This is a genomic window from Lacticaseibacillus sp. YLM2-1, from assembly GCF_056583465.1.
Genome location: NZ_CM152617.1, coordinates 519,044 through 576,066 on the forward strand (window position 1 = coordinate 519,044; position 57,023 = coordinate 576,066).

At 45.4% G+C, this 57,023-nt stretch carries 62 protein-coding genes, 1 tRNA gene and 2 pseudogenes (1 of these 65 cut by a window edge); 50 read left to right on the forward strand and 15 right to left on the reverse strand.

Annotated features, from left to right (window positions below):
• Positions 1-64 precede the first annotated feature (64 nt).
• Positions 65-5,491: an Fn3-like domain-containing protein gene (locus tag AC07KQ_RS02455; protein WP_289420539.1), complete on the reverse strand. Its 5,427-nt coding sequence runs from the start codon at positions 5,489-5,491 to the stop codon at positions 65-67.
• A 505-nt stretch (positions 5,492-5,996) separates the two neighbouring features.
• Between AC07KQ_RS02455 and AC07KQ_RS02460 the strand changes: the two genes are divergently transcribed.
• Together AC07KQ_RS02460 and AC07KQ_RS02465 are read left to right on the forward strand one after the other, a co-directional pair.
• Positions 5,997-8,531: a M1 family metallopeptidase gene (locus AC07KQ_RS02460; RefSeq protein ID WP_013245454.1), complete on the forward strand. Its 2,535-nt coding sequence runs from the start codon at positions 5,997-5,999 to the stop codon at positions 8,529-8,531.
• A 583-nt stretch (positions 8,532-9,114) separates the two neighbouring features.
• A complete protein-coding gene (locus AC07KQ_RS02465; protein WP_274991104.1) occupies positions 9,115-10,557 on the forward strand; it encodes an amino acid permease in 1,443 nt (480 codons plus the stop codon).
• 109 nt (positions 10,558-10,666) lie between these two features.
• Here AC07KQ_RS02465 and AC07KQ_RS02470 read toward each other — a convergent pair whose 3' ends face one another.
• Together AC07KQ_RS02470 and AC07KQ_RS02475 are read right to left on the reverse strand one after the other, a co-directional pair.
• Positions 10,667-11,170, reverse strand: a complete 504-nt coding sequence (locus AC07KQ_RS02470) for a DUF1440 domain-containing protein (RefSeq protein ID WP_003563498.1) — start codon at positions 11,168-11,170, stop codon at positions 10,667-10,669.
• Positions 11,171-11,348: 178 nt separating this feature from the next.
• Positions 11,349-12,242 (reverse strand): LysR family transcriptional regulator, encoded by an 894-nt coding sequence (locus AC07KQ_RS02475; RefSeq protein ID WP_480156588.1) that lies wholly within the window; start codon positions 12,240-12,242, stop codon positions 11,349-11,351.
• Positions 12,243-12,396: 154 nt separating this feature from the next.
• On the opposite strand from AC07KQ_RS02475, the gene AC07KQ_RS02480 reads away from it, so the two are divergent.
• The 7 genes from AC07KQ_RS02480 (at position 12,397) to cysK (ending at position 19,492) form a co-directional block, all read left to right on the forward strand.
• Positions 12,397-13,263, forward strand: coding sequence for a sugar phosphate isomerase/epimerase family protein (locus tag AC07KQ_RS02480; protein WP_003577882.1), 867 nt, complete (start codon positions 12,397-12,399; stop codon positions 13,261-13,263).
• A gap of 16 nt (positions 13,264-13,279) precedes the next feature.
• Complete coding sequence (locus AC07KQ_RS02485; RefSeq protein ID WP_003563502.1) at positions 13,280-14,113, forward strand: SDR family NAD(P)-dependent oxidoreductase; 834 nt, start codon at positions 13,280-13,282, stop codon at positions 14,111-14,113.
• Between the two features lie 96 nt (positions 14,114-14,209).
• Entirely contained in the window at positions 14,210-15,100 is an 891-nt protein-coding gene (gene aroE / locus AC07KQ_RS02490) for a shikimate dehydrogenase (protein WP_012491042.1), read from the forward strand.
• 33 nt (positions 15,101-15,133) lie between these two features.
• On the forward strand, positions 15,134-16,351 hold the full coding sequence (locus AC07KQ_RS02495) for an MFS transporter (RefSeq protein WP_274991105.1): 1,218 nt from the start codon (positions 15,134-15,136) through the stop codon (positions 16,349-16,351).
• An 18-nt stretch (positions 16,352-16,369) separates the two neighbouring features.
• Complete coding sequence (locus AC07KQ_RS02500; protein WP_013245459.1) at positions 16,370-17,269, forward strand: shikimate dehydrogenase; 900 nt, start codon at positions 16,370-16,372, stop codon at positions 17,267-17,269.
• Between the two features lie 444 nt (positions 17,270-17,713).
• Complete coding sequence (locus tag AC07KQ_RS02505; RefSeq protein WP_003601291.1) at positions 17,714-18,529, forward strand: homoserine O-succinyltransferase; 816 nt, start codon at positions 17,714-17,716, stop codon at positions 18,527-18,529.
• A 33-nt stretch (positions 18,530-18,562) separates the two neighbouring features.
• A complete protein-coding gene (cysK, locus tag AC07KQ_RS02510) occupies positions 18,563-19,492 on the forward strand; it encodes a cysteine synthase A (protein ID WP_003577893.1) in 930 nt (309 codons plus the stop codon).
• A gap of 189 nt (positions 19,493-19,681) precedes the next feature.
• Here cysK and AC07KQ_RS02515 read toward each other — a convergent pair whose 3' ends face one another.
• The gene (locus AC07KQ_RS02515) at positions 19,682-20,227 is read right to left on the reverse strand and encodes a hypothetical protein (RefSeq protein ID WP_013245460.1); all 546 of its coding nucleotides are present in this window, start codon (positions 20,225-20,227) and stop codon (positions 19,682-19,684) included.
• A 121-nt stretch (positions 20,228-20,348) separates the two neighbouring features.
• Between AC07KQ_RS02515 and AC07KQ_RS02520 the strand changes: the two genes are divergently transcribed.
• Positions 20,349-20,420 (forward strand) — tRNA-Arg (locus AC07KQ_RS02520).
• Positions 20,421-20,547: 127 nt separating this feature from the next.
• On the opposite strand, the gene AC07KQ_RS02525 is transcribed toward AC07KQ_RS02520, so the two are convergent.
• Complete coding sequence (locus tag AC07KQ_RS02525) at positions 20,548-21,717, reverse strand: site-specific integrase (protein WP_020751437.1); 1,170 nt, start codon at positions 21,715-21,717, stop codon at positions 20,548-20,550.
• Between the two features lie 112 nt (positions 21,718-21,829).
• Positions 21,830-22,090 (reverse strand): hypothetical protein, encoded by a 261-nt coding sequence (locus tag AC07KQ_RS02530; RefSeq protein ID WP_003573997.1) that lies wholly within the window; start codon positions 22,088-22,090, stop codon positions 21,830-21,832.
• Positions 22,091-22,179: 89 nt separating this feature from the next.
• Between AC07KQ_RS02530 and AC07KQ_RS02535 the strand changes: the two genes are divergently transcribed.
• The gene (locus AC07KQ_RS02535) at positions 22,180-22,800 is read left to right on the forward strand and encodes a hypothetical protein (RefSeq protein ID WP_003589914.1); all 621 of its coding nucleotides are present in this window, start codon (positions 22,180-22,182) and stop codon (positions 22,798-22,800) included.
• Here AC07KQ_RS02535 and AC07KQ_RS02540 read toward each other — a convergent pair.
• From AC07KQ_RS02540 to AC07KQ_RS02555, 4 genes are all read right to left on the reverse strand, one after another.
• Positions 22,784-23,020, reverse strand: coding sequence for a hypothetical protein (locus AC07KQ_RS02540; protein WP_274991106.1), 237 nt, complete (start codon positions 23,018-23,020; stop codon positions 22,784-22,786). The two genes, AC07KQ_RS02535 and AC07KQ_RS02540, sit on opposite strands and share 17 nt — an antisense overlap.
• A 192-nt stretch (positions 23,021-23,212) precedes the next feature.
• Positions 23,213-23,920, reverse strand: coding sequence for a putative zinc ribbon protein (locus AC07KQ_RS02545; RefSeq protein WP_003589919.1), 708 nt, complete (start codon positions 23,918-23,920; stop codon positions 23,213-23,215).
• 158 nt (positions 23,921-24,078) lie between these two features.
• Positions 24,079-24,501: an ImmA/IrrE family metallo-endopeptidase gene (locus AC07KQ_RS02550; RefSeq protein WP_003572182.1), complete on the reverse strand. Its 423-nt coding sequence runs from the start codon at positions 24,499-24,501 to the stop codon at positions 24,079-24,081.
• Positions 24,494-24,847 carry a helix-turn-helix domain-containing protein gene (locus AC07KQ_RS02555; RefSeq protein WP_003572184.1) on the reverse strand — a complete coding sequence of 118 codons (354 nt, stop codon included), beginning with the start codon at positions 24,845-24,847 and terminating at the stop codon, positions 24,494-24,496. Before AC07KQ_RS02555 ends, AC07KQ_RS02550 begins: the two co-directional genes overlap by 8 nt.
• 243 nt (positions 24,848-25,090) lie before the next feature.
• Here AC07KQ_RS02555 and AC07KQ_RS02560 point away from each other — a divergent pair, with 243 nt between their 5' ends.
• Together AC07KQ_RS02560 and AC07KQ_RS02565 are read left to right on the forward strand one after the other, a co-directional pair.
• The gene (locus AC07KQ_RS02560) at positions 25,091-25,339 is read left to right on the forward strand and encodes a hypothetical protein (RefSeq protein WP_003574003.1); all 249 of its coding nucleotides are present in this window, start codon (positions 25,091-25,093) and stop codon (positions 25,337-25,339) included.
• A 41-nt stretch (positions 25,340-25,380) separates the two neighbouring features.
• On the forward strand, positions 25,381-25,581 hold the full coding sequence (locus AC07KQ_RS02565; protein ID WP_003572187.1) for a hypothetical protein: 201 nt from the start codon (positions 25,381-25,383) through the stop codon (positions 25,579-25,581).
• On the opposite strand, the gene AC07KQ_RS02570 is transcribed toward AC07KQ_RS02565, so the two are convergent.
• Positions 25,552-26,385, reverse strand: a complete 834-nt coding sequence (locus AC07KQ_RS02570; protein WP_003572188.1) for a TIGR02391 family protein — start codon at positions 26,383-26,385, stop codon at positions 25,552-25,554. The two genes, AC07KQ_RS02565 and AC07KQ_RS02570, sit on opposite strands and share 30 nt — an antisense overlap.
• Positions 26,386-26,445: 60 nt before the next feature.
• Between AC07KQ_RS02570 and AC07KQ_RS02575 the strand changes: the two genes are divergently transcribed.
• Together AC07KQ_RS02575 and AC07KQ_RS02580 are read left to right on the forward strand one after the other, a co-directional pair.
• Positions 26,446-27,204 carry an ORF6N domain-containing protein gene (locus AC07KQ_RS02575; RefSeq protein ID WP_010493122.1) on the forward strand — a complete coding sequence of 253 codons (759 nt, stop codon included), beginning with the start codon at positions 26,446-26,448 and terminating at the stop codon, positions 27,202-27,204.
• Entirely contained in the window at positions 27,205-27,384 is a 180-nt protein-coding gene (locus tag AC07KQ_RS02580) for a hypothetical protein (RefSeq protein WP_003572193.1), read from the forward strand.
• On the opposite strand, the gene AC07KQ_RS02585 is transcribed toward AC07KQ_RS02580, so the two are convergent.
• A complete protein-coding gene (locus tag AC07KQ_RS02585) occupies positions 27,377-27,628 on the reverse strand; it encodes a DUF1883 domain-containing protein (protein ID WP_003604448.1) in 252 nt (83 codons plus the stop codon). The two genes, AC07KQ_RS02580 and AC07KQ_RS02585, sit on opposite strands and share 8 nt — an antisense overlap.
• Positions 27,629-27,693: 65 nt before the next feature.
• Between AC07KQ_RS02585 and AC07KQ_RS02590 the strand changes: the two genes are divergently transcribed.
• Positions 27,694-28,011 (forward strand): DUF771 domain-containing protein, encoded by a 318-nt coding sequence (locus AC07KQ_RS02590; protein ID WP_480156589.1) that lies wholly within the window; start codon positions 27,694-27,696, stop codon positions 28,009-28,011.
• On the opposite strand, the gene AC07KQ_RS02595 is transcribed toward AC07KQ_RS02590, so the two are convergent.
• A protein-coding gene (locus AC07KQ_RS02595; protein WP_480156590.1) for an IS5 family transposase occupies positions 28,008-28,795 on the reverse strand; the annotation gives its coding sequence in 2 pieces (ribosomal slippage) (positions 28,008-28,528 and positions 28,528-28,795; 789 coding nt in all). The genes AC07KQ_RS02590 and AC07KQ_RS02595 overlap by 4 nt on opposite strands.
• 199 nt (positions 28,796-28,994) lie before the next feature.
• On the opposite strand from AC07KQ_RS02595, the gene AC07KQ_RS02600 reads away from it, so the two are divergent.
• Positions 28,995-29,198, forward strand: a complete 204-nt coding sequence (locus AC07KQ_RS02600; RefSeq protein ID WP_003572201.1) for a hypothetical protein — start codon at positions 28,995-28,997, stop codon at positions 29,196-29,198.
• Here AC07KQ_RS02600 and AC07KQ_RS02605 read toward each other — a convergent pair.
• Positions 29,181-29,726 (reverse strand): hypothetical protein, encoded by a 546-nt coding sequence (locus tag AC07KQ_RS02605; protein WP_003586921.1) that lies wholly within the window; start codon positions 29,724-29,726, stop codon positions 29,181-29,183. The genes AC07KQ_RS02600 and AC07KQ_RS02605 overlap by 18 nt on opposite strands.
• Positions 29,727-29,906: 180 nt before the next feature.
• On the opposite strand from AC07KQ_RS02605, the gene AC07KQ_RS02610 reads away from it, so the two are divergent.
• The 11 genes and pseudogenes from AC07KQ_RS02610 to AC07KQ_RS02660 all read left to right on the forward strand — a co-directional run bounded on the left by AC07KQ_RS02610 (position 29,907) and on the right by AC07KQ_RS02660 (position 37,598).
• On the forward strand, positions 29,907-30,221 hold the full coding sequence (locus AC07KQ_RS02610) for a hypothetical protein (RefSeq protein ID WP_041168839.1): 315 nt from the start codon (positions 29,907-29,909) through the stop codon (positions 30,219-30,221).
• The gene (locus tag AC07KQ_RS02615) at positions 30,214-30,960 is read left to right on the forward strand and encodes a DnaD domain protein (protein ID WP_003589923.1); all 747 of its coding nucleotides are present in this window, start codon (positions 30,214-30,216) and stop codon (positions 30,958-30,960) included. Before AC07KQ_RS02610 ends, AC07KQ_RS02615 begins: the two co-directional genes overlap by 8 nt.
• A 14-nt stretch (positions 30,961-30,974) precedes the next feature.
• Positions 30,975-31,799 carry an ATP-binding protein gene (locus AC07KQ_RS02620; RefSeq protein WP_003589925.1) on the forward strand — a complete coding sequence of 275 codons (825 nt, stop codon included), beginning with the start codon at positions 30,975-30,977 and terminating at the stop codon, positions 31,797-31,799.
• The gene (locus tag AC07KQ_RS02625) at positions 31,799-32,317 is read left to right on the forward strand and encodes a 3'-5' exonuclease (protein ID WP_003574016.1); all 519 of its coding nucleotides are present in this window, start codon (positions 31,799-31,801) and stop codon (positions 32,315-32,317) included. The genes AC07KQ_RS02620 and AC07KQ_RS02625 overlap by 1 nt, the downstream gene beginning before the upstream one ends.
• Before the next feature lie 46 nt (positions 32,318-32,363).
• On the forward strand, positions 32,364-32,786 hold the full coding sequence (locus AC07KQ_RS02630; RefSeq protein WP_003564822.1) for a hypothetical protein: 423 nt from the start codon (positions 32,364-32,366) through the stop codon (positions 32,784-32,786).
• Position 32,787: 1 nt separating this feature from the next.
• Positions 32,788-33,524: pseudogene (locus AC07KQ_RS02635) on the forward strand (hypothetical protein).
• An 11-nt stretch (positions 33,525-33,535) separates the two neighbouring features.
• Complete coding sequence (locus tag AC07KQ_RS02640; protein ID WP_010493149.1) at positions 33,536-33,823, forward strand: hypothetical protein; 288 nt, start codon at positions 33,536-33,538, stop codon at positions 33,821-33,823.
• 69 nt (positions 33,824-33,892) lie between these two features.
• The gene (locus AC07KQ_RS02645; protein WP_010493151.1) at positions 33,893-34,225 is read left to right on the forward strand and encodes a hypothetical protein; all 333 of its coding nucleotides are present in this window, start codon (positions 33,893-33,895) and stop codon (positions 34,223-34,225) included.
• Positions 34,226-34,739: 514 nt separating this feature from the next.
• Entirely contained in the window at positions 34,740-35,183 is a 444-nt protein-coding gene (locus AC07KQ_RS02650; protein WP_010493154.1) for an ArpU family phage packaging/lysis transcriptional regulator, read from the forward strand.
• Between the two features lie 513 nt (positions 35,184-35,696).
• The gene (locus tag AC07KQ_RS02655) at positions 35,697-36,350 is read left to right on the forward strand and encodes an Ntn hydrolase family protein (protein WP_003572221.1); all 654 of its coding nucleotides are present in this window, start codon (positions 35,697-35,699) and stop codon (positions 36,348-36,350) included.
• Positions 36,351-36,600: 250 nt separating this feature from the next.
• Positions 36,601-37,598, forward strand: a pseudogene (locus tag AC07KQ_RS02660) (IS30 family transposase).
• 195 nt (positions 37,599-37,793) lie between these two features.
• On the opposite strand, the gene AC07KQ_RS02665 reads toward AC07KQ_RS02660, so the two are convergent.
• A complete protein-coding gene (locus AC07KQ_RS02665; protein WP_003573729.1) occupies positions 37,794-38,012 on the reverse strand; it encodes a CsbD family protein in 219 nt (72 codons plus the stop codon).
• A gap of 422 nt (positions 38,013-38,434) precedes the next feature.
• On the opposite strand from AC07KQ_RS02665, the gene AC07KQ_RS02670 reads away from it, so the two are divergent.
• The 22 genes from AC07KQ_RS02670 to AC07KQ_RS02775 all read left to right on the forward strand — a co-directional run.
• On the forward strand, positions 38,435-39,265 hold the full coding sequence (locus AC07KQ_RS02670; protein WP_020751441.1) for a GcrA family cell cycle regulator: 831 nt from the start codon (positions 38,435-38,437) through the stop codon (positions 39,263-39,265).
• On the forward strand, positions 39,259-39,558 hold the full coding sequence (locus AC07KQ_RS02675) for a hypothetical protein (protein ID WP_012491052.1): 300 nt from the start codon (positions 39,259-39,261) through the stop codon (positions 39,556-39,558). Before AC07KQ_RS02670 ends, AC07KQ_RS02675 begins: the two co-directional genes overlap by 7 nt.
• Positions 39,545-39,880 carry a thioredoxin domain-containing protein gene (locus AC07KQ_RS02680; RefSeq protein WP_010493173.1) on the forward strand — a complete coding sequence of 112 codons (336 nt, stop codon included), beginning with the start codon at positions 39,545-39,547 and terminating at the stop codon, positions 39,878-39,880. The genes AC07KQ_RS02675 and AC07KQ_RS02680 overlap by 14 nt, the downstream gene beginning before the upstream one ends.
• Before the next feature lie 140 nt (positions 39,881-40,020).
• Positions 40,021-40,332 (forward strand): transposase, encoded by a 312-nt coding sequence (locus AC07KQ_RS02685; RefSeq protein ID WP_003582149.1) that lies wholly within the window; start codon positions 40,021-40,023, stop codon positions 40,330-40,332.
• A 29-nt stretch (positions 40,333-40,361) separates the two neighbouring features.
• Entirely contained in the window at positions 40,362-41,090 is a 729-nt protein-coding gene (locus AC07KQ_RS02690; RefSeq protein WP_003582147.1) for a helix-turn-helix domain-containing protein, read from the forward strand.
• Positions 41,087-41,965: an IS3 family transposase gene (locus tag AC07KQ_RS02695; RefSeq protein WP_237740261.1), complete on the forward strand. Its 879-nt coding sequence runs from the start codon at positions 41,087-41,089 to the stop codon at positions 41,963-41,965. The genes AC07KQ_RS02690 and AC07KQ_RS02695 overlap by 4 nt, the downstream gene beginning before the upstream one ends.
• 78 nt (positions 41,966-42,043) lie before the next feature.
• Positions 42,044-42,874 (forward strand): IS3 family transposase, encoded by an 831-nt coding sequence (locus tag AC07KQ_RS02700; RefSeq protein ID WP_003605691.1) that lies wholly within the window; start codon positions 42,044-42,046, stop codon positions 42,872-42,874.
• 681 nt (positions 42,875-43,555) lie between these two features.
• Positions 43,556-43,834 (forward strand): hypothetical protein, encoded by a 279-nt coding sequence (locus AC07KQ_RS02705; protein WP_289420789.1) that lies wholly within the window; start codon positions 43,556-43,558, stop codon positions 43,832-43,834.
• Between the two features lie 11 nt (positions 43,835-43,845).
• The gene (locus AC07KQ_RS02710) at positions 43,846-44,112 is read left to right on the forward strand and encodes a hypothetical protein (protein ID WP_003572355.1); all 267 of its coding nucleotides are present in this window, start codon (positions 43,846-43,848) and stop codon (positions 44,110-44,112) included.
• Between the two features lie 18 nt (positions 44,113-44,130).
• Positions 44,131-44,307, forward strand: a complete 177-nt coding sequence (locus AC07KQ_RS02715; protein ID WP_003572358.1) for a hypothetical protein — start codon at positions 44,131-44,133, stop codon at positions 44,305-44,307.
• Between the two features lies 1 nt (position 44,308).
• Positions 44,309-44,536, forward strand: a complete 228-nt coding sequence (locus tag AC07KQ_RS02720) for a hypothetical protein (RefSeq protein WP_480156591.1) — start codon at positions 44,309-44,311, stop codon at positions 44,534-44,536.
• Positions 44,537-44,578: 42 nt separating this feature from the next.
• Complete coding sequence (locus AC07KQ_RS02725; RefSeq protein WP_480156592.1) at positions 44,579-45,820, forward strand: hypothetical protein; 1,242 nt, start codon at positions 44,579-44,581, stop codon at positions 45,818-45,820.
• Positions 45,798-47,357 (forward strand): immunoglobulin-like domain-containing protein, encoded by a 1,560-nt coding sequence (locus tag AC07KQ_RS02730; protein ID WP_480156593.1) that lies wholly within the window; start codon positions 45,798-45,800, stop codon positions 47,355-47,357. Before AC07KQ_RS02725 ends, AC07KQ_RS02730 begins: the two co-directional genes overlap by 23 nt.
• A 9-nt stretch (positions 47,358-47,366) precedes the next feature.
• Positions 47,367-47,786: a single-stranded DNA-binding protein gene (locus tag AC07KQ_RS02735; RefSeq protein ID WP_480156594.1), complete on the forward strand. Its 420-nt coding sequence runs from the start codon at positions 47,367-47,369 to the stop codon at positions 47,784-47,786.
• A gap of 8 nt (positions 47,787-47,794) precedes the next feature.
• Entirely contained in the window at positions 47,795-48,373 is a 579-nt protein-coding gene (locus AC07KQ_RS02740; RefSeq protein ID WP_480156595.1) for a hypothetical protein, read from the forward strand.
• A gap of 26 nt (positions 48,374-48,399) precedes the next feature.
• Entirely contained in the window at positions 48,400-50,835 is a 2,436-nt protein-coding gene (locus tag AC07KQ_RS02745) for a VirD4-like conjugal transfer protein, CD1115 family (RefSeq protein WP_480156596.1), read from the forward strand.
• Positions 50,832-52,889, forward strand: coding sequence for a pLS20_p028 family conjugation system transmembrane protein (locus tag AC07KQ_RS02750; RefSeq protein ID WP_480156597.1), 2,058 nt, complete (start codon positions 50,832-50,834; stop codon positions 52,887-52,889). The genes AC07KQ_RS02745 and AC07KQ_RS02750 overlap by 4 nt, the downstream gene beginning before the upstream one ends.
• Positions 52,890-52,894: 5 nt before the next feature.
• Entirely contained in the window at positions 52,895-53,260 is a 366-nt protein-coding gene (locus tag AC07KQ_RS02755) for a hypothetical protein (RefSeq protein ID WP_480156598.1), read from the forward strand.
• 17 nt (positions 53,261-53,277) lie between these two features.
• Complete coding sequence (locus tag AC07KQ_RS02760; RefSeq protein ID WP_003566536.1) at positions 53,278-53,553, forward strand: transposase; 276 nt, start codon at positions 53,278-53,280, stop codon at positions 53,551-53,553.
• Entirely contained in the window at positions 53,550-54,413 is an 864-nt protein-coding gene (locus AC07KQ_RS02765) for an IS3 family transposase (RefSeq protein WP_003663214.1), read from the forward strand. Before AC07KQ_RS02760 ends, AC07KQ_RS02765 begins: the two co-directional genes overlap by 4 nt.
• Before the next feature lie 190 nt (positions 54,414-54,603).
• A complete protein-coding gene (locus AC07KQ_RS02770) occupies positions 54,604-55,200 on the forward strand; it encodes a hypothetical protein (RefSeq protein WP_480156599.1) in 597 nt (198 codons plus the stop codon).
• Positions 55,181-57,023, forward strand: the 5' portion of a protein-coding gene (locus tag AC07KQ_RS02775) for an ATP-binding protein (protein ID WP_480156600.1). The gene runs 86 nt beyond the window's last position; the window shows 1,843 of its 1,929 coding nt (coding positions 1-1,843); it begins with the start codon at positions 55,181-55,183; its stop codon lies beyond the right edge, outside the window. Before AC07KQ_RS02770 ends, AC07KQ_RS02775 begins: the two co-directional genes overlap by 20 nt.

Consider the following 57,023-nt stretch of genomic DNA (forward strand, 5'->3'; position numbering starts at 1 on the left):
TTCCCTTAGAGGTTGTTAAAGGAATGCCGAGCACAATAGTTTTTTGTGGATAGCTTTACCTTGTTTAAGGATTGACATTGTTTTTCTCGCGTTTCTTTTTATCAGTGACAATTACTCCCAACATTGTCATCAGGCTGCTGATGATGACCCCCAGAATTTGCATGCCATTACGATGCGAATCTGCCATTTGCGGTAGCTTGGAGCTGGTACCGGTTTTAACGGCCTTTCTGGAACTGATGGCAGGGGTTTTGAACGCGTTGATTTTGGCGGTTTGGTCGTTGTCGGTGGCCGGGTTTGGTACTGGGATCTTTGGAGCGTTCTTGTTGTCGTTAGCGAGTGCTTCCAAGGAATCCACTTGCTCAGTTTTGACACCAGGTTGCGCACTGACCTCCTTTTCAGTCTTTTTGTTGTCTTTAGATGCTCTCTTATCTTTTGATTCAGTGGTCAGTTCTGTAATTATCGGTTTAGTGCCTTCTTTACTAGGCATCTTTTTCTTCCCATCTTCTGCTAAAGCGGAAGCGAAGGCAGCTTCAATGTCGATCTTCTCGTCTGCGGTTGCCGTCAGAGCGGTATCACTGACGTTGGCTTTGTCGCTTGAGTCTGTGTCAACTGGTGAATCATGATCTTCATGAACGGCTGCTTGTGAAGAAGTCTCAGGTTTAGTAGCTTTTTCTTCGTTGATATTGCTACTATCTTGAGGTGCTTTGTCATCGTTAACGACCATTGCCACGGGAGTATTTTTGATCTCGGTATCAGCCACTGCCACAGACGGATCATCTTTAGGGGCGGTATCGTCATCAAAAGAGACATCACCTTGAGAATCTTCGATATCGTCAACAACTGGGTTGACATCATTGCCGTCCTCAGTTGCTGCATCATCATTGGCGACCGCTGCATCTTTAAGATCTTTGGCTTCGTTAGGAGTTTCCTCCGAAGAAATATCGCCTGTAGCATCTTTGCCATCGTTTGACGTCAAGTTGTCATTAGACGTTTTGGCTTCGCTAAGAACTGTTTCAAAAGAAGTATCTTGGTCACCCTCTGAAGTCGCCTCATCCTTGGGCTCCTTGGCTTCACTGAGGATTGCCTCTGAAGAGCTGTCAGTTTCAGCATCTTTATCTCCGTCTGGGAAACTATTTTCGTCAGCTTCTTTGGCTTCGCTAAGGACTGCTTCTGAAGAAGTGGTTTCTTCACTGTTGTTGCCGCCATCCGAGCCCAAGTCGTCCTTAGTCTTTTCAACTGAATCGTCGTCAATGACAGGTTCTACAGAAGCATCCTCTGCAGCATCTTTGATTTCACGATCTTCACTTTGAGGATCCCGCATATCATCAGAAGCCATTTCAGCACCGGCATCAGTTTCGCTGTCACCGTCATTAGTCGGTTCCATACTTGAACTTTCAGGGCTGTCTGTCACAGTTTGATTTTCCTCGACAGATTCAGTTGGATCTGGTTCCTCCTTAACAGCAACTTTCTTGATCTTGAATACTTTGACGGTGCGGTTGCCGACTTGATCGACGGCTTCCAACCTGACAATGCTCGTACCAACGGGCAAAATATATCCGCGCTTAAACGGCACCGGGTCATATGGGTTCGTTCTGTTTGCGCCTGCCTCAGCTGTTGCCGCCGGTTGATGGATGTTGAAACCAGCACGAGCATGCTGGGTGAGGACATTGCTGCCGTTACTGTAAAGCCGATAGCCATCAACGTTATCGTCAATGGTGCCTTCAAGGGTAAAAATATCGGCACTGGTTTCGGCGGTGTAGACCCCGTTTGCGTCAGCGGTCATGCCATCTGTGTCACTCACGGTCAATGTTGGTGGTGTTGTATCTAAAATGATTTGAAGGAAGCCGTCAGTGGTCACTTTCTGACCAGTTGCGTTAATGGTCGTTAAGGCATAACCGACGTTCTTTTCTTCAGTTGATTTGAAAGGAACCATGACGTCAAACGAACCATCTGCTGCGAGAATTGCCCGATTTTGCGGGTCACTCAGATTCGGCGTGGCAAAAATCTGCAAGTCGGTATGCGAAGGATCTTTAATTTTTCCTCTGATGTGAAGCAGTTGATGCTCGGCATCATAGCAATGACTGGCTTTGTCGACACCTACTAAAGTCAAGCTGTTGTCGTTCAGATCGGTAAACATCAAACCGCTTGTTGGCATGGCGCTTAGCAAGTTGTCCGAGAATTTCCGCCCCGGCAATGGTTCGGCACTGCTTAATCGCGTTGCAGCGTTTTTGGCCGTTGCTTCGTCATCAAAGCTTTCAGTTTTGGTGTTGTCATTGCTATAAGCGCCAGCGTCAGGATCGTGGAAAACCAACAGCGAAGGAATAGCCGGTGATTTGATGAAGGTTCCGAATTGTGGCTCATAAAGCGCATAAACGTCTAGGTTGGCATAGAAGTTGGGGTTTTCAACATCGAAAGTAGCGATGCCGGTGGTTTGGTCGCTTCTTTCAACATAGACATTGCCGGTGACACTATCCTTTAAAACGACAAGATAATCACCATCTTTAGGCACCATCACTTGAACCGTGTACTTGTCATCTTTGGTTCTGATTTCATAATTGCCATCCATTCTGAGTCCGTTACCATGAGCAATCGGAATCGACCAGCGAACTTGTGGCGTCGGCGTGGTGTCCACTTCTGGCAGATACTCGCCGGCAACTGCTTGAATCGTCTGACGGCTGCTGTTGCCGGCCAAATCGGTGATAGTCAGCGTCAGTTTGCCATCGCCTGCTTCCAGCGCGTCAAGTTGATCGTCGCTTAGCTGATAGGTCACGGTACCGGTGTTTTTAGTTCCATCATTGCCAAGAGGGACTTCATAGGTTCGCAATCCGATGGCCAATACTGCGGCGCTATATTGGGTGAAGCCGACATCTTGATCTTCGTAATTGAAGGTGATGTCGCCATTGTCATAAGTGAAGTCCGTGATCGTCGGTTTGACGGTATCAATCGCAACCGGGAGATTAATACCTTGCCGATTTCTTATCCCAGCAGTATAGGTGGTGCCAACAAACTGGTAAACATAGCGGCCATCTTCGGCAGTCACCAGCTTGCCTGTTGCTCGATCATAAACTTTACCGTCCCATTTGAAACCATCAGGATGGCGCCGCATACTATCAGACAAGGTCAAATCCGTATTATAGTTAGTATCTTGCACGTAATGTGACTTAGCGGTGTCATTTTCAAGATCAATGACCCGGACAAGATGACCGTCTGTGTCTAGAATTTGGGCTGCGACCTGTTGAAGATTTTGTTTAACAAAAATGCGCGGGATGACGGCATCTGAAACCCCATCGTTATTGGGAGAAAATGCCACTTTATTGTCTTTTGCAGAGGCGGCAACGGTTTCCCAATTAACGTGATAACTACCGCTGTTAACAATGTCGCTTAAGGTGAGCGGATCGGCAATGCCCAGTGGGTAATTATTTTCATCAAGCAAATAGCTGCCTGTAAAAGTACTTCGACCTTCATTAGCAGCATTATCAAAGACGACTTCTGCATTGGTTGAGCCATAAAAACCCATGTAAGGCATGGAAATGGATTGACTGTCGTCCGTAGCTTTGAAGGAGATGAAGCCTTCAATGACTTGATGCAGCCGGACAGTTTGATCTAGGGTCAACGTGAAGGCCACGGTTTGTGACGCGCCTGCTTTCAAAGTGAAAGTTGGCGTTGCAGTTGTTAGCGTCGCACCTGGCAAGGCAACAGCATAAATGCCATTAGTGTGGGCGGTGTCAAAGGTTTGCGTGAGGGGATGGCCGGGCACAACCGTATAAGTTTGATCGGTTGTGCCGTGGTTGGTCAACGTGATAGTAAACGTTGGTGCTGCCTCGAATTGTTGCAAGGAAACGGAACCGGTTTGATCAGTACCTTCTGCCGTCACCGTTAAACCGCTGGCTTTGGCGACATCAATTTGACCAGCCCCTTGACGTCGTGGTGAGACAAAGTTGCCCGGATAATCATGATCCATCATAGGGGTAGCAGCATTCATGAGCGCTAATTTGACAGCTTTGACGAGTTCAACACCAGTTAGCTTAGTTGTTTGCTTGAGATGCTGCATAACGAGTAAGCCAGCACCTGCTGCATAAGCACTGGCAGCCGCGGTGCCACTTTTGGTCGCTAGCGTGTTGTTTTTGCCAATCGAGACGGATTTTTCACCAGGTGTCGTGAGATCTGGTTTCAGTTTATAGTCAGTAGTGGGTCCCCAAGACGAGTTATACGCCATGGCGGATTTAGTACCCAGCGCTGAATTTTCCGAAGCAACTGTGAGGGCACTAAGGCCGCCACCTGTCAGCGAAAGCGTGCTATCATTTGTCGTGATATAACCAGCCGTGGTGCCGCCGGGGACGGAGGTGCCGTGAATCGCCATGGCATTACCGTTGTTACTTGTAGTTTTGATGACAAGGACGCCATGATCGGTAGCAAATTGAATCGCCGCTTGATCTTCAGCAGTGGGATCTTCAACATCGACAGTCTTGACCAGCGATAGATAAATCACATCTGCACCTAGCGCGACCGCGTCATACACCGCACGGGCAACGTTATTTGTGGTCAGTGATCTTGCTTGGCCCAAAACCTTCATGCTTAGGATCTGTGCTTCCGGCGCGACCCCGAGGATATAGCGGCCATCTGGTCTTTCTTGTCCATTCCCGGCGATAATGCCGGCTACTTGTTCACCTTGAATATGATTATCTAAATGCAGATTAGTATTGCTATTGGTGGTGTAGTCATAGAAAAAAGGCAGCTTGTCATTGAGATAGGTACCATAGCCGTGACTAGCAGCAAAGTCGGCAATGGTTTCTTTTGAAATCTTGGCCGTCGTGTTGTCGCTTAGTCGCAACATATCATGCGGTTCAACGGCGCTATCAATGACGGCGGCAACCATGCCTTGTCCTTTAATATTTTCATCCCAAAGCGGTTGCACATTCCCTTTGGTTAAAACGGCCTGATTAATCGGTGGTTTGGCTGGCGCAGGTGTTGGCTTTGTTTGGACCGCAGATCGCGGAGCAACGGTTGGCGCCATGACTGGTGACGCTGGTGTTTCAACAGACACAGTAACTTTAACTTTATCGGTTGCAACAGGTGCAGTTTTTGGCGTAGGGGTTGGTGTTGCTGATACGATCGATGCGGCATGGCTGTCAGACGCTGCCTTCGAATGGTCAGCCGGTTTTGCTGAAGGCGCTTCGACTTGATTGGCCGCTGATGTTGGCTGAGTTTCAATTGCGAGGACCGCTGGCTTGTCAACGCTGGGCTGGGGGTTATCAGTGGGAGTCGGTGATGCGGTAACGGGCTGTTTGTCTTTGAGTTCGGTATGCGGTTTGGCAAGCGTCGTCGCGCTGGCAGTCGGTGATGCTTCGTCAGCAAAAACGGTTTGCGTTGGCTGAAACATCAGAATACCAGCTCCGCCTAAAACAGCAATGGCACTATAAACCCAATGCCGTCCCGCCTTATACATCTTATAGCGACGTTTTTCCTGTGAAAAGGGATTCAGTTTATACACGTTATTTCCTCCGGTAGTCATTAAAACAAAATCTTGAAAAGTGAGTTGTAGCAGCTCTAGAGAAGCGAGTGTCTTGCTCATTTTCTCTCATGTCTGTAATTTATCCTGAGATAAAACTAATGTCAACCATTAGAAAAATAAAATAAATTGGTTTTAGTATGTTAGCTAGTTGTTAAAACAAACAATTCGCATTATATTAATTGACTTTTAATCGACAATTGAATTTCTAAATAACTGAGGATCTTAAAGGTTATTTAGCAGCATTTAAAAATTGAATTATCGTTAATATCTGCGGACACGATCAGTTGAGAAACGGCCTGACACGCAAGTTCAATAACCGTATTTTCACGCATGTAATTTTTTTAAGTCGCTGAGCCGATTTTTGGCGAAAAGAAATAAGTCTGTCGATTTCAACCAACACCGTGAGCTTTTCGATACTTGGCAACCCCGTAACCATCTGGCTTGGCGTATAATGAGCGTAATCTTACAATTCGAGGAGGAAATTATGACTGAAGCAACGCATTTTTATCAGGCATTTCAACCGGCACATTATGAGCTTTACTTGGCTATTAACCGGGCAAACAAAACAATTACCGGGAAAACAACGATTACTGGTGAGGCGAAGCAAACCGCGATCGCCCTTCATCAAAAGTATCTGAAGGTGAGTGCCCTTCAGGCCGATGGTCAGGATGTGCCGTTTACGATTGATGATCCTGCAGAAGCGATTCGCATCAATTTGCCCCAATCCGGAAAGGTGACGCTGACGATTGACTACACGGCACCATTGACGGATACCATGATGGGGATCTATCCGTCTTATTACGAAGTTGATGGAGTCAAAAAGCAGATTATTGGGACACAATTTGAGACAACCGCTGCCCGTCAGGCTTTTCCAAGCGTTGATGAACCTGAGGCCAAGGCGACATTTGATTTGGCTATCAAATTCGACGAACAGCCGGGTGAGACGATCATCAGCAATATGCCGGAAATTCGCGAAGAAAATGGTGTGCATTACTTTGACACCACCGTGCGGATGTCGACTTATCTGATCGCGTTTGCTTTTGGCGATCTGCAAAATAAACAAACCACGACTAAGAGCGGTGTGAAGATTGGCGTTTTTGCTACCAAGGCCCACAAACCAAACGAGTTAGACTTTGCTTTGGACATTGCCAAGCGGTCGATTGAATTCTATGAAGACTTCTATCAAACCCCATACCCATTGCCGCATTCTTGGCAGTTGGCACTACCGGACTTTTCGGCTGGCGCGATGGAAAACTGGGGATTGGTCACCTATCGTGAAGCGTTGCTGACGATTGATCCGGACAATACCTCCCTCGAAACCAAGCAACGCGTGGCAACGGTGATTGCGCACGAATTAGCCCATCAATGGTTTGGCGATTTGGTAACCATGAAGTGGTGGGATGATTTGTGGTTGAATGAAAGTTTCGCCAACATGATGGAATATGTCGCAGTGGATGCCTTGCAGCCTGATTGGCATATTTGGGAAGCTTTCCAAACCCTTGAAGCACCAATGGCCTTGCAACGTGATGCAACAGATGGCGTGCAATCGGTTCACGTGCAGGTGGAAGATCCCGCCGAAATCGATTCCTTGTTTGACAGCGCCATTGTTTATGCAAAAGGTGCGCGGATGCTTGTCATGGTGCGAGCACTGATTGGCGACGATGCGCTTCGGGCTGGCTTAAAAGCTTACTTTGAAGCTCACAAGTTTGGCAACGCAGCCGGTGCTGATTTATGGACGGCATTAGGTAAGGCGTCGCATCTGGACGTTGGCAAAATTATGCAGTCATGGTTGGAGCAACCGGGCTATCCAGTTGTCACTGCAGCTGTGGTGGACGGCAAGCTGACCTTGTCGCAACAGCAATTCTTCATTGGTGCTGGCAAAGATGTCGGCCGCCAGTGGCAGATCCCGCTGAATAGCAACTATGCTGTGGCACCCCAAATCTTTGCCGAGAAAAAGGTTACGCTTGGCGACTATGCGCAATTACGCAAGGAAAATGGCAAACCATTCCGCGTCAATGTTGGCAACAACTCGCATTTCATTGTTCAGTACGATGAACAATTGATGACCGATATTCTAGCCAGTGTGGATCAGCTGAATGCGATTGACCAGCGGCAGATTATCCAAGACCTGCGGCTGCTAGCTGAGGGTCGTAAGAATTCATACGGCAATATTGTGCCATTGCTGCCGCGGTTTGCTGCGAGCCACAGCGCGATTGTCATGGATGCTTTGTTCCGCGTAGTTGGCGACTTGAAGAAGTTTGTAGCCCCTGATTCAGACGCTGAAAAGCAGTTACAGGCATTCTTTGACAAGCTCAGTGCTGGTCAGCTTGATCGCCTTGGATGGACGCCGAAAGCTGATGAAAGCATTGATGATCAGTTGACCCGTCCATACATCCTGAGCATGGCGTTATATGCTAAGAATCCAGACGCGATTGCGCAAGGACATGAGTTGTTTACAGCTAATCAAGCACAATTGGTTGCTTTGCCAGCTGACATCCGGATGTTCGTTTTGGAAAATGAAGTGAAGCATTTTGGCAATGCAGACTTATTTGATCAGCTGCTGAAAGCCTACACGCAAACGACAGATTCCAGTTATAAAGCTGATATTCTAGCTGCGTTGACCAGTACAACTGATCCAACGCAAATTGCCAAATTGGTTGATAAGTTTGAGGATGCCGACACGATTAAGCCACAGGATCTGCGTTCATGGTTCCGCGGGGTTCTGAATAACCATGCTGGCGAGCAAGCTGCTTGGGATTGGCTCCGTAATGAGTGGCAGTGGCTTGAAAAAACCGTTGGCGGGGATATGGAATTCACGACCTACATCACTGTGATCGCCGGCGTTTTCCGCACACCGGAACGATTGACGGAGTTCAAGGCCTTCTTTGAACCAAAGCTGCAAACACCGGGTCTGACGCGGGAGATCACTATGGACACCAGTGTGATTGCCAGTCGCGTCAGCCTGATTCATGCTGAGCAACAGGCTGTGCAAGCTGCTGTGGCAGAAGCTGTTAAGTAAAAATTTTTAATTCAATATCTAAAAACCGTCACTTTGAAAATAGGTGGCGGTTTTTCTATGCGATACGTTGGAAACAGCATTTACAGTCATCAAATAAGGCCGAATAACTATCCGTCTTGTGCAGTATTGCGAAAAATACCATCAGTTGTTTGCCTTTTCTGTTTCATGAATAACTTAATGAGATATGAAGACATCAGTGCCAAGGCGGAGCAACCATAGGCCAGAGGGGGCTCAGCCGTGCAAACAACACAGTGACGGTTTCGTCGCTGATGTTTTTGGGCTCGAAGCGCCGTCACCGCTCTAGCTACGCGTCGCCAGCCCCATCTGACCGGAGATTGCGGAGTTTGGCACGGCATGGCGTCTTTAGCCAATTGATTTTCCTGCGATTGTTGGCCACGAAGATAAAGCCCAACGCTCATTTCACATTTTTCATAGCTTATAATGGTTAATTCACAACGTTAATTTAAGAAAAATCTAATCCTCATCTATACAATTTCACGGGAAAGAAAACGGGTTAAACCGGTACACTGAAAAATGAGTCGCTGTTGATTGATGGACAGGCGGCTGTTTGGAGGGATTTTTAGTGGCAGATACAAAGAAACAACTGCGCTGGTATAACGTGGCTTTAATTGCATTCGTCTCGGTCTGGGGCTTAGGCAATGTGTTCAACAACTACGCTCAGCAAGGCCTTTCCGTCGTAACAAGCTGGATTTTGATCATGGCGATTTACTTTGTGCCATATGCTTTGATTGTTGGTCAACTCGGCTCCACCTTTAAGGATCAAGCCGGTGGGGTTAGCTCGTGGATCAAAGAAACCGGTACGGTCAGGTTGGCCTATTATGCTGCTTGGACCTATTGGGTTGTTCATATTCCATACTTAGCTCAAAAGCCGCAAGCCATTCTGATTGCGTTGAGCTGGTTGTTTAAAGGCAACGGCAATTTCGTGAATACCGTCTCTTCAATGACCGTATCCTTAATTTGTTTAGCACTCTTCTTGCTATTTTTATGGCTGTCATCACGTGGGTTAACCACTTTGAATCGAATTGGCAGCATGGCAGGTACGGCGATGTTCTTGATGTCGATTTTGTTTATCATTTTGGCTGTCACTGCACCGCTCATGGTCAAAGGCGTGCATGTGGCCACACCGGATATGGGCGACATTCACACGTACTTGCCAAAGTTTGATCTGAATTACTTCACCACTATTTCGATGCTGATTTTTGCGGTTGGCGGCGCGGAAAAAATTTCTCCGTACGTCAATAACACGAAACATGCGGCCAAGGAATTTCCAACGGGGATGCTAGTGCTTGCCGGGATGGTTGCCTTTTGTGCCTTGCTCGGGTCATTTGGCATGGGCATGTTGTTTAACAGCAACCAGATTCCCACCGATTTGATGGCCAATGGACCGTATACCGCCTTCGCAATGCTGGGCAGCTATTATCATGTTGGCAATATTTTCGTCATTCTCTATGCCATCGCCAACGCGCTCGCTTCCATTTCAGCCTTAGCTTTTTCGATTGACGCGCCGCTGAAAATGCTGCTGAGTGATGCTGATCCGCATTTTATTCCAAGGAAGCTGAGTCATCTGAATAAAAAAGGCACGCCGATCAATGGTTACTGGCTGACAGGGATTCTAGTCAGCTTGCTGATCATTGTGCCAGCGCTTGGTATCGGCAATATGAACGAGCTGTATAAGTGGTTGTTAAATCTGAACTCAGTCGTGATGCCGTTACGCTACTTGTGGGTTTTCCTTGCCTATTATTTGCTTAATAAGCATTTGGAAAAATTCCAAGCAGAGTACATGTTTGTTAAAAACAAACATGTGGGCATGATTATTGGCGGTTGGTGTTTTCTTTTTACCGCATTGGCCTGCTTGTTGGGAATGTTGCCGAAAATCAATTATCTCAACGATCCAGGGACTTGGTGGTTCCAGATGGGCTTAAACATCATTACGCCAGTTATTTTCCTGGCATTGGGACTTGTTTTGCCGTTCATTGCGCGATGGGATGAAGCTCGGTTACTTTAGTAGATAAAAATTGATCATAGTAAAAAAAGTCTGTGTTGGCATGCCGAAGATTCGGTTGTCAGGACAGACTTTTTAGTTAACGCTTTTATATTGAAGCTGAATTCATCACTTAATTGCCGCTTTTTTCGCGTAACATGTCACTGATGACGATCTGATTGACCGTGTTCCAAACCATGTGACCGACTGCTTCGGATAAGTGTTCCTCAACCGGTTGATCTTTAGCGGCGGGCACAATCTTTAGTGCCGGCATTGCCCACAAATGGGCACCTGCCCAAACGCCGAGGCCCCACATACTGCCATAGCCGAGTTTAAAAAGCGGTACGTAATGGCCGGCAACAGCATAAAGCGCACCGAGGCTTGATGAGAAGCCGAAGTGTATGAGGAGGCTGACCCAGGGAATCTGATGGTCTGAATAAGTATAAGTTGCATGGGTTTGTGCTGCGGTGAGACCGTGTTGCTGCAGGAATGTTTGCGGCGGATTGGTTGCGTCACGTTCAGGTGTCCGCGGCGGCAAAATATTTTCCCAGCCTAATTTGACAAGTCCTGATACTAAACCGGCAACGGCGCCAACCGCGGCAAGCTTCATGACAGATGTTTTTGTTTGTGTACGCATGCAATGACCTCCTTGAAAATGTCTTGAACACTTCCATTTTAGAACAGCGACAGGCATTTAGCATGGTCTGATCTTGTTAGTTTTGGCTTTCCGCTAAAATGGCGCGAACTTGATTAGTGCACCGCAGCCTTTAACGATTAATAGCGCCAGACTATTGACCTGATGCGTCAGGCACACTTTACTGGCGAATGTCCGCATGATGGGTATGAACAAAGTCAATGAAGTCTTTGGCGGCTGGGGATTGGTAGTGATCTTTTAAAGTTGCCATATAAAAAATACGCTGCCAAGTTGGAAAACTAAGCGGAATGATTTTAACGGGTAGCGTTTTAAGAAGTGGCATATTGGGGACAACGGCGATGCCGAAGCCGTTTGCAACGAGACCCGCGACGGCTTCATCCTCTTTAATGGCGTACACACTGTGTGGTTGGCCGCCGCATTCGGCAAAAAGCTGGCGGATGATGGGCGCGAGGCCGCTTCTTTTGGAGAAGGTGACTTGATCGAAAGCCAAGGTTTCACTAAGTTCAATCTGGTTGCGAGTAGCCAAGGGATGATCAGTCGGAGTGATCACGACGAGTGCCTGAGAAGCAATTGGAAAATAGGCAATATCTTCTTGCTCGTCAACTTTTGAGCAAAAGCAAATATCATAATGTTTAGCGCGTAAACCTTGAATAATTTGTGGTGATAGCCCGTTTTCGTTCGTGAATTCAAAACGGACATCTTGTTGGCTGTTTTGTAAGAATTCGCGTACCATGCCAGGGACCCAGCGTGTGCTGAGGGTACGTAAGGCGGCCAGTTTAATCACCGTTTGCTCGTTGTTTTGGTGTTGCAACTGTTCAATGCCGCTATCGAGGATGGTTAGCGAGTGATCCACAATGCGACTGAACTCGCGGCCTTCCGAAGTTAAAACGACGTTGCGTCCTTGTCGCACAAACAAGGCAAGGCCCAGTTCGGCTTCAAGACCATGAATGGCATTGCTCAGGCTGGGCTGGGTGATGTTTAACTGGCGGGCAGCACGGGTATAGTTCTGTGATTTGGCTAACGTAACGAAATATCGCAGATGAAAAAGGTTCATTTTGGTCCTCCTATGAAGGCTTAACCGGAACGATAGCCTCCAGCTATAAACACCCTCATTATAATGAATTAGAAGTCGCTTGTGCAACCGTATACAATTCAATTTGTAAACAAGATTGAAAAATTAATCACAAATCATTTTGGGAGGCACTATCATGACACTTACTCATCCAATTACTGTTAGTTCATGGACATTAGGCGACCAATGCAAATTCGAAGATCGCGTTAAAGCAGCCGCAAAAGCTGGGTACGATGGCATCGGCTTACGCGCCGAAACCTACGTCGATGCGCTAAATGAAGGCTTAACAGATCAAGGAATTCTCGACATTCTTGATCAGTATCATATCAAGTGCACCGAGGTTGAATACATCGTGCAATGGTGTGAAGAACCGCGGACATACGAGCAAAAATATAAGGAGCAAACCTGTTTCCATATGTGTCACTTGTTTGGCGTTGAACATATCAACACCGGTTTGATGGAAAGCTATCCAGTAGACTTCACGGCCAAGAAGTTGCAGGAACTGGCACATCGCGCAGCTTTGGCTGGTAATCTCATCATTGCCCTCGAACCGATGCCATATAGCGGCATGCCAGATTTGAAGAAGACTTGGGCGATTCTCCAAGGCGCCGGTGCTCCGAATGTGATGATGTTGTTAGACATGTGGCACTGGGTTCGAGCAGACCAGCCGTTCGACTTGCTGACGAAGGAACAAGCTAAGCGCGTTATCTCAATTCAACTTGATGATGCTTACAAGCGGCCATATGCAAAGTCCATTTTGCGTGACGAGTCGATGCACGATCGCTTAGCACCGGGAACTGGGTTTGAAGATCGGACTGAAAAGTTTATCAAGATGATTAAAGAGGCTGGCGTGGATCCAAAAGTGATTGGCGTTGAAGTTATTTCTGATCACTACATGGCCAAAGGGATTGACTGGGTTGCCAAATATACTTACGACACCACGGTGAAAACCTTGCAGGCGGCATGGCCGGAAATTTTGAAGGAAACTGTTGCGACACACTAAAAGGAGCGTAATTTTTATGGCTGATTGGTTAGGTTTGAAAGACAAAGTTGTCGTTGTCACTGGTGCTGTTGGCGGTATGGGCACTCATTTTTGCGAAGCATTTGCAGAGCATGGGGCGAAGCTTGTCTTGGTTGATATTAAGAAAGATGCGATTCAGACAGCAGCTAAGAAGTTAGCTGATCAATATGGCGTTCAAACATTAGCAGTGGCAACCGATACGACAGATGAAGATGAAGTCGATGCTGCGGTGCAAGCGGTTGTGGCTGAGTTTGGCAAAGTGGACATTCTCGTGAACACGGCCGCTATCTTGCGTTTTTCACCGTTTGAGGATTTGCGTTTGGATGAGTGGAAGACGGCTGTGAATATTAATTTGACTGGTTATTTCTTGATGTCACAACGATTTGGTCGGCAAATGATTGCCCAACATCATGGGACGATGGTGCATATTTCAACGGTTGCGGCTGATTTCCCAGAGACATACAGCGGGGCGTACAGCACAACCAAAGCTGCGGTCAATATGTTATCGAAGCAAATGGCCGCTGAATGGGGACAGTTTGGGATTCGCAGCAACTGTGTCATGCCATGTTTGGTGAAGACCCCGATGTCTGCTGATTTTTACAAGGATCCTAACGTGTTGGACGGCCGTGAGCACTTAGTTGCCAGTCGCCGGATTGGCAACTTGGATGACATCGCCAATGCTGTCCTTTACTTGAGCAGTGACCGTTCCGATTACACAAACGGTGATGAACTGCGAGTTGATGGCGGGCTGGGCATCATGATGCAAGATATGATTCCGAAGCCGGGTGGTCGGCGTGAATACGCAATTAAAGCGCACCAAGCTGCCAAGTAATTTGCAATATTGATAGAAGCAACTTGATCGCACCTTGGGTCAGGTTCTTCTTTTCAAAATGCTCGTGAAAATATGAACTTAATGGAGGCACTGAACATGGAGACGTGGATTTCTGGAACGACTGGTTTGTTGTGTTTGCTGGGCAGTCCGGTTGGCCATTCTGGCTCGCCAGCAATGTATAACTTCAGTTTTCAAAAACAAAAAATTGATGCAGCTTATGTGGCGTTTGACGTGACCAAGGAGCAGATGCCAGAAGCACTGAATGCCATGCGCCTTTTCAAAATGCGCGGCGGCAACGTCACGATGCCGTGTAAAAATGTAGCAGCAACTTTGATGGACGAGTTATCGCCAGCTGCCAAGATCATTGGTGCGGTGAATGTCGTTGTGAATGATGATGGCAAATTGATCGGTCACATCACGGATGGCATCGGATTTGTTCGGAATTTGCAGGAACACGGGATTGATATCAAAGGCAAGCATTTGGTGGTATTAGGTGCTGGTGGCGCCGCGACTGCCATTCAAGTCCAAGCGGCGCTAGATGGTGCAAAACAGATTACCATCTTTAATCGGCAGGATGAATTCTATTCACGTGCTGAATCGACCGCCAAAAAGTTGGCCGAGGCAGCGCCTGCTGTCAAAGTTGATGTGGTTCAGTTGGAAAATACTGACAGGCTCAAAGCAGCGATTGCGGACGCCGATATTCTTGTCAACGCAACTACTGTCGGCATGAAACCAGACGATGGGGTTTCTCTTGTTGATCCGAGTTTCCTACGCGCAGATTTGGTGGTGGCTGACACGGTATACAATCCCTTGAAAACAAAGTTGATTGAAGATGCTGAAAAAGTTGGCGCAAAAACAGCCCCGGGTAAAGGCATGCTACTTTGGCAAGGAGCAGCCGGATATCAATTGTGGACTGGTCAGGACATGCCAGTGAAGGCATATCAGGCATTTGAAGAAGAGCGTGAACCAGACCGGTCTCTGGTGTAGGGAACACGTTTAAAAACGGAGGCAACTTGAACGATGAAAACCAAACGTAATCATTTTTTGCCGGGTGCACTGGCACTGTATTTTTCCTATGCGATGCTGGGGATTGCATCTTCCATTCTAAGTCAGTATAAGGCGCAGTTTGCTTCGAATTGGGGTGCGCAACAACTGAGCACTGGCACCGTTGACGTCAGCATGGTCGTGTCAGTGATTGCGGCGTTCGGGTTAGGTCGCTTGATTGCCTATCCGTTTGCCGGGCCGGTGTCGGATCATTTTGGCCGGAAGGTTTCTGGGACGATTGGGATCGGGTTGTATGTGATCTTCTTCATCGGCATCATCACGGTCAATAGTTTCTGGGCGGCTTATCTCATCGGTGTTCTTAATGGGATGGCGAACTCGTTTTTGGACACCTGTGTTTCCCCGAGTCTCATGGAAATGTTTCCGGAATCGGCGTCAATTGCCAATCTTCTGACAAAATTCGCTGTGGTCACCGCGCAGTTTATCTTGCCGTTCTTCATTGGCGGCGTTGCGGCGGCTGGCCTGTCATTTCGGACGATCTTCATCATCTGCGGCGTGGCGCTGGCTGCCGATGCCATTGCCATTATCGTTTTCCCATTTCCTAAGCGGGAAAAACCACAGCTGAATGCAGCTGGCACGCCTGAAAAAATGCATTTTTCAATTGGGTCTGTGGCGGCCATTTTAATTGGCTTCACCAGTTCGACCACCTTCATGGTTTGGTTGAATTGCAACCAGGAACTAGGGGCGGCTTACGGGGTTAAAAATCCAGCAACGCTGCAATCGTTATACGCCGTTGGTGCTGGGATTGCGGTGTTGCTGACGGCTCGTCTGATCAAAGCCGGGTTAAAAGAAAGCACCGTTTTGATCCTGTATCCGACGATTGCGGTGGTCATGTTAGCCTTGTGCTACTTTTTGCAGACGCCGGTCATTCTTTACATTGGTAGTTTTGTGATTGGTTATGCCGCGGCTGGCGGTGTGTTGCAACTTGCCACCTCAACAACTATCAGTTTCTTCCCCAGTCATAAAGGCACAGCGACTTCGCTGGTCATGATTGCTTCAAGTATTGCCAACTATGCGGTGTTATCCGCCGCTGCCGGGTTGACCAAGGCCTTTGGCGATGCGGCACCACGGATGATCATTCTTTTGAATATTGTCATCACGATTGTCGGCATCGGTTTAGCACTGGTCGTGAAGACGCAGGAAAAGCACGTCCTAGCAGTTTCACAAGTCCATTAGCAAAAAGGAGTTCGGAACATGTCATTAAAAGATGAAATTGACGGTCACACCGTTTTAGCTGGTTTACTGGCGCATCCTGCTGGCCACTCGATGTCGCCAGCAATGTACAACGCAACATTTGAAAAACTTGGGTTAAATGATGCCTACCTGTCCTTCGATGTTGATGCACCTGAATTGGCACACGCCTTGCAAGCCATGCGCAGCCTGCATTTTTTGGGTGGTAATTTGTCGATGCCGAATAAGCAAAAGGCCATACCGTTGTTGGACAAACTATCGCCGGCCGCAAAATTGATCGGTGCCGTGAATACCATTGTCAATGACCACGGGGTGCTGACCGGCCATATCACCGATGGCACAGGCTTCATGCAAGCACTGGGCAACGATGGCTTGGATATTCGCGGCGATAAAATGACACTGGCAGGAGCTGGCGGTGCGGGGACAGCGATTGCGATTCAAGCAGCTTTGGACGGTGTTCGGGAAATCAACATTTTTAATCGTCGTGATGCTTCGTGGCAAAATGCCGAACGTAATGTGGCCATCATTAATGACCAAACACAAGGCCATGCGACATTGTTTGCACTCGATGATCAACCGGCGTTAAAGGCTAGCATTTTGGATTCAGTTATCTATGTTGATGCGACACCCGCGGGGATGAAGCCGCTAGAAACTGTTAGTAATGTGCCTGATGGCGATTGGTTTACGCCAGAGACGATCGTGTTTGATACGGTCTATGCACCGCGCGAAACCAAGCTTATGCAGCTCGCTAAAGAAGCCGGTGTGAACCACGTGTATAACGGCATTAACATGCTGATCAATCAAGGCGCCGCCGCCTTCCATCTGTGGACAGGCCTACAAATGCCAGTTGATTATATTCGCGAGACGGTGTTTGGTGAACCGGCGGCAGTCGCGCACTCGTAAGCAAGAAGACGAATTCAAGCAGTCAGCCACGCGCTTAAAATCGTCATTTCGACAAATCAAAAAAGAAGATGATCTTGTAAAAAAGCCCTGATGCCAGTGGCACACTGACATCGGGGCTTTTTGCATTCTGTGGCCATGTGCCAGCGTTTTCTAAGCTGACTGAGTGGGCATGCGGTCACCTGCTAATTGAATAAAAAGTATTCGCGAATATATCAACGTCAAAGGTTGTTATTGGCCTTACATTTAGTTAGTATATAAGTACTGAAAGGGAGGATACTATGAAATACCTCATTGAATTCAAACGATGTTGGCACCAGTCGAACGGTCAGGGTATCCACCTGATGTGTCCGGGCAAATGACCACATGTGGGGTTTCTTACCCACGGTCACACGCAAAGTTTCTTTTAAGGTTAATTAGTCATTATGAGGGAATAGGAGGTGAACCTTGGAAAAATCGCCACTCAAGATCGGTATTTTGAACGTCATGCATGATAAGGCTGACACCAAAACTCGGCTACAGCATGTTTTGACGCACACTGACATACCGGTCGATTTGCATTTTTACTACCCCATGACCCATTACGCCGGACGGACGGTGCCGGAAGCGGTCAGTTCAATCCTCGATCCGCTGGACATTCATGAGGTGGCGAAGATGGATGGGTTCATCATCACCGGTTCGCCGATTGAAACCTTGGAATTTGATCAAGTGCATTACATCGCCGAAGTTCGAACCTTGTTGAAAACGTTAAGTCAGCATGTCCCTAATCAGCTCTATCTTTGCTGGGGTGGGATGGTTGCATTGAATTACTTTTTTGGCATCAGCAAGCTAATCTTGCCGCATAAACTTTTTGGCGTTTATCCGCAAACCATTCTTGAGCCGCACCCACTTTTGAAGGGACTCAAAAATGACTTCAAGTCGCCGCATGCACGCTATGCCGAAATGGATGTCCGCGGTATTCATGCCGATCCGCGGCTCACGATTAACGCGACAACGACGAAAGGCAAACTCTTCATGGTGACCGAACCGACTGATACGCAAACTTTCGTCTTTTCACACATCGAATACGATCGGTGGGGATTGGATTCAGAATACAAGCGTGAAGTCGCTGCTCATCCAGAGATCGACTATGTTCGCGCTAAACATTATTATCATCACAAAAATGATTACGATCATCCCAAGTTCAATTGGAAGAAAACGCAACGAACGATTTTTGACAATTGGATTCAACATGTCGCGGATCATCGCAATGACAATCATTAGGAAAATCAATCAACTAATATGGAGGCTTTTAATATGGTGACAGCAGCAGATAATATTACCGGTTTGATTGGCAACACCCCTTTGCTTAAGCTAAATCGTGTCGTCCCAGAAGATGCAGCAGATGTTTATGTGAAGCTTGAATTCTTTAATCCCGGCGGTTCTGTCAAAGACCGAATTGCCTTGGCCATGATTGAAGATGCCGAATACAAGGGCGTTTTGAAGCCAGGCGGCACCATTGTTGAACCAACATCTGGCAACACTGGCATCGGCTTGGCCTTGGTCGCCGCGGCTAAAGGCTACCACCTGATCATCACGATGCCAGAAACGATGAGTGTTGAACGTCGTGCGTTAATGCGGGGCTATGGCGCCGAATTGATTCTGACACCAGGGGCGGATGGCATGCCGGGTGCGATTAAAAAAGCTCAGGCACTCAGCAAGGAAAATGGTTACTTCTTGCCGATGCAGTTCCAAAATCCGGCTAATCCGGATGTGCACGAGCGCACCACCGGTCAAGAAATCATCCGTTCTTTTGATGGCGGCACCCCAGACGCCTTCGTTGCTGGCGTCGGCACAGGTGGCACGTTGACCGGAGTTGGCCGGGCGTTGCGGAAAATCAACCCGCAGGTGCAAATTTATGCACTTGAAGCAGCTGAGTCACCAATGCTCAAAGAAGGGCACGGCGGCAAGCATAAGATCCAAGGTATCTCCGCTGGCTTCATCCCAGACGTTTTGGATACCAACCTATACCAAGACATTATTGAAGTCACCAGCGACCAAGCCATCGACATGGCTCGTCACGTTAGCCACGAAGAAGGCTTCCTGCCAGGTATCTCTGCCGGCGCCAATATTTTCGGTGCCATTGAAATTGCTAAGAAACTTGGCAAAGGCAAGAGCGTGGTAACAGTCGCGCCGGATAACGGTGAACGATACTTGTCAACGGACTTGTTTAAGTTCGAAGATTAAAGGTACAATTTTGCAGCTGGCATTGATGAAATAGAACATGAAATGAAAGTGGCTCGGTATCTGACAAAGGTCAGCTATCGGGCCACTTTTATATGGATAAAAATTATATGGACCATTTGATAAACTAATTAAATGCAAGTATGCATCAACTGATGATCATGGGCATCAGTCCGTGATTCTTTCTTTACTTTAGTCATGATGATCAAGACGGGTTCCTTTGAAAATGACGGCTTGAATTTTTGGCTCTTTTTGCAACAGCCGCCATGTATAGACCAGACTAGCTGTGGCTGACATGATCATGATGTTCCATGTGCTTGAGGAAAAGTTCTTCCATACGAAAAGATCTTTTTCAATCTCCTCACTAAGTTCCGATAAAACATCCACATGCCATCCTGATAGCAACGCAAACCCAAGACCATAAATAAAGATCACGATCCAGTCTACCAAATATTGCCATCCGTGGCGAATTTCAATGATAGGAAGGCCATTGACATCATGTTTTTGAGAAACGTGGATTTTTAGACCAGTTGTTTGAAACCAGCCCAGAATGGCACCAATCAAGATGGTTACCCCAAGTGCCAAAAAGGTAGGCCGCTTGTGAGAAACTAATAATATACCGGTCACTAAGGTATAAGCGGGTATAATAACTAATGTTAACCGTGAGATTCTTTCGAAACGAAAGACATGACGAGTGAAGAAAAACAATGCAGCAATGAGTAGTATTATTTGTGACATAGGGGGCCTCTTATTCAGGATTATAAAGGTAGAACTTAATTTTCAAAGTTTACTGCTTTGAAAATTTCGAAGCAATAGGACGATGCAAATTATTCGAGAATGGCTATAATGGGAGTTATAAGTCTCCATGGTGCAACGGATAGCATAATGGTCCTCGAAACCACAGATCCGGGTTCGAATCCCGGTGGAGGCATTATTTAGCTTTCTTTAGGTTATTTTAGCTTTTTAAAAAGCTTATGTATCAGCATTTACAGCAATTTAGGTATCTTTAGAGTTACTTTGTTTTTATTTTTCGGGGGACAAAAAGGGGACAAACACAATCATAGCTGATCCATGAATAACACGGCCTTATGTGCTTCTTGTTTTCTCTGTGAGTCTAACAAATGACCATAGACTTTCATCGTAATAGTCACGTCTGAATGACCCAACCGCTTTGAAATATAATAGATGTCGACGCCTTTGCTGATCAAGTAGCTGACGTGGCTATGACGCAACCCGTGAAAGGTGATCTGCTTATCTTCAGGGATCCCAGCTTTGTTCTGAATGACGTGCAGGGCTTTGTTACATGCGCTGTCTGTAATCACGTTGTGACGTGGATCACGCATAATCATCTGGTCTTCGTCACGATATCCAGTACGAAGATAAGATGCTGCTTGTTCCTGATGGATCTTATTAAGAAGCTCAATGACGCTGGGCGATATCTCAATGTCGCGAACTGACGAATCAGTTTTAGTTGGTTTGAATCCTGTTCCATACAAATGATCCCAAGAACGCGTAACGTGAATGACGCAGAGCTTAGTATCGATGTCAGGCCAAGTTAAAGCCAACACTTCAGATATTCGCATGCCAGTGATCGAGCCAATATAAACAGCAAGCGCCCCGATATTGCGGTACGAAGCCCGTTCAATAGCAATTGCTTTAACCTTAGCGAAATCACGGCTGTCTAGCACCTTTACTTTCCCACTAGAGCGCATGCCTGATGTCTTCGTTCCAAAGGTAAAATCAGAAAATAGAATGCGTTCATTGATTGCCGCTTTTACCATCCCACGAACATAGCTGTTCATCTTGGTAACGATATCTTTCGAACGCTCACGTGGCCGCTTTCGTGTGGTTTTCTCCTTGCGATCTTTGCCAGCAGCAAAATCGTTAATAAATTTCTGCCATTCGATAGGTCGAATAGAATTAAGCTTTCGGCCATCAAATCGGCTCTTTAGGTGCTTTCTGAAAAGTTTGTAACGGTATACAGTGTTGATTGACTTGCCATTGATTCGGTATGCTTCAGCCCATTGATCCCAATAATCAAGTAACAGAACGTCTTGTTTTGATGGATCGCCACCACGTTTGAGGTCATCTTCTACAGCTTCCGCAGCATCTTGCGCAGATGATTTAAGCCGATACCCGCCGTGTGAAGCAACCAGCTGTTTACCGGCGGAGTCCTTATACTTAACCCGGTATTCCCAATATTTGCCGCGTTTCCTAAATGTTGCCATGCGAATTGCCTCCTTTTCTGGTAAAATCGAGTATACAAAGAGCCTTATGACTCCGAGTATTTGTTAGGCGTCTACCCGTTCACTTTGGTCGGTGGGGTAGGCGCTTTTTGCGCTATTTCCTGCCTGCTTTTTTCTTGTTAAGTGCCTCGTTTACGTTACTGAGCGGAATATCTTTGATGAATCGTTTTTCTCTAATTCTAGAAAAGGGGACAACGATCTTGTCGTTTAGTTCTGTTTTTTCTTTATCAGTGAAGACTTCGGTGTCTGAAATGTCTAGGAGAACTGAGTGCTCATATTTTTTGATCGGTTCTCCTTCAAAATTTTTCCAAGTTTTTTCGCCAAACTTATAAGAGATTACTGTAATTGGTTTCATAGGCTTTACCCCCTACAATCTGTGTGGCTTTTTGTGATATAATCAAGTGAATGAAATTCATGCAAAAAGAAATTAGGTGAGTATAAATCATGGAAATGCAACAACTAATCTTAGCGGGTATCCCTGGGTTCTTGACTTTCATATGGCTCGATAAGCTAGATGCTATTCATTTCGATTTGCCAGCAAGACAGGCAGATCGTACTATCGCTTTGATTCTGATATCTATGCTGAATGCTGCTGGTGGCCTCGCAATTTACCAGCAAATCTGGGGAACAGTTGGTCGCAGCTTCTGGAGTGAATTTGGCCTTTTCGTAGTTACGCTGATTTTGTCTGTTCCATTAGCCTTCACTTACTATTTCTTAATTAAGCTAGGAAATTCATGCCTGATATGGATACAAGAACAATTTCACGTTGCCACCGTATTGCCAGGGTCGCCGCTAGTTGAGGCATTAAAAAATAAAGAATACAGTGAGGAAAAGCTTGTCATCATTTTCGACTTTAACGACAAGCTTATCTCTAGTGGTTACGCCAATCGCCTACCTGGAAGCGACGACCCAACTCAACAAATCGGGTTGATGACATATGGACAGGATTGGACCGTGAAATTGGCACAGAAAAAATATGATGAGTCTCCACAAAACAGTGAACAAATCATTGACTTCGACCGACAATTGAAAATTTATATTATCGGAATCAATCCTTATTCTTAGAAGATGCCGAATCCGGCATCTTTGGTTTGGGGGGAACAGGGTCTTTGTGAACTAATTTGATTGAACGATTTTGTACATTTCTGTCAAAAAAGAGGCCGGATTTTTTATTTGGCAAACTTTTAGCTTTATCTGAGTTGTCTTTTTGCAATTTCTTTTCCTCCACATAATCTAATTGCTCCTCGACCACAGCGGCCGGGGTTTTTTTGTATCCAGCCAACACTCAGTTAAACTGCTCGACATTTTGATCATCGTCTTGATCACTAGCGCAAGCGGTTGTTGCGCCAGCCAACAAAACAATGAGTAAGATGGCAACTATCTTTTTTAGCATGATGACTCACATCCTTTACTTGGTATGTGGCACAAGCCCCACTCTCCGGCTTGCACGGAGACGCCGCTTGCGTTGGGGAAGGGACTAAATAAGACCGAACAGTATAATTATTATAATAATTGGTATTGTGCATCCTAAAGTCATCGCACAACCGAAGTCGCTAAAAAATTTCCCGGTTTTGTCAACTGATTGTGAAAACTTATCAGCACCATTGGCAACTTTTTCCCATGAATTGATTGGCATACCGTTCTGATGTTCACCTGGATAAATTATTTTAGCCCCGCAGTTGGGGCAAAAGCGCTCGCCTTTAAGCTGATGTTTACAATTCAGGCAATAAGGCTTTCTTTTTGCTGCGTACATTTTTTTGCCGACTTCAGACCATTCTTCACCGGAATTATTGTTGAGCGTCTTAGCTGGTTGCTGATCTTCGGCGATAAGTTTTAAAGTTACTGGGGCTCTATAAGTTTTGACAGTAATAGAACCATCGCTTCGTGTACTTGTTTGTTTATATGTCCCCCCGTGTATAGATACCCACAGTTCCACTTTGTCATTTAGATACAAGGCTGAGAATGTTTTGACTTTGTCGTTCGGTATCTTTCCAATGAAGTACTTAGTTTGCCTAATTTCGGCATATACTTTCCCATCAATATCGACTGAAACTGGTTGATTTAAGGCAGCAAACTTACTTAGTTGCCATATCTTATTTTCAAAAGCAGTATCAATAATTTCGGAGTTGCCGAGACCATCATATGCTTGCCCTGCATCAACCTGGTCTTCCGGTAACAGATTCATTCATTCAGAAATCTGAGAGTCTTGAGTATCTAATAATGTGCATATTTTTGTCATAATCCAACATCAACATCTTTCTACAATTAATTAATGACTTTTCCGATTATACTGATATCATCTGCTTTTACCAGTTGGTTGCAAGCTAATTCAACAATGAACAGTCAGTAGTTTTCATAAAACCGTTCAATGCATTGAACGGCAGAATCCTCTAACCATTGCGGTATCGCTAAATCATTCATGAATTGGTCAATGTTTGCTGATTCTTCTGGAATGTCTGCGAAATACATTGGAACGATAATTGATAGCGCACGTTGGTTGGCTCCATTCTCTGTACGGCTTTTAGTGTATTGATTTGTGTATCGAAGCTTACCGTTATCCCCGTTGAGAATATGTGCACATTCATGAGCTGCTTGAAATGGCAACTCATTTGCATTCGGCCATTTGTTGTTAAGAATAATTAGGCGAGCTTCTGTATCAACCAAAGGGCCTTGGTCCTCGTGTAAGGGGATAGTCGAGCAGCCTATATTGTGATCCCAAGCATAGTCAATCACCTGATTCAACAAGTCCTCTATATGATCATTCATGACGATCACGCTTTTTGCTGCTATTATTGCGTCGTTCCAAAATAGCTTGAATGATTTCCCAATCGTCTTGGCGAACAGGCTGTCCTTGATAGGTAAAGATGTTTGTTCCTGACAGATCAACAGGTTTAGAACCTTCATTGTCAGGATTGGGGTTATCCGTATTGCCAAGTAAATAATCCACAGAAACTTGAAGAACATCAGCAACTTTCTGAACATTCTCGGTAGATGGGGTCATCTTTTTCCATCGATAGATGCTGTTAATGCCTATACCTGCTTTCAGAGCTAATTTTTGGAGTGACCACCCTCGATTTGAAGCTAGTGTTTTTATTCTGTCGTAAGTACTCATGAGACGAGTTCTCCCGGTCATGACGAATTATTTATCACAAGTGGTTTACAATTTATCACGTGTGGTTTACTATGAATTCATCAAGTAATTAAGCAAACATCAACAAGCTAATCCATCCATGTCTTTGGCGATAACGGTGGATAAGTAGATCATCTGTCTTATTTGCTATGCCATTAATTTACCACTCGTGATAAATTAATGCAACAACTTGATTGATTCTTTAAATGTAAGGGAGGTGAGTACATGGTAAACGTTCAGCTCAATTGGACTGCTAATCGTAATGACTGGAAAGGCTACTTATTACATTTGAATTTGTCACAGCTCGACATTGCGAAATTTCTCGGTATCAGTGATCAGGTAATGGCAATTCTGGTTAAAAAGATGACTGACGGTCAGGGATTAACTGCTAATCAGATCGACAAAGACCGTTGGAAGCGAGCTATTGAATACGTCAAATATAAGCAGTCACAGCAAAAGAAGATGACGGTATGAACGGGCTAATCAAACTTCATGTGGAATAGGGAGGAAGATAAATGATCAAGCCGATTGATGCAATTCGCAATGAGCTTCCAGTGGTTACGTCCAAAACGTTAGATCTATTTGAGTCTGCTGTTAGTCAAGAACTACAAAAAAGAAACCCAAAAGCCACATTCCAAGTTAGCATCCTTGGGATGGCGGTATTGGGCCTTCTGGTGGCAACAAGGCTAGAGGAAGTCTCTGACATTAACAACTGAATCAAGCATTGTCTGTGCTGCGGACATGATAACAAACGCTTGGACAGCATCATCGACACTGGAGGGATCGTAAATCTTAGGGGTGTGGGCTTTGGGATTTCGATAAAGAAATATTACGGTTCTAAGAAGGTTACGTAATCCGGAATATATGTCTCTGTCGGTTTCCGTTGCAAGCATGTTGCCCTTAATAACGAGTATTGGTTGCTTGTCCGAAAACACGGTGCTTACCAAACTATTGCCATCTTTTTGTATGCCTGAAAGTTGCTGAATTCGATTAACGACACCCTTGCTTGCTTCGAAGATGGCGTGAAAGTAGTCGCCTTGAAGAAATTGTTCGTTGCAGAATTTCATCACTAGAGGGTGAACATTGAGTTCTGTAAGTCGAGCGCTAAGAGTTTTTAAGCGTAGCTGGGCTTCAGAAAACGTAGTCGCGGTTTTTGCTGATGCGATTCTTCCACTGTCATCCAAACAATAACCATAAAAAATAAGGCATTCATTTATCTCATATCGTAGGCGGCCCCATTCTTCTGGCTTTGAAATAAAGTCTTGAGGTCGAGCAATGTACTGGATGGCTCTAAAAAAGGGGCGACTATTGTGTGAAGCATTACACTCGTGCCTAATTGTTTCGTCTAAACGACGCCATTTGGTAGACGCTTTGAACCATTGATTGTCAGTTTGTCTTTGAAGATCATAATCGAAAAATCCAAGCAAAGAAAACATTTTGGTGATTTTGGGCCCAGTCGTATATTCTCCCAAGATTTTAGATATATTTTCAACAGCTACGGCATCAATTGGTTTGGACATTACATTCCCTCCTTATGAACTATTATCCCACTGACGGAGGGCAGCAAACTATGAAAATTCATGAAAGAAGGAAACGCATTGAATGAACCACAACCAATTGAACAAAACGGCCAGCGTGTACTGACCACCGAACAACTTGCAGAATTGTACGGAACGACTGTTGGAGTCGTTCAAATGAACTTTAAACGAAACTCGAATAAGTTCATTGAAGGAAAGCACTTCTTCAAGCTGGAAGGGGAGCAACTTCGGGCATTCAAGAACGAACCGACAAATTGTGGGTTCGTTGGGAAAAATGCAAGTGCTCTATATCTCTGGACTCGCCGCGGCGCCGCACGTCACTCAAAAATGCTTGGTACAGATCAGGCTTGGGATATGTTCGACAGTCTGGAGGAGAACTACTTTAATCCGAAAACACGGCTTCCACAGACGCCAGAAGAAAAGCTTGCTTTAACCATGGAAGTTGCTACTCGAACTGTAAAACGGATTGAAAAGCTTGATGGTCGTGTAACTGATCTGGAAGAGAAGGCTTTGCTGGCACCAGGTGAATATAACTACATCAGCAAACAAGTCAATCGAGCTGTTGCAAATTATCTGGACGTACATCACTGCAAACTCAACGCAAAACAGCGCAGCCTCTTTTATCGCGATATTAACCACGGACTAAATGACTACATCGGAATCAAGACACGTACACAGTTACGTAAGAAAGACTTCGATAAGGCTGATGACTTTATCCAGAATTGGACGCCATCAACAGCAACTCTCATGAAAGCACGCGAGATTTCATTATTGGAGGACCAACAACAGGAGGCTATCTAAATGAATGAACGCCCAAAGGAAAAGTTAACCAATGTCGTTAAAGTACAGGACAAAGATGTTGAAGACCAAGTAACTGGAATGGTCATTGATCTTCTCAAACAAAAAGGCTTCACATTTGCCAACTTTGAATCAGTTGTAGCACGTGTGAAGTCTCACTATCAGAACAACGCAACTATTTAGACCAGGTGTAACGGTATTGTTCGCCTGACCCATTTTCGGCAATCAGATACCAACGGCCAGCTCCAGAAACCCGAATTGTAACTGGGGACTCATCATAGTGACCTCCGAAATATGTAAAGAGGTCACCACGTTGGTGAGCGTTGAAGTTTGCTTGATCCACCAAGTAAACGTTCGCAGCGTGCGGAAGTTCGACTGTAACAGCTAGAGCTCCGCCCGGATTGTCATAATAAGGGACTTGCACCATGAAGATTCACCTCCTTTCGGTTTCATTATCCGTCAGGAGGCGATCACAGGAAAGGAGAAAATGCCATGCCGTTGTTGCAGGTTGTTGAAGATGATCAGATTTCAAGCAAAAAGTATTTAGCGGTTGAAGAAGAAGAACTGGCAAAGATGATTGAGGAGAACCAAGAGTTAAAACGCAAGCTAGCAGCACGAGGCATGTGGACGCTCACCACCGCAACAAGCTATGTCGAAGGACATAACAACACGTGGGTAGTTAACAATATCTTGAACGTCCCACGCTTCCACAAGTTCTTGCAAGATACCGTGGTTTCATATCCACCGCCTGGCAAAAAGGGGTATCTGTTTCATCCGAAACCATGGCTCGACTTCTTAGAACCTGTCTAGCATCTTTTAAGAACTATGTTCAAGAAGGCCAATACAACCATTTGAAGACTGCTGTTAAGGGCGCGTTCACAGTTTTTCCAAAGTCGCCGACATTTGTCTAGCCAACTCCATGAACGTTCAACGATCCATCGTTGCGGTAACACCGTGAACATATGCAACTCGTTGCGTTTAGCTACCGTCGTCTTAGCATTCAAAATGAGCTTCACCTGATCCGCAAAGTCATTGCCAGTGTAGCCACCATCAACCATGACATACTGAACCAGCTCTAAATTTTGGCTAGCCAAACTAAACATAGCCAATGCACCTGAACGATCTGATACATTAGCTCGTGTCACGAGAATGGCTTGTGGTAAACCATTAATATCAACCGCCATATGACGCTTAATCCCTGAAATCTTTTTGCCGCCATCGTAGCCACTATTTTTCGTTAAATCAGTAGTTTTAACACTTTGAGCATCAACAATCACAAACGACGTTCGGGCCGATCGGCCCTGTGCAAAACGATAGGAAGCGACAGTTTTTTTAAAAGCCTTTCTAATAGCGAATCAGCTGTCGGGTCTGGTTTATCTCGCCACATATCGTAATAGCGGTAGACGGTATGCCATTCCGGGAAATCGTGCGGTAATTCACGCCATTGACACCCTGTAGTAAGCGAGTAAAGGATGGCATTGAATACGTCATAAAGATCATAACGACGCGGTCTTGTATGCTTACGGAAGTTTTCTAAATCAGGTTGTATTAACGCAAATTGCGCTCGAGAAATATTGCTTGGATAATCTGGCATGACAAACTCCTCAGTCGGTTTTCCACAATTCTACCAGATTCAGCAGATACTAGACAGGTTCTTAGACAAATGGTTCCCAGAGATTTCAAGGTCGCTTAGAGAGAAGGGTAAATAATGATTGGTTATTTACTAATTGCTGGTGGCTTCGGCGTGATCGTTGGCCACTGCTTAGGCCACAGCGGAAATTGGAGGAAGTGAATTGAATAGCCCGGAGACCAAATTGAACAAAAAATATTCTCCAATATTTGGCGATGGTATTAGTGTTTCGGCCAATGATGTTCAAATGGCAGTTGATGGTATTGTCGCGACTTTGAGTAGGCATACGAGCAATCTTGCGGAAGCAAAAGCAATTTTAGACTTGATAGATCTTGATCAATACGCTGAATTAAAACTGATTAAATAGTCTTTCCGCGCTCGTTATGTAAATGGATTTCGCTACTTCATCTGTTTTTGTTGGTACCGGCGTGATGTGGTCGAAGGACGTGGCCACATCAGCGTTAAGCAAAAAGTCTTTTGTTTCTTTTTTACCAAACTCATCTGAATAAGTTATGGACAAAGAAAACTTTCTGGTTTTTAACTCAATTTCTGAGTTTTTGACTGAAATAACGGCTGCATAGGTCTGGTCGGGTGCTATCAGCTGATTAGAAAATAATTCAAAAGGGTTGTTTTCAAACTTTAGTTGCCCACTGTCAATAGCCGGATCAGCCTTGACTGATAAGATTGTTGCTCCTGTTCGGCCAAAGTTCTTGATCATTAGGTAAATTATTGTAGTTTGCGAAGATCTGACAACTTTAAGAAAAGAAACGATGTACGGCTTGTTTGCATCACGTTCTGATTTAGAACTTCGTATTAAAGCAATTGTTGATAGAACAACAGCCACTATCGAAGTCAGAGCTTGTACGACGCTGGAAAAGAGTTCGTATTTATTCATTCTAATCACCTCTTCGTGATTATCGCACAAAAGGGAGCAAACAATATGCTCTATTCACAGCTTAATCAACGAAATAATTGGCAAAACAAAAACCGCTAAGCGCTAGCACACTTAACGGCCAAAAATGAGGTTTCACATTGATTGACCTCATTATATCACAGAAAGAAATGAGGTAAAACAATGGCCAGAGAAATTGGCAAGCAACTTAACCGTCTTGAATCACTTGCATACAAAGTAAGAACTGATCAGTACCTTTTGGATTATTTGAGAGAATGGGCAGAAACCAAGTGCGATCTATTCAGGGATGATGATCCTCACATGACCGATGGTGAGAAGATTCAAGACCGGCTGTTCCTAAAAGACAACTTTAAAAAATACATGGATATCTTGGGTCAAACATCACTCGATATGATCAAATTCGAAGCAGACTTAATGGATGTTCGCCAAAACATTGCCGATCAATGCTTTCATGAAGGCGGTGTCGATCATGAATGAGAAGCCTGGTTACTATGCAATCATCCCAGCAGGTGTGCGCTATGACAAACAGCTGCCACAAGGAGCCAAGCTCTTGTATGGCGAGATCACGGCACTCACCAATAAGAACGGTTACTGCTGGGCATCGAATGACTATTTCGCAAAGCTCTATTCGGTTAGCATCGGCACTATCAAAAGTTGGCTAAAGTGTCTCGAAGACAATTCATATATCCGCAGAGTCATCAAATATAAAAGTGGAAGTAAGGAGGTTGAACAAAGATTTATTAGTTTAGCCCCTCGGTCAGAAAACTTACCCCCCTCGGTCAGAAAATTGACCCACCCCCGGTCAGAAAACTGTCCAGAAAATAATACAAGTATTAATAATACAACAACATTAGGGGAACCGGAGCTCATTAATTTTTGGGAGAAAAACGGTTTTGGTTTTATCAGCCCAAAGAACCGTGAAGACCTCATGTACTGGGTAGATGATTTCAAGAAGATTGGCTCAACTGACGAGCAGGCAGTTCAGGTAGTCAAACAGGCCATGAGCAACGCAATTGACAATAACGTGCGTCGTTATAGCTATGTCAATGCCATTTTAAAAAATTGGGAATCCTTAAGGCTTACTAGTTTAGAGGCAGTGACGGCCTATGAAGCCCAACGAACACAACGCCAAAAGTCAAAATCAACGTCACGGCAAGCATCTACAGACGTTTATCAAAACCAAGGGGATGTCCAAGATGAAGACTTACCTTGGTAGAGAAGAGGCGTGTGATGAGCAATCTTGAAACTAATCAAGGACGTTTAGCAGCGATCGAAACATTTGCTGAACGTTGTCCCGATTGTGGCAGCCTCTTGTATCGCCCGAAGGGATTGAGCAAAGTAACCGGTAAAAAAATGGCCGGAGTGTGCATGAATTGTGGCTATAAACAGCCACCCACGGAGCCTAAAAACGTCACGCCAGATATGGAAAAAGAGGCCCGCAAGAACCGCACCGTTGGATACTACCTAGCTTATTCGGTATTTAGTACAGACGCGATTATTGCAAAGGATTTCAACAACTTCCATACAGATGGCAGCCTTGGACAGCAGCAGTTGAAACTCTTCGCTGTCGGTTTGTCTAACAAAATATGCCGTAACGAGGTTGTACACGCATTGATTATCGGTGACACAGGAGTTGGCAAGTCACATATTGCTAACGGCATATTAATTGATACTCAGGCCAAGACCGGTTATCGCAAAACATGCCTTTTTATTGACTGGAACGCTTTAATGCAGAGACTCAAGTCTGGCATGAGTGCTAATGCACAAGATGTGCGAATGAAGAACGAGAAAATTATGCATGAGATTGGCAAGGCTGATGTGGTTGTGATCGATGATCTAGGCTCCGAGCGTGGTAGTGATTTTGAACGCCAGACGGCTGATGATGTTTTCAGAATGCGGGAAGACAAAGCAACTATCGTGACAACCAATTTGCACGGACAAGATCTGAATAAGAGGTACGGCGAGCGAACTATGTCCCGTATGGCCAAGCACGGCCAAGGAAATAGCTTTGGCGTTAAAGGAATCCTAGATCAGCGAAAAGAGGCGTTGCCTTGATGAAAGAATACGTGATTATGGACACGGAGTTTAACTCAACCAGTAATCGAGCAATTCAAATATCAGCAGTCAGAATTCGAGACGGTCTGCACATTGCAGATCAGTTCAACCGATTCATTCCATCACCAGATAAATTTGATCAGCTTCACATCATTAGGACAAGTAACATGCGATACAGCGACTATTTAGCTTTACCAAGCCTGCAGCAAACAGTGCGTGACTACGTGGCCTGGATGAGAACTACGATTGACATTGTGGGCTGGTCGATTGAAGGCGATGCGGGCCGCATCAGAGAAACATTTAAAAAGGGGTCACATGGCATCCCCAAGAACTGGAAGTTTATCGACATCGCAGACATCGTTGAAAAGCGGTATAGCTTTAATGCTACGCCTCCGCTGCAAGGACTGGCGAATGTTCTAGGCATACCAGTAAACCGTACTCACAACGCGCTAGATGACTGTTTAAGGACATTTGGAGTTATCAAGGCATTGGAGTCACGAGACGGAAAGCTATTTTGAGGAGAACAAGCTTGAATTTAGCAAAGAAAAAGTAGGAGGAAATACTATGGATAAATTAAATTTGAATCTGAACGAACTGGCTGATGGGGCCATTAAAGAAAAGTTGACAAAGGCATTGGCCCAGGTTGCCAATAACATTCTTGATCCTAATACTGATCAGAGCAAAGCACGAAAAGTTACCATTGCGCTTAACTTTAAGCCTGACGATAGCGGAGTCGTTAAGCTTACAACCGATGTCAAAACAACGCTAGTACCAGACATCAGTGTCACCACCAATGTATTGCTTGGACGTGGCGAGGACGGATATATGGAAATGAACGAGTTAAAGTCAGGTACACGAGGGCAGGAATACTTCGACCCAGATGATAGTACGCTAAAAGACGACAAAGGTATCCCAATTAAAGACGATAAGGTAACAGACGCACCGATTGATTTCCGAAAAATCAAGAACGCCAAGGAGGCCAACTAATATGACAACAGAAGCAGATGCACTTAAATTCACAGCAGAACAGGCAGTTACTGCAAATGGTAAACGAATTATCGAAACAAAAATCGTCAATTTTTGATTAATGGTAACGGTGATATAAGGGAATTTAGACCAAATGATGGAGCAAACGAAGCGTTACAAGTTCACACATTGACTGCAGTTGTCGATTATATCGGGAAGGTCAGCGAACGTTCTGCCAGTCCCTTAATTGTGCAAGTAGTCGATGAGAACAGCGTATTCGTATTAGGAGAGCTCGATGATTTTGGCAACCGGGAAGTCTTGATCAAGGCCAAGGCAATGCATCCCTGCTACCCATACGGTCAATGGCTGGATTCGGAATCATTCATCATCGCACTGCAGGCACAGTTCATGACCACTGAGGATGGCAAAGTGTTGCTTAAATTTGTTGGTAATCTTAAAGACGAATCTGCACAGACGATGGTTGATGACGGTGTAAGCCAAGTTGCAACCGCACGCAGTGGTGTGGCATCCGTTGGCAAGGTAGTTGTCCCGAATCCAATCTCACTACGGCCATATCGTACATTTCTGGAAGTTGAGCAACAGGAAAGTGATTTTGTCTTTCGGATGCATGAAGGTCCAAAATTGGCGCTCTTTAGTGCTGACGGTGATGCGTGGCGGAACACAGCAATTGATCTTGTTGCCGAATACCTTAGTGAGAAGCTTGTAAAATTTAGCAAGCACGTGACAGTACTTGCGTAAGGAGACATAACATGGCTAATAAAGTGGAAAGGGAGTCGAATTCGACCCCCTTAACCAAGAAACAGAAAAGCTGTCAGTATTGCCAAGAGCCGCATAAACCTATTGAAGCAGAAGATGGTAGTTTTCTGCGAATAGGTATGTCTGGTGGGAACTGTTGGGACGGAGTTCATCCTGAAAAAATAAATGGTGCGGCAATACACACCTGCACCGCAGTCGGATTTGATAACGCTGAGGTTGATGAACCGATTGCAATCAATTATTGTCCGATGTGCGGACGTAGGCTGGAAGCAAAGCAATGATTGCCGTCATCTTGCTCATCGCAGTTGCTTCAATATGGGCGTGGGCTAACTGGGAAAGAGGAAAATGAAATGAATTCGTTATTAATAAAGCTACTTATTTGCGCGGTTATTACTGTAGTCATATGTGCATACTTCTTTTGGCTGCTTTTTGATCATTTTGTTAGCAATAGGCGCAGCAAGACGGTTCAAATTGGCAGCACGGTCTTCATCGTCAGAATTGGCAAAAAGCAATATGTATCTTACTTCAGCAAATGTAGCAAGGAATTTAATACATCAAGCGAAATTGATTCATCTAAACTATTTGTGCTAAGGCATGACGCTGAAGCTGCTGCAGAAGTTTCTGGCGGGATTGTATTAACCTTGCCAATCAACATTGACGATCCAAACGAACTTAAATATTAGCAGGAATAATCCTGATTCAATGTAAATAAAAAGCGCGCCTGATGAGGGACGCGCTGGAGGCCAGACGTACGATTGAGAGTAAATGAAATCAAAGATTAGGAGTTGGCCTCCAATGACAGTATAGCAAACGCACATGTTGAAAGTACATTTAAAAGCATCAAAAAAGCGCGCCGGGTGTTGACGCGCTCTGGAGGCCAAACGTACACGTGATTGATAGCAAATGGAATCATTTAAAAGGAGTTGGCCTCCGTATGCAGTATACCAAAAAGCGCGTCACATAAGCAACGCGCGGGAGGTGCTTGAATCAGATTGTTCCCCCAACTTATAAGGTTAACACGCATAAGAAAGCATCACCAAAGGTAGTATAGCAAAAGTCGCCCTGGATTAACAGGACGACTCAGTCTAACAAATCGAATTATTTGAACAGCAGGTATATCACAAAAAACAAAAGCGCACCACGAAGGCACGCTTATCCTACAAACCCAACCAAATCATACCATAAGGAGTGGACGCAGTGGTGCGAGCAACGAGATATTTTAGCCCAATTGATCATGATAAAACAATTGAAAACGCCAAAGAGGTCTTGGGGAACTACTGGCATCACAAGCGGCTCGCTCAACGCACCAAAATAGCGCTCAGAAGTCCCGTGATGGACGGCATGCCTAAGTCACCTAGCTATGGAAATAAAGCCGAGGACAAGCTCGTATCGCACGCTGACGAGCTGTACTATATAGCGTGCTGTGAAGGCGCTATTGAATCTATAGAGAATGAAGACTACCGGATCATTTTAGTTGAGAGCTATCTGACTCCAAAGACGACACGTAAATCCAGCCTTCAGTTAGCCGCTCACTTGCATGTTGACCGAACGACCCTTTGGCGACAAACACAAGAAGCTCTCTATGCTTTTGCTGAAATATGTCCGCTAGTGAAACTAGATGCAACATCCGTGCAACAATGATGCAACAAAAAACACGCTTTTCTGCCTTATTATGTTATTGTGCCAAAGGTGAGAAACCTGAGACACCGCGTTTTTCCTCCGAGCCTCAGTGATGATAAAGCTGTGGCAAGGCGTGGCAAATGGACTGGCTGAGATAGTCAGGCGGGTTCGATTCCCGCATGCCACATTGCCAAACTAAGGCGTAAAATCTGAACTTTGGCAACCCGACCTGATAAAGAAGTGCCGCTTAAAATATCAGGAGGTGCGTTAAAAGACTAATGCTAGGATACCCAAATGTGTGATATGGCATTTGTCGTCTATGTCTAGCGGCTTGGCATAGAACGAGGCCGAAGAAACGAGATGTTGTGGGACCAAATCCCACCGGCCTCATTGTCCAGTTTAGCGACCGGACACAGCTTGCGATGACCCCATCTGACACTGGGAGAGCGAGCAGCAGACATATGAAGCACAGATATCACCTCAATGTAGTATTCCAGTTCACGCTGGGGTACTATTTTTTTGAGGTGATTAGAAATGAGCTTTATTTCTGGATTTTTGACTAAAGACTTTTGCTCAATTGTGGCAGATGGAAGAATGTCTCAAGGAGCAAAAACGGTTGGGGAAAACTATAAAAAATTTATGTTAGCCGAATCAAACATTTTGATTGCAACTACAGGAAACGCTCAAGTTGCTGACATAATAAAGGACTTCATAAAGCGATTACATGTTCAAAGCAACGGAGCTCAGTTAAACTGGCAACTTTACGTAAATGTGATCCAACAGTTTGTTAAGGAAACGTTAAAGGAGGCAAAAGACATAGATGGAAATTGCGTAAATCAAATTGTTGTTATTTGCGGAGTTAATGGTAACAAAATCATGGCTTTGGCATTTGGACAAACTGACGCAGGTTATATTCAACGTGAGTACTTGCCTGAGGAAAATGAGCAAAAGTTCTTTACTATGACTCCTCCAGGTGTGAATCCAGATGCCGTCACTAAGGAGTTCATCTCGATTACCAACAAAATCGAGATTAGAACATATAGTGACATAGTTATAGTTCAAAGCAAATTGCAAGATTATGTGGCAGAAATCGATTCGGGAAAATCAGTTAATACACATAAGATGGGGATGGGGGCGAGGATAGACGGAATCAACGGAAGATTTAAAGAATGGTCCTCTGGTAATTAAACTACCCGAGTTTTTAGACTCGGCCGGGGATCACTGCCCAGAGATTTCGGGTGGGAAAGTTGATATTATTTGGCTTTGACGCTTCGGCGTCTTTTTATTTACACGAGCACTCCGCCAAACGGTGAGGTGCTATTTTTATGCGACGGATTTACAATTCAAGTGCAACAAACTAGTCAAATAGAAAAGACTCATCGCCTGAGTCCTTGTAAAATGGAATCACCACAAGACCAACTACAAGGAGAACTCGACTATGAGTCCGTACATCCATCTTACCTTAAAAGACCGTGAATCGATACTGCTTGGTATCTCTACAGGCAAAACTCTTGATACCATCGCCAAAGAGATAGGTCGTTCCAAGAGTACAGTCAGCCGTGAAATTGCACGTAACGGCGGCTGGCGGAGCTATTCGGCAGCCACCGCTCAGACCGCTACCGGCGGGTTCGCTTGGCTAGCAGGCGTCCTCGGATCCTCGATCGACCGGGGACTCGTGACGCTGTCATTCGATATATCACGGTGCTACATTGGTCGCCTGAGCAGATTGCCGGTCGCTTGTCACTAGAAGGCAGTCCTATTCGCATCAGCTATTCGACTATCTACAGAGGTATCTACCTAGATAATCTCGGCGTTCCATTGAAGAGCCATGGTGCTCGCGGGCTACCAAGGCTGCTTCGACACCGAGGCAAGACGCGCAAAATCAAAGGCACCATAAATGAACGCCGGGGGCGCTTCAATGACGTGCCATCAATTCACGACCGACCCCGGTCGGCAGAAAATCGCAGCTGGTTTGGTCACTGGGAAGGCGATACAGTACGCGGTAAAACAGGACACTCTGCATTAGTAACATTAGTTGACCGTAAATCACGCTATCTGCTTTCGAAGCGAACGGCCAACGCAAAAGCTGACACTGTTAGAGACGTCATGATTGAGCTGCTTGGTGCCTTACCAGCTAACCGAGTAAGAACAGTGACTCCTGACCGTGGAAGGGAGTTTGCCCGGTACAGGGAGCTGGCAGAACGCCTGAATACAAAGGTCTTCTTTCCTGACCCACACGCGCCTCAACAACGAGGAACTAACGAAAACACCAACGGACTGATTAGAGAATACTTTCCCAAGAACACAGACCTAGACCTTCAGAGCGACCAGGAAATTGAGACTTACATTGAACAACTGAATAATCGACCACGCAAGGTCTTAGGCTGGAAGACGCCATCAGAAGTCTTCATGGGTAAAAAGTTGCACTTGAGTTGACAATTCGTCGCAACAAAAAACCTCCAGCTACCCAGGCTGAAGGCATGCATGAGGGAAGTAAATGTGATTGCAAGGGTGGCTTGCCTTGCACGATCAGTATAGCAGATGAGTTTATCAAATACGTAAAGCTCTGGTACCGGATTTGTACAGGTTTAAAAAAGCAACAAAAAAGCCGACACTTTGCCGGCCAGTTAATTAGTCTTTTTTATCTGTGCTGAGCTTGCTTTTCACATCATCTACTGTGTCTTTAACAGCATCTTTGGCATCATCAAGCTTTTCCTTGGCTTTACCAAGTATGCCTTCTGCTTTGCCCTGTGTTTCGCGAGCTTTATCACCTGTTACTTTGCCTTCAACTTCTTTTGCTTTACCGGAGATCTTGTCCTTGGTGCTGTCGACTTTACCATCTAAACTCATAGATATTACCTCCTTTTAACATCAATTATCATATAAGCTTATACAAAGTGCAACAAAAAAGCCCTCAGAGACCAGTCCAAGGGCCAAAAGGATGAAAAAACGAAACGTATGTGTGAATAGTAGCAATTGACTTGGAGGAGAACGGCTACTGCTCACGACTACATAATAGCACATTCCTTGTATAAGTATACTAAAAAAGCCCTCGGTTGGGGGCCGAGAGCTAGAAGATTAGGGTAGTACCGAGGAGTGAAAATGAGTATTTATCTGGAACAATTTAATTTTAGCTTATTGAAATCTTTTAAGCAACAAAAAAGCTCTCGGGGCCGAATCCGAGAGCCACAGGAACAACGGAAGTTCTTTATCAGAAAGTAGAGCAGCGTCATCAAACTGCTCACGGCCATTATATTTCGGGAGGCGAGTAGATGCAATGGACAGATGAACAGATCGGTGACATTAGGAAGCTCGCCTCTGAAGGCTTTACAAGACGCGAGACAGCCGACAAACTTGGAATTAGCTATGATGCGCTTCAGGGAAAAGCAAGACGGCTTGGGATCGAGTTCCAGAAGCCACTGAAAAATGAATACGATTCAGACGGCACAAATAGGGAGACACCGTCCGCTGACAGAAAAGTCGCTCTTAATGCTGATGGTAGTCAAACAGTCACGGCCTTAATGAGACTCAAGCATGAGCCAAATAAAGACCCACGAACTTTGATGGAGTTGTGTGGATACGATCCTGATAAGTTCGAGATGGTCTTAGGCGACTACAAAGTGTATGAGCAGCATAGTACCGAAGACGACACAGTTCCGCAGTATAGCATTCATATTCGCGTAAAGCCGAAACAAGGCTTATCGATAAATGAAATGGCTGAAGCGTTCAACGACAAAATCATTCCGGTCAATTACGGCATGAAGAAATCGGGCGATCGCAACTTAGTCATCCCATTGCCTGACCTGCATTTTGGCTGGACAACATTCGCCGATCTAAAAGACATGGTGAGTCAACTTAGAGAGATAATCATGGACGGCTACAACGAGATTGTGATCGAGCAATTGGGAGATCTATTCCATAGTGATCAGATTCATGTAACACAAACGGTTAGAGGAACGCAACTAGATCACGCAAACATGCGTCAGGCATTCCATGATGCTGTGAAGTTGTTTGATCAGATTATTCCGCTGGCAATTGAATATAGCAATCACGTCTCAATGACAGCAATTTGGCAACCGACTGGCGCTGTGCATACTTGCTAGGGCATGTTGGCATTATGCTCGCACACGGAGATGTAGCCAAGAACAAACTGACAGGACTTTTTCCATTTGAGTACAAAAAGATATTCAATATGGCAAAAACATACGAACTTCACTCAGGCCACTATCATAGCGAGCGGTTTAAAGATGATCGTGGCATTATGTGGCGCCAGCTTGGAACAGCAAAGCCAAATGATCCCTATGAGATTAAGAATGGCTTCACCACGGGCAAACATCTGCTGTATGCGTTCGTTTATGACGACACGCGATTGAGGTGTACTTATGAACTCAACTAATGCGATGAAGCGAGTCGGGTACGGATATGTAAGCCACACAGAGCAAGCAATCATTGAGAAACTATCGAGAGAAGAGAAACACATGCAAGCAATCATCTACACAAAGCCACACTGCCAAAAGTGTCGGCGAACAGTATTCAAGCTGTCACGAGTCATGCCAGTGCAAACCATCACAGCAGACGCGGACGACTACGAGCGGTTCCGCAAGCTAGGCTATCGTTCAATGCCAGTCGTAACAATCTACGAAGCAGACGGCACACACGATGAATGGTGCGATTTAAGGGTTGATAAGATCAAGCAGTACACGGAGGGAAACATATGAACGGAAAATTAATTTACTTGGTTGATAAGGATGAGTATATATTCATAACAACTATTAATTGGCAAGAATGTCAATGGCTCCTATGCTGTAATTACGGACAAAAATAGTTTGTGCGATAATTGACAGATGAGGAATATTTTATGACCAATACAGCTATTCGCTACACCCCCGAATTTAAGCAAACCTTGATTGATCTTCATGAAAAAGGACACTCATTCAAAGAACTACATGAAGAATACGGTCCTTCCTTAGACACTATTCGCAAATGGGTTCAGGCGGCCACTGTCATTGCCATTGATCATCAAGGTACTGCTGTGACCAACGAACAGTTCAAGCAACTTCAAAAAGAAAATCGCCGTTTGAGGGAAGAACTCGATATTTTAAAACGAGCGGCGGTGTTGCTGGCAAAGCGTTGGATATACTCCTTCTTGGGTAGACAAGCAAATAATTAAAGCTTGTCTTCCTAGGGAGGAGTTTTTGTATGGGCCGAAAGGGTTCCAGATACACGCTGGAGGAGAAATTATTCTATATTGGTCTGGTTCGTGAGGGTGGCTGGGCACCTTGGGCTGTCCAGCGAGAATATGGTGTTAGGCATAATCAGGTTCGACAATGGCTTGAACGCTTTGAAGCAACCGGTGTAGACGGCCTCAAACCCAGAAGCGTTCATCAGAAGTATGCTGAGGAGTTCAAATTAGAGATTGTTCAGAAATATCTTGCGGGGCATACATCGTACCCAGTACTAGCCCGAGAATATGGTATCCCCGACAATAGCGTTATTGTTCGGTGGGTTTCCCTGTATACTAGTGGTCAACCATTACAAACCACTGGGAGGGCCAGACCAATGAAGGACGGACGCAAAACCACACAGATTGAACGTATCGAGATTGCACAATGGACCATTGCCAATGACTACAACTACGGCGCAGCGATGCAGCAATTCAAGATCTCCTACGGGCAGGTATACGCCTGGGTCAAGAAGTTCAAGCAAGGCGGCGAATCTGCCTTGGAAGATCGGCGTGGCAAGGCCAAGAAAGACAATGGGCAACTGACTGAGATCGAGCGTCTGAAGCTCGAAAATAAGCGACTACAAGCGCGACTGGTCCATGTGTCAACGGAGGCGGCAGTACTAAAAAAACTCCAGGAATTGGAAAGAAGGAATGCCGGTCAGACGAACAATATCAGACCATTCAACAACTTGCACAAGAAGTGAACCCAGACGCAGGCAAGCTCTACGGTATTAGCAAGGCTTGCCGGATGATGGGCGTCTCAAGAGCAGCCTACTACAAGTGGACACATCGTAAAGTGACCGTCCATGAGCAGGAGAATCAGGCCATCCGGGACTACATCATTGAGCTCGAAGAGAAGAATCACTACGTCTTCGGCGTTAAACGGCTCATGACGTACATCAACGCGGAGACGCAATACCACGTGAGTCACGGCCGAGTTCGCCGAATCATGCTGTTGGCAGGTATCCGCGCCTCCATTCGTGTGGCAAAGCGTGACCGTCAAGTGGAGAAGAAGGCGTTTCTCCTCGTCAATAAGCTCTACACCGTCAACATGGGGCACGCCTTCCACCCAGTCGCTCCTAACGTAGTCTGGGTGACCGACTGCTCAGAGATCACCTACGGCAAGGACAACAAACAGAGGCTATGGCTAAGCGCCGTAAAGGATCTTCATGACCACAGCGTGATTGCTTGGTGCGTAGCACCGACAGAGACGGCTGATTTGGCTACTAAAACAATGAAACTGGCCATCGAGAATAACGATGGTATCAAGCCTGATACCGTACACAGTGATCAGGGCACGGCTTACACAAGTAGCACCTATAACACGTTCCTGGCGGGCGAAGGTATCACGCACAGCATGTCACGACCCGGGACACCAGGTGATAACAGCCCGATGGAGAGCTTGTGGAGTCACCTCAAGATCGAGAGATTTTCCTTTGAGCACTGCTTATCGGAACTAGAAATGATGAAGCGTATTGAGGCGGCAATCAACTGGTATAACAACGAACGCCGCCAAGAAACACTAAACGGCATGACCCCGATGACATACCGGAATCATGCCGTAAAGAAAACTGCATAGGCACTTTAATTATTTCACCTGTCTACTTGACGCGGACCAGCGCCGTTGATTCATAGCGGCCGAAAGGCCGCTCTTTTTATGATTCAAGATCAATTGAGCCGGGGGCACCGCATCACAGTTATTCTCCGAGCGTTACGGATCCCTTCGAGTACCTACTATGACTGGTTAAAGTGGCATCCTAAGTCACGAAATCGCCGCCGAATTAAGCTTAAAGAGCTGGTTCAGGTTCTTTGGCAACGTCGAAAATTTTACGGATACGTGCGGATTGCTAAACGCATTCGTAAATTACTTAAATGCCGCTTAAGTGACCGCACGATTTGGAAAGTCATGCGTGAATTGGGGATTCAATCGACAATGTATCGTAAACGCTCTAAAAAGCCTACCACAACAACTGACATGCCACAAAAACCTAATTTAATGCGACACCTAGCTGACTTGTCTGAGGTCGTGACCACCGATATCACCTATATTCAACTGATCAACCAAAAATGGGTTTACCTTGCAACAGCGTATGATCCAAAAGCGAGAAAAGTCTTAGCTTGGCAAGTGGGTCAACAGATGACACAAGACCTCGCGGTCGCACCGATTCAAGCGTTAATTCACCAAGGTTATACTTTTAAGATGGTGCATAGCGATATGGGTAGTCAATATACCAGTCGTTTATTTGAGACAACATTGACAGATGCGCACCTGCGTCACTCATATTCGCGCAAAGGCAAACCGGCTGATAACGGGCGGATCGAAGCCTACCATTCGCTATTGAAACGAGAATGGGTCCGGCTGGATCAGATCAACTATGAATCAATTCTAGACGTCACTGAATCCATTGCTCGTTACAACACCTTCTACAATCATGATCGCGAGACCAACGGTCGCGGTGCTTGCAAAAGAAAGTCAGCAGCTGCATAAGTAACCTTTCAATAGGCGCACAGCCCTGGGGAAAGACCAGATGCCAGGGCTTGTTTGTAGTCTCTCTTGCACGTTAAACAAGATTAAACGCTGATAAAAGATCTGATAATGCGTGAATTTAAGTGACAACCATACGCATTCGGCAGAACCGGACAATTTTTGTCCGGACCATTGACATTCTTGCCCTTTGTCAGGTTACTAAGGAACGCCCCTCAACATTGGTGCGCCGGTTGATTGCTACTGAGAAAAGACTTTATGATTCAGGCTTTTTACCGTCCTACAATTCAAAAACTGAAAAGTGAGGGGAGATTAAGATGTTGTGGCTGATTTTCAAATGCAGTTTCTGGGTATTACTAGGCTTTATCTTTTTGTGTGAGCTTGCAGCTATTCGGATTAGCGGATTGTGTTCTCGTGAAGAGGAACGACAGGAAGCTCTTGAAAAACATCGTCAACAAGCAAAAAGCGCGCCCTAGGGCGCGCTTTTCTTAGGTATTAACGTACCTCCATTTTACCAAAGTTGTGCTCTGTTGCGCAATTTAATGGTGTGTCGCTGGACAACAAATGCCGCTACTGGGAAACGTGGTTCGATTCCACGAAGCGGCCTTGGCTAACGCCAAAATAATGAACGCCAAATGCCAGCTAATTGCAGGTGTTTTTTGCGCTAAAGAAAGGAGACTGAACATGGCTGAATCTGTAGGTATTTGGTTACATGATCGCAATTTGAAGTTAATTTCGAAAGATCGTGATGCTCCTTCTTATCGAATCCAAGCTTCATGGGTTAAGGACCACACGGATTATCCAATTAAGCCAGGTATGACAGTGGTGATTGGCAATATAAAGCCGCTTAACCAGCTGAAAAACGTTTTGGTTCTAAAGGTGGGGTCAGCGGAATTAAAAAGAGACGGCAGTTTAGTGATTAGCGGAGAGCGCATTAAGTCCGTTCCTAAAAACTTGATATAGGAGGTGATCGTATGTTCAATTTGGTTCTTCAAACAAAAGACATCAAGGAAGCTAAACGGAAAAACGGCCTTCTTGAAATTAGATTTCCACATCCAAAGGAGAAAGCCTTGATGCTGAAACTACGGCATGCCGTATTAAGTATCGAAACGGGGTGGCCTATTCTGCCTGATACAACTTGTATTGGTGAGATTGTGCGGGTGTTACCAAGTAAAGATCGCGTGATCGTGGCTTATGTTCGCCCGCAAAACGGTTTTCAGCGATTTGTTGAGTCGCATTAAAAATAAGGAGGTGTCGTTATGGCAATTAGTAAGGCACAAATGAACAATCAGAAACAAATGCTAACGGAGATTTTGAAACAACAAAATCTCGCATATGAAGACTGGCTTTACCAAAGAATGACTGATGAGATTGAGAGCCATCGAAAACTGATTCTACAGGCACTCAAGAATCTCAATATGAAAGAAGGACATTAATATGCAAGGAAAAGTCATCGCTTTATTGAGCGCTATTTTAGGTTTTATTATTGCCGTTGCCGGCGGCTATGCGGCAGTCAAGTTTGGCTTAATGGGTATTGCTCACATGACCAAGGATCAACAGAAAATCCGCGAGGCGCGTGATGGTATGACCAATGTTGCTATTGGGCTGATTGTAGTTATTTTCGCTTCTGCCGCAGTTGCTTGGTTACAAGGCTTGGCAGGTTAATTCGGTCTGAATAAGCCTCACTCTAAAAGAAAGGAGAAGGCCGTGTACGCTAAATTTGAATGTTCAAGAAAGTTGCGTCAATTTCTAAAGAAAAAGAGACAACTGTCTTTATCCGAAGCCGAAAAGATGATTAGTGCGGCTGACGATTATGCGATTCAACATCACTTCAAGGAAGATGTGAACTTCAAAATTATTGGTCAGGACGGCATTGAGTATGAAGATAATCTTCCAATTGGCACAGGACAAGGCTGGCTGCATAACCTTCTCTTGATTCTAGATCATGCCTACCAAACCGTCTTGAGTGATCAATCGCCTGAAGCATTTAAAGCATTTTCCGACCGAGTTAGACAGGAACTAACGATTGAGGAACAGCCAAAAGCAGTCCAAGAAACCTTGCCAGTAGTTGCTCGTCAAGAAAAGGCTCATCATCTCAAACCAATTGTCTCCAAAGAGGAAGAAGCAGTACGTAAAGCGGAAAGCTCAGCGCCAGCTGCTGCAAAGCAAAAACCGCAAAAATCAAAGCCAGTCCCGTTACGGCGGCAGGCAAGAAAGAAACCAATGTGGCAATTTCCACAATTGAAGCGGCCAAAAATAAGGTTATCTGCACAAATTATAAAGCGCTTTGTGCTAGCAGCAGCAACGATTCTAGTCGTTGCTATTTTTATGCTCTTTTTGATGAGGCCAAAGCCTGTGCCGAGTTATCAAACGCTTATTCAGAATGCTTCTTACGTTCAAGCTGCAAAGCTTTATCCCAGTAAGCATCGCGATATTGAAGCCAGGTTAGTCAAGGATAATGATGAAAAGGCACTAGCTGCGTTTGTCCAAAAGTACCCATCAAATAATGGCCGTTTCGATTTGGCCTATATGCAGAAGAAATTCTCGACAGTTATCTCGGTAAGCCAAGATGCGGATCTAACGGCAGTTAGAAAGGTAAAACTAGCTATCAGTTATATTTACCAGAATCAACCAGAGAATGCTTTAACCATCAATTCAGAAATAAAGAGTCCACAACTGCAACAGCTGATCTTTCTCGCGTTGATTCATGAGGGGAAGTTGGATCAAGCGGCGACACTTGCGAAATCCATGAACAATAAAGATGCCGACAAAGTGCTTGAAGTTGGTAAGACCTATCAGGCTGCCTATGAGAAGGCTAAAGCGGACGCAAATAATTCAAAACTCTCTGAAACAGATCGGAAACAAGCACTCAAAGATCAGCACAACTGGTTAGCACTCAGAAAATCATTAGGAGGGAAGAGTCCCTATGAAGAATCAACAAACGAATAATAAGAAACGTCATATCATCATCACAACAACAGCCGTTGCGCTACTAGGAGCTGGTGGCCTTTGGGCTGCCACACAAGCACATAGTGATCAACAGGCCACTCACACCTCGTCTTACCAGAAAAAGATGCAGAAGCCTAAAGCATCCAAAGGTAGCCAAGCTAAGAAGGAGAAGGGCAAGAATACAGTCAACGATATTATTGACCAGGCCCTAGGAGAGAGTAGTACCTCAACTTCAAATGAAGATCATGCTTTCAAATCGGCAACCAACAATATCTTGGATAGTGATCCAATTGTGACTATTGCGAAAGCCTTAGATACGCCAGCAGCAAAAGCATCACTGGCGGCAGCAACGGCGGCAGTTGAACCACCAAAGGCTTTAAATGACAATAGCGATGATACGGCTAGCGTAAAGCCACTGACCAATGACACAACAGACACGTCACAAACTGATCAAGGTAAAACTAACGATGATGGCAAAACGCCGACACCAGTTAATCCCATAGAGCCGGTTGACCCAGACAAACCTGTCAATCCAATTGCACCAGTCAACCCGGACAACCCAGATAATCCTGGTAACCCAGTTGACCCGGTTAATCCCGTTAATCCTGTTCAACCGGAGCAAAATACTGCCCCTGTTTTAAATGTTCCGGAGGATCAAACGGTTTCGCTGTCACATAATGGTACTTTTGATGTGCTAAATGGCGTGACGGCTTCGGATAAAGAGGATGGCGATCTTACTAAGGCCATTAAGGTGACGGGCAATGTTGATCTAAGCAAAGAGGGGACGTACACCCTGACCTATTCGGTAACCGACAGTGCCGGTCAAACGACCAGTGCGAAGCGCGTGATCACGGTAGCCAATGATTTGCCAGTTATCAGTGCAGACGATCAAACAATCGAAGTGGGAACTTCATTTGATCCCTTGGCAAATGTCACGGCAAGTGATGTGCAAGATGGTGATTTAACAAAGGATATTAAGGTTACAGGCAACGTTGACACAACTAAGTTAGGAACGTCTCAACTGACCTATAGCGTGTCAGATCATGATGGTGGACAAACAACCAAGACCATTAACATCACGGTTTATGCTAAAGACGCCAGTTTTTCAGGACTTGATGCACTGACGGTTCAACAAGGATCAACGCCAGATTTGCGCAAAGGGGTCTCCGTTAGTGATCCATATAGTGCGACTCCTAGTGATTTCACGGTGACAACATGCGATACCAAAACACCAGGACAAAGGTCGGTTACGTACTCGTATGTTGATAAGTGGGGCCATGTGACGACCCAGGATCGTGTCATTAATGTGATTGCTGAAAAGCCAGTTTTCAAAGGGTTACAAGATCAGACCATTAAACAGGGGGATCATTTTGATCCCATGACCGGTGTGAGTGCAACGTCAACTAACGGCCCAGTAACAATTTCCTATGAGGGTGAGGTTAATACGCAAAAGGCAGGTCGTTATACGCTGACTTACACAGCAACTGATCAGAACGGACAACAGGCTGAACAGACCATTGTGGTCACAGTGGAATAGGAGGACATCATGGAAGACATCAATAGTGTTCAATTATCAGGAACCGTCATAACCGATGTGAAACACCGCCAAAATCAGGATTTTCTAACCGCTTCTACCTATTTGGAATGTGTTCGGGATCATCAAGACCACACTAAGAAGATCAATGTTCCCGTTAAACTTTACAATGAAACCGCCGCAGATTTCGTTAAGAACGTTAATCTGGGTGATCGTGTTTTGATCACTGGCCGCTTTGACGCCAGTGTGTTCAGTGAGGCACCAGGGCAATCAACGACCAGATACTTCATTATGGCCGCCAGTTTCGTCAAAATCGTCAAAGAGGCCGCGCCAGTGGTTGATGATCAGCTAACTAACCCACCAAAGGCGGCAAATGACACGCCCATAGATTCATCGAACTACAGCAATGTATTACCAGGAGGCTTCAACTAGGAGGAAAAATGCGAGCGATAAAAACAATTTCCAGTTTTACCAGCGATGGCCTCGATGACCGTGTTAATGAAACCACCCGATACCTGATCTCGGCCGGTTATCAGGTGATTGGCATATCGGTTGCAGGAGAGTGGTGTAAAACAGCAACGATTATCTATGAGACGGGGGTTTCAGCCGACCAAATGAAGCCAATCACGTTGCGGCAGCACAGTGAGCGTGCGATTGGGCTAATTGTAAGCCTGTTGGCACTGGTGTTACTGTATCATGCACTGCCCGCTGCTTTATTGACGCAATCCCAGTTATATCAATTTGTTCTTACAGCAGCTGCGCTAGTATGTGCGGTCTTTTTTGTACAAAGCTTGCGCGTCATATTCCCTCGATGGGGCATCATGATTGGACTGCTCGTTTTGGCGGCCTACGCACATGTTCTCGAACAAGACATATATGGGATTAAAGAGCATCCACTGATGTTAATTGTCATGACGATCATCGTGGCATTAGCACTCTACGTGCTTAAAATCGCTTATCGAAGGTTTAGAAAGGTATATTGGCGATTTGTGGAATGGATGGCAAGTCGTCATGAATAACAGGTCGTAGCAGAAAGGAGGTCAGCATGAACCACGAAAAAAGGCAGTGGCGTGAAGCGCTTGGTAATAAACGATTTCTAATCGCGATTGCAGGTCTGTGGTTGATAGGTGGTCTACTGATTCTTAATTGGTTGACACATATTCCGTCAATGTTCTTAAAACTGATAAACCAGGCACCTAGTTTACAAACAATTGTCCCAACGGTGCTACATCCGGCTAATTTTTTATGGCCTGATTTCACCTATCTGCTGGTAGCACTGTTGTACTTGGTTGGCCTAGTTGTGCTGGTCATTTATGTGCTCATACGCACCTATCGTTGGCGCAAAGCTTTTCAGTCCATTAATACTGGACAAAAAGGCACCGGACGCTTTGCACGGGTAGCAGAGGTGGCGGCCGCAAGTATCGCCATTCCATTAAATGATTATCCATATGTGGGTGAGTCAGGGGTACCTCAGCTCCATATTAAAAAGGATCAAATGGACAAATATGAATTGAAGACTGTTGTGCAGCAGTATCGCAGTGCCGACCAGCATCATGGCGTTGACCTAGTAGATACCAGCGGCACCAATACAGTTGCTGTGGCTGGGCCAGGTGGTGGGAAGACCACACTATTTTCCTTGCCAGTGTTGGATTTTATTATGCGAGCATCCGTCCATGACTCTGTTATTATCACCGATGTTAAAGGCGAAATGCTTCGTAGCACCAAAGCAGAATTTGAGGCACGTGGTTATCGAGTTGCGGCTTTAAACCTAGTTGATCCGACTTACTCGATTGCCTATAACCCACTTGAGCTAGTGAAACAAGCGTACGCTGCTGGAGACTTTGATAATGCGCAGATGTTGTGCAATACCTTTTCTTACAGTATTTTCCACAATCCGAATGCAAAGGAACCGATGTGGGAACAGTCGTCTATTTCACTGCTAAACGCCTTGATTCTAGCGGTATGTAAGGTCTGCTTTGATCAACACACACCTGAGAAAATCACGATGTATACTGTCACCACTATGTTGAGTGAACTAGGGGCTAATCCAGATGAGAATGGCATGACCAAACTGGACAAGTTCTTCTCCAAGTTGCCCTCTGGCGATCCAGCCAAATTGCAGTATGGCACAATTCAATTTTCGCAAGGGATTACCCGTAGCGGTATCTTTACTGGTACGATGGCAGGCATTAAGAACTACGCTTTTAGTAATATTGGCCGCTTAACGGCCACAAACGACTTTAATATTGCCGACTTAGCCACTGGTGACAAACCAGTGGCTTTCTTTATCATCTACCCAGATTACGACAACTCGAACTACTCACTAGTTGCGACCTTTCTATCGCAGGTGGGCTATGTGTTGGCTAAGATGGCGACGCTCGCAGCTGACTCAAAGCTCAAGCGGCGGGTGATTAATCTGTATGAGGAACTGGGTAACTTGCCACGTATTGAAGGACTACCACATTACCTCAACGTTGGTCGTGGACGTGGTCTGGTCTATTACCTGATTTTGCAGTCAATTGCACAGTTGGAGGCCAATTATGGCAGGGAAGGCGCTGCCGAAATCATGGGTGCCTGTGGCAACAAGTATGACATTTTGGCTGATAACTACGATGATGCAGAATACTTCTCCAAGCAAATTGGACAAACAACGGTGATTGCACCATCGCGTCACGGGGCACCAATGGACACGGACAAGTCGTTTGGTGAGTCGCAAGAAACTAGAAGACTCATGATGCCTGATGAGTTGCTTCGACTCAGGAAAGGCGAAGTGGTGCTAATTCGCAGCAAGCAACGGTCTGATCTTGAGAATCGTTCAATTACAGCTTGGCCGATTCATGCCAACCCGGATGAGGGCACTGAGTTACCATTTTCATTTGAATATCTGACACGGTTTAATCACCAGGCAACCTTTGCCGAGTTGTATGGCGATAAGAAGCCAGCACATAACGACATTGATCTCAAAAAACTGTTGCTGGATATTACCGTGACAACGATTGAACCGCAGAATGAAAATGATGATCCTGAAATCACAGTTAAAGTGAATGGTCATTCACTCAATGCCGAAAACGATGAGCCGCATGTAGAACAATATGCGTCTGAACCAGCAGCAGCTGACGAAAACTCAGATCAACACACGCCAGCAGTGGGTTCAGAACAATCGCCGCAGGATTCAAAACCAGATCAAGACAATATTGAGGCTGAGCCTAACGACCCTAAGAAACAAATCACTACAGAGATTGATCAACAAGCGACGCCGCTATCGACTTTGTTTAGTAAATCGCAACTTCAAATGATTGAAAAGGGCGTTCAAGAGTTGCTCACACAAGATGACTACGCTGAGTATCAGTCGCTGGATTCTGTTGAAGCTATGACTCATTGGCTAAATGCTCGGCGAGCCATGAAAAGCTTTGCTGCGCAACTGGACTTTGCTTATCAAAAACTCGATGCATTCAAGAAGAAAGAAGGTGACAATGCTTGAGTACCATTGAATATTTGGAAAAGTTTCAGCCAGTGTTGCACAAAGCAACATGGATCAACGATGGCCTACGCTGGATTGGCTGGCAAATCATTCGTATGTTAGCGAATTTGGCTGATGGCTTGACCAGTATGTACAGTCAAGCGTTTAAACTCATCGACTTTTGGAACTCAAAAGATGTCAGTGGCTTTGTCGCCGCGTATCAGCCCATCTTTTGGGTTCTTTGTACGTTGGGTATTGCCTGGGTCGGTTTCATGATGATTCATCGTACCAAGACTGACTTTCACCAGAAGATCAATAATCTCATGGTGGCGTTGTTTATCTTCATTGGCCTTGGTACCTTGACGTCAACCCTGTCTGGATTGGTCGTTGCTGGCGTCGGAACATCACTACAAAAAGCACGTCCGGCGGTCTCAATCGTCTCCAACAATATGACTGATTTAATGCGGGTCAACAATGATGGTTGGAAATCCCTATCGCCCAATCCAAGCACGAGCATCAAAACAATTGACGACGTCAATAACCTAGATATTAATGAAACACTGGATACTGGGAATACGCTATTGAATCATGCTGGTTCCAAACTAAATGCGACTGGGAATGAAATCATGTCGCATCAGCTGACAATGGGCGGTGACGGTAAGTATCAATTACGCGATATGAAGGCATTCTTCCACGATATTGCTTACTACCGTTACTCTTTTCATCCGTATCTGACGTTTTTCGAGTTATTTGCGTTTACCATTGCGATCATCTTGGTCATTATCAAGGTTTTCGTATCCATTATGGAAATCGGTTTTATTACCATGCTGGCGCAAGGAATGGCATTGTCTGATATTGATTCAGGCAAACGTAATTTAGCCTTGATACAAAAGCTGCGCGATACCTTCATTGTGTTGTTTTTAACCTCGGTCATGTTACAACTATTCACCTTCTGGACAAGTGCCCTTGCGAATCCATCAAATCAACAAAGCCCAGTAGCACAGTGTTTCGGAATTATTGCTGGAGCCATGTTTTTGATTAATGGTCCAAACATTGTGACAAGTTTGTTTGGCATGGATGGCGGTGCACGTGGTATTGGGGCAACCCTTGTTGGTGGTGCGATGGGTCTTCGTGCCGCTGGTGGCCTAGGTCGTGGTATGGCACGGGGTTTCAGCAATGCGGCACACGCAACGGTGCATGGCACTGCTCGTGCGGCGGGATATGGTGCTGGTTTTGCAAATGCGTTTAGGAGCAATAAGAGTAATCGTTCTAGCGGTAGTAAACCATCCATTGATGGCATTGGTGCAGAAGCAGCCAAACAAGACGCAGCGACACCTGATCTGGAAACACCAGCGACAACAGATCCAGCGCTTGGCAAACAAAGTGGCACAGACGCTAATCCAACCTCATCGAGCGTTGCCGGTCCAGATATGGCTTCGTTGAGCGGTACAGAGGCAGCCAGTGAGGCACCAGCAACCACGGGGCCAGATATGGCTTCGCTCAGTAGCACTGAACCGGCAAGTGAGATGCCGGCAGCTGCCGGTCCAGATATGGCTTCGTTGAGTGGCACAGAACCAGCCAGTGAGGCACCAGCAGCAGCTGGGCCAGACATGGCTTCACTGAGTGGTAGTGAACCAATGCAAGGAGATCAAGGCGAGCTTTCAAAACCTAAAACAGCACAACGTACGATGGGGCAACCGGCTCCTAAAGGATCAAACTTTGCGACTGGGACTAACACCCGGGACCAATCAGCGACCAGCAACGTTGGTAGTCAGGCGGGAAACCGAGCATCAATAGGGAATACTAGTCCAGATAGTGGTACGCAAGTAGAATTTGGAACGCAAGCCGTTGATACTGGCTCAGCGCCACAGCAGATTCCGGCTGAGACACGGACGCTAGGTCAAATGTGGGGCGGCAGAGCCGTTCCGGCACTTGCCAAGCATTCACAAACCGTTCGGTTGGCACAGCGTTCCTATAATCGCGGTGCTGCCATTCCAAGCAATACACGCAAAGTAATCCAAAGTGCAAAGAACTCATATCAAAATCATAATGAACAGCCAACCTTTAGGAGGTGACTTAAATGGCTCATAAGGTGATTTATTCGCGCCGTCTCATTGTCAAAGGACAATACAACAAACTCCTGACCATACGCGATGTCTTCATTGCAGGTGCTGTTTCCGGGGTCACTTTTGTTGTGTTAATAGTGACAACACCCATGGCTGTCGCGTTGTTTGGGTTGATTTTAATGTTTGTGCTAACTGCAGCGTTACGAATCCAATCCGGTGTACCACAAAAGAACAACTTGCAGGTTATGAAACAGTTGTTACTGCGCAAGCGGGTCATTTACCATGCAATTGACGATCCAATTAGACAACTACTATTCAAGCGAGGTGAGCATGGCTCCTATGCTGTAATTACGGACAAAAATAGTTTGTGCGATAATTGACAGATGAGGAATATTTTATGACCAATACAGCTATTCGCTACACCCCCGAATTTAAGCAAACCTTGATTGATCTTCATGAAAAAGGACACTCATTCAAAGAACTACATGAAGAATACGGTCCTTCCTTAGACACTATTCGCAAATGGGTTCAGGCGGCCACTGTCATTGCCATTGATCATCAAGGTACTGCTGTGACCAACGAACAGTTCAAGCAACTTCAAAAAGAAAATCGCCGTTTGAGGGAAGAACTCGATATTTTAAAACGAGCGGCGGTGTTGCTGGCAAAGCGTTGATTCATAGCGGCCGAAAGGCCGCTCTTTTTATGATTCAAGATCAATTGAGCCGGGGGCACCGCATCACAGTTATTCTCCGAGCGTTACGGATCCCTTCGAGTACCTACTATGACTGGTTAAGGTGGCATCCTAAGTCACGAAATCGCCGCCGAATTAAGCTTAAAGAGCTGGTTCAGGTTCTTTGGCAACGTCGAAAGTTTTACGGATACGTGCGGATTGCTAAACGTATTCGTAAATTACTTAAATGCCGCTTAAGTGACCGCACGATTTGGAAAGTCATGCGTGAATTGGGGATTCAATCGACAATGTATCGTAAACGCTCTAAAAAGCCTACCACAACCACTGACATGCCACAAAAACCTAATTTAATGCGACACCTAGCTGACTTGTCTGAGGTCGTGACCACCGATATCACCTATATTCAACTGATCAACCAAAACTGGGTTTACCTTGCAACAGCGTATGATCCAAAAGCGAGAAAAGTCTTAGCTTGGCAAGTGGGTCAACAGATGACACAAGACCTCGCGGTCGCACCGATTCAAGCGTTAATTCACCAAGGTTATACTTTTAAGATGGTTCATAGCGATATGGGTAGTCAATATACCAGTCGTTTGTTTGAGACAACCTTGACAGATGCGCACCTGCGTCACTCATATTCTCGCAAAGGCAAACCGGCTGATAACGGGCGGATTGAGGCCTACCATTCGCTATTGAAACGAGAATGGGTCCGGTTGGAGCAGATCAACTATGAATCAATTTTAGACGTCACTGAATCCATTGCTCGTTACAACACCTTCTACAATCATGATCGCGAGACCAACGGTCGCGGTGCTTGCAAAAGAAAGTCAGCAGCTGCATAAGTAACCGTTCAATAGGCGCACAGCCCTGGGGAAAGCACCAGATGTCAGGGCTTGTTTGTCGTACCTATGGCACGTTAAACAAGATTAAACGCTGATAAAAGATCTGATAATGCGTGAATTTAAGTGACAACCATACGCATTCGGCAGAACCGTACAATTTTTGTCCGGGCCATTGACATTCTTGCCCATCGTGGCAACAAGGTTTGACGCTGTTGAAGCACGTAAACGCCAAAAAGAGGCAGCCAAGAAAAAGGAACGCAAGGATGGTGTTGGTCGTATTTATCCAGTTGTTGGTATCACTAATTCTGGCTACATTAAGCTGGCTCACAATGGTCTCATGTTTTATGCGGACGTATTCAAGCCCAAAAGCTTTGACTTGTTTGAACTGTCCGTTCAAGACGCTGATCAAATTGAGAGTGAGCTTTGGGGGTTACATCAACAATACCCTGGTTCGATCAAGGAACTATACATGAATTTTCCAGAGACCAACCAACGGCAACAGACTTATTTCCGGCGGAAAATTGAGCAGACTCGTAATCCCATTTATCTTGAGCTGTTGCAACACGATCTAGCTGTTCTTAAGCAGCTAGAAAAAACCTATCGCAAGCTAAGCAGTTGGATCTGGTTCTTTGGCGACAGTGTGCCAGAACTAGAAAGAAATCTGGAATTAGCTAGGCATGCATCGACGCTTTATACCTTTGAGCGTGCTGGACTTGCTGAAAAGGAGAAGATGTTACAGATGATGAATAATCCGGAGGTGAGTGTTAGTGAAACTGAAGAAGCTTGATTTAGATCAGCACTTTGTTTTTAAAACACAACCTGCAGGCGGTATTGATACGCGCAACGAACTTTATCTGAATATGGGTGATCACTATATGACGACGATCCATATTTTTGATATTCCAGAAGAGTTCAGTGACTTTTGGCTCACAGGTATTACCGAAATCCCAGGAGTGACAACAACGGTGGATACGGTCAACAATACCAAGGCGGACTTCGTTGACAACATTGCGGAGGCTATTACGGAACTGACCGTGCAATTAGATCATGCGAAGAATATTGCCGATTCTGATGAGATTCAAAATGAAATTGATCCGCTGCGATCATTGAGCTTAGCACTACGTAAAGACGGTGAGGTCATCAGGCAGACTTACATTCGAGTGTATTGTTATGCGGCAACTCGTGATCAATTGGAACGTAAAGTAAATGAAGTCGTGAAGCAGATTCGCAAAATGAGCTTCAAAGCTTCCGTTTTTCTCGGTGAAGGCATGGAAGAGTATCAGGCGATGTTTCTACCTGCTGGTGAACAGCGGTACTTGAAGAATGCACGCGAAGGAATTCCGTTGAGCGGAGAAGTGTTAGGCTTGAGTTTTGCACATAATCAAACCTCTTTAAATGACCCGTTCGGGTCTTATTTTGGCTACACGCAGACTGGCGGAACCGTCTATTGGGATCAGTTTTTAGTCGACAAACAGCGAACTTACTACAATCTGTTTTTGAGTGGTGACCTAGGATCAGGTAAATCAACGCAGCTCAAAAAGATTATCTGGGAGCGCGCGATTCGGAGTGACCTGGTGCGTATTTTTGATCGATCTGGTGAATTTAGAGACACGGTGCACGCCCTAGGCGGGAAGGTCGTTAGTTTAGATGGTCGTGACGGTACAATTAATCTGTTGCAGGTTTATCCAAGTGTGACCGTGGGTGATAGCAACGAAGTTGACCCAGTTGGTAGTTACAAGGCTCATCTCAAGGACCTGAGTGTTAAGTACCGTTTGTTTAACCACGATGCCAGCGGGCAAGAGGCTCAATATTTTGCAACCCAGTGCGACGGCTTGTATCGTCAACTAGGACTTCTGGGGGACAGCATTGGCTTAACTCAGAAGCCTTTTATTACGGAGCGAGATGCCAATGATTATCCCACGCTCAGTCAACTCATTGACTTTGTTGATCAAAAACGCCAAAACCGCACAGACGATATGGAAAAGAAACTGCTAGATCATATCTATGTCACCCTTAACAATTTGCGGAAGACTTATGGCGAATTGTTTGATGTGCATTCTACCTTGCCTGATTATGACAGGGAGTTGGTGGTTTCCTATGACCTTTCAGCGCTTGCGGATTCTTACCCAGAAGAAGTACAGGACTTGCAGATCTACAATGCGTTGATTTCAAGCTACAACGTTTGCATGAAACAAGGACGAATTGAAAAGAAGGCATTTGATGACGGTGAGCGATCGCTTGAGGATATTCACCACTTCTTATTGGTCGTTGATGAATGTCACACTTTGTTGAACACCAACAAGGCATATGTTGCCGATTTGTTTGTCCGAATCATGTCAGAAGATCGTAAAGCCTTTGGTGCCATTTGTTTAGCGACTCAACGGTTGGAACGGATGTTTCCTAGCGGCGATAATGCGCAAGACCGAGATACAGTTAGTGCGATTAATGCTCTTCGACAGATTTACACACTTTGCCAATATAAGATTGTCTTGAAGCACGATGCGACAACCATTGGAACAGAAAAGAATCCACGTATCTTGCGTCAGTTGCTAGGTGATATTCTGTCACCTAGCGAATTTTTGCAGATTCCTAAGTTTGATAAAGGTGAAG

Excerpts from the sequence above, each read along its gene's own strand:
- AC07KQ_RS02710 (WP_003572355.1), top strand. The coding sequence starts at position 43,846 with ATGTTCAATTTGGTTCTTCAAACAAAAGACATCAAGGAAGCTAAACGG.
- AC07KQ_RS02740 (WP_480156595.1), top strand. The coding sequence starts at position 47,795 with ATGCGAGCGATAAAAACAATTTCCAGTTTTACCAGCGATGGCCTCGAT.
- AC07KQ_RS02585 (WP_003604448.1), bottom strand. The coding sequence starts at position 27,628 with ATGGTGCAAGTCCCTTATTATGACAATCCGGGCGGAGCTCTAGCTGTT.
- AC07KQ_RS02480 (WP_003577882.1), top strand. The coding sequence starts at position 12,397 with ATGACACTTACTCATCCAATTACTGTTAGTTCATGGACATTAGGCGAC.
- AC07KQ_RS02570 (WP_003572188.1), bottom strand. The coding sequence starts at position 26,385 with ATGTCCAAACCAATTGATGCCGTAGCTGTTGAAAATATATCTAAAATC.
- AC07KQ_RS02590 (WP_480156589.1), top strand. The coding sequence starts at position 27,694 with ATGCCGTTGTTGCAGGTTGTTGAAGATGATCAGATTTCAAGCAAAAAG.
- AC07KQ_RS02525 (WP_020751437.1), bottom strand. The coding sequence starts at position 21,717 with ATGGCAACATTTAGGAAACGCGGCAAATATTGGGAATACCGGGTTAAG.
- AC07KQ_RS02690 (WP_003582147.1), top strand. The coding sequence starts at position 40,362 with ATGGGCCGAAAGGGTTCCAGATACACGCTGGAGGAGAAATTATTCTAT.
- AC07KQ_RS02515 (WP_013245460.1), bottom strand. The coding sequence starts at position 20,227 with ATGTCACAAATAATACTACTCATTGCTGCATTGTTTTTCTTCACTCGT.
- AC07KQ_RS02630 (WP_003564822.1), top strand. The coding sequence starts at position 32,364 with ATGGATAAATTAAATTTGAATCTGAACGAACTGGCTGATGGGGCCATT.
- aroE (WP_012491042.1), top strand. The coding sequence starts at position 14,210 with ATGGAGACGTGGATTTCTGGAACGACTGGTTTGTTGTGTTTGCTGGGC.
- AC07KQ_RS02535 (WP_003589914.1), top strand. The coding sequence starts at position 22,180 with ATGGAAATGCAACAACTAATCTTAGCGGGTATCCCTGGGTTCTTGACT.
- AC07KQ_RS02620 (WP_003589925.1), top strand. The coding sequence starts at position 30,975 with ATGAGCAATCTTGAAACTAATCAAGGACGTTTAGCAGCGATCGAAACA.
- AC07KQ_RS02560 (WP_003574003.1), top strand. The coding sequence starts at position 25,091 with ATGGTAAACGTTCAGCTCAATTGGACTGCTAATCGTAATGACTGGAAA.
- AC07KQ_RS02665 (WP_003573729.1), bottom strand. The coding sequence starts at position 38,012 with ATGAGTTTAGATGGTAAAGTCGACAGCACCAAGGACAAGATCTCCGGT.
- AC07KQ_RS02545 (WP_003589919.1), bottom strand. The coding sequence starts at position 23,920 with ATGAATCTGTTACCGGAAGACCAGGTTGATGCAGGGCAAGCATATGAT.
- AC07KQ_RS02720 (WP_480156591.1), top strand. The coding sequence starts at position 44,309 with ATGCAAGGAAAAGTCATCGCTTTATTGAGCGCTATTTTAGGTTTTATT.
- AC07KQ_RS02700 (WP_003605691.1), top strand. The coding sequence starts at position 42,044 with ATGATTCAAGATCAATTGAGCCGGGGGCACCGCATCACAGTTATTCTC.
- AC07KQ_RS02745 (WP_480156596.1), top strand. The coding sequence starts at position 48,400 with ATGAACCACGAAAAAAGGCAGTGGCGTGAAGCGCTTGGTAATAAACGA.
- AC07KQ_RS02460 (WP_013245454.1), top strand. The coding sequence starts at position 5,997 with ATGACTGAAGCAACGCATTTTTATCAGGCATTTCAACCGGCACATTAT.
- AC07KQ_RS02610 (WP_041168839.1), top strand. The coding sequence starts at position 29,907 with ATGGCCAGAGAAATTGGCAAGCAACTTAACCGTCTTGAATCACTTGCA.
- AC07KQ_RS02645 (WP_010493151.1), top strand. The coding sequence starts at position 33,893 with ATGAATTCGTTATTAATAAAGCTACTTATTTGCGCGGTTATTACTGTA.
- AC07KQ_RS02755 (WP_480156598.1), top strand. The coding sequence starts at position 52,895 with ATGGCTCATAAGGTGATTTATTCGCGCCGTCTCATTGTCAAAGGACAA.
- AC07KQ_RS02575 (WP_010493122.1), top strand. The coding sequence starts at position 26,446 with ATGAAAGAAGGAAACGCATTGAATGAACCACAACCAATTGAACAAAAC.
- AC07KQ_RS02680 (WP_010493173.1), top strand. The coding sequence starts at position 39,545 with ATGAACTCAACTAATGCGATGAAGCGAGTCGGGTACGGATATGTAAGC.
- AC07KQ_RS02685 (WP_003582149.1), top strand. The coding sequence starts at position 40,021 with ATGACCAATACAGCTATTCGCTACACCCCCGAATTTAAGCAAACCTTG.
- AC07KQ_RS02730 (WP_480156593.1), top strand. The coding sequence starts at position 45,798 with ATGAAGAATCAACAAACGAATAATAAGAAACGTCATATCATCATCACA.
- AC07KQ_RS02565 (WP_003572187.1), top strand. The coding sequence starts at position 25,381 with ATGATCAAGCCGATTGATGCAATTCGCAATGAGCTTCCAGTGGTTACG.
- AC07KQ_RS02615 (WP_003589923.1), top strand. The coding sequence starts at position 30,214 with ATGAATGAGAAGCCTGGTTACTATGCAATCATCCCAGCAGGTGTGCGC.
- AC07KQ_RS02500 (WP_013245459.1), top strand. The coding sequence starts at position 16,370 with ATGTCATTAAAAGATGAAATTGACGGTCACACCGTTTTAGCTGGTTTA.
- AC07KQ_RS02640 (WP_010493149.1), top strand. The coding sequence starts at position 33,536 with ATGGCTAATAAAGTGGAAAGGGAGTCGAATTCGACCCCCTTAACCAAG.
- AC07KQ_RS02715 (WP_003572358.1), top strand. The coding sequence starts at position 44,131 with ATGGCAATTAGTAAGGCACAAATGAACAATCAGAAACAAATGCTAACG.
- AC07KQ_RS02530 (WP_003573997.1), bottom strand. The coding sequence starts at position 22,090 with ATGAAACCAATTACAGTAATCTCTTATAAGTTTGGCGAAAAAACTTGG.
- AC07KQ_RS02475 (WP_480156588.1), bottom strand. The coding sequence starts at position 12,242 with ATGAACCTTTTTCATCTGCGATATTTCGTTACGTTAGCCAAATCACAG.
- AC07KQ_RS02485 (WP_003563502.1), top strand. The coding sequence starts at position 13,280 with ATGGCTGATTGGTTAGGTTTGAAAGACAAAGTTGTCGTTGTCACTGGT.
- AC07KQ_RS02555 (WP_003572184.1), bottom strand. The coding sequence starts at position 24,847 with ATGAGTACTTACGACAGAATAAAAACACTAGCTTCAAATCGAGGGTGG.
- AC07KQ_RS02735 (WP_480156594.1), top strand. The coding sequence starts at position 47,367 with ATGGAAGACATCAATAGTGTTCAATTATCAGGAACCGTCATAACCGAT.
- AC07KQ_RS02605 (WP_003586921.1), bottom strand. The coding sequence starts at position 29,726 with ATGAATAAATACGAACTCTTTTCCAGCGTCGTACAAGCTCTGACTTCG.
- AC07KQ_RS02625 (WP_003574016.1), top strand. The coding sequence starts at position 31,799 with ATGAAAGAATACGTGATTATGGACACGGAGTTTAACTCAACCAGTAAT.
- AC07KQ_RS02580 (WP_003572193.1), top strand. The coding sequence starts at position 27,205 with ATGAATGAACGCCCAAAGGAAAAGTTAACCAATGTCGTTAAAGTACAG.
- AC07KQ_RS02655 (WP_003572221.1), top strand. The coding sequence starts at position 35,697 with ATGAGCTTTATTTCTGGATTTTTGACTAAAGACTTTTGCTCAATTGTG.
- AC07KQ_RS02550 (WP_003572182.1), bottom strand. The coding sequence starts at position 24,501 with ATGAATGATCATATAGAGGACTTGTTGAATCAGGTGATTGACTATGCT.
- AC07KQ_RS02705 (WP_289420789.1), top strand. The coding sequence starts at position 43,556 with ATGGCTGAATCTGTAGGTATTTGGTTACATGATCGCAATTTGAAGTTA.
- cysK (WP_003577893.1), top strand. The coding sequence starts at position 18,563 with ATGGTGACAGCAGCAGATAATATTACCGGTTTGATTGGCAACACCCCT.
- AC07KQ_RS02670 (WP_020751441.1), top strand. The coding sequence starts at position 38,435 with ATGCAATGGACAGATGAACAGATCGGTGACATTAGGAAGCTCGCCTCT.
- AC07KQ_RS02495 (WP_274991105.1), top strand. The coding sequence starts at position 15,134 with ATGAAAACCAAACGTAATCATTTTTTGCCGGGTGCACTGGCACTGTAT.
- AC07KQ_RS02760 (WP_003566536.1), top strand. The coding sequence starts at position 53,278 with ATGACCAATACAGCTATTCGCTACACCCCCGAATTTAAGCAAACCTTG.
- AC07KQ_RS02470 (WP_003563498.1), bottom strand. The coding sequence starts at position 11,170 with ATGCGTACACAAACAAAAACATCTGTCATGAAGCTTGCCGCGGTTGGC.